Origin of the sequence: Bradyrhizobium sp. GCM10028915 (genome assembly GCF_042666195.1) — a bacterium.
Classification (GTDB): domain Bacteria; phylum Pseudomonadota; class Alphaproteobacteria; order Rhizobiales; family Xanthobacteraceae; genus Bradyrhizobium; species Bradyrhizobium canariense_D.
Genome location: NZ_JBHTFN010000072.1, coordinates 115,344 through 173,014, shown reverse-complemented (window position 1 = coordinate 173,014; position 57,671 = coordinate 115,344). Strand labels below are relative to the sequence as shown.

At 64.9% G+C, this 57,671-nt stretch carries 48 protein-coding genes and 2 pseudogenes (2 of these 50 cut by a window edge); 19 read left to right on the top strand and 31 right to left on the bottom strand.

The genetic code is table 11. The features are described 5' to 3' along the window. Both ACFQX9_RS38485 and ACFQX9_RS38480 read right to left on the bottom strand, forming a co-directional pair. Positions 1-1,033, bottom strand: the 5' portion of a protein-coding gene (locus ACFQX9_RS38485) for an MFS transporter (protein WP_377792155.1). The gene continues 371 nt to the left of window position 1, outside the view; only the first 1,033 of its 1,404 coding nucleotides appear in the window; it begins with the start codon at positions 1,031-1,033; its stop codon lies off the left edge, out of view. A gap of 154 nt (positions 1,034-1,187) precedes the next feature. After that, positions 1,188-1,694 (bottom strand): ferritin-like domain-containing protein, encoded by a 507-nt coding sequence (locus ACFQX9_RS38480; protein WP_007612365.1) that lies wholly within the window; start codon positions 1,692-1,694, stop codon positions 1,188-1,190. Between the two features lie 416 nt (positions 1,695-2,110). On the opposite strand from ACFQX9_RS38480, the gene ACFQX9_RS38475 reads away from it, so the two are divergent. The 9 genes from ACFQX9_RS38475 (at position 2,111) to ACFQX9_RS38435 (ending at position 14,061) form a co-directional block, all read left to right on the top strand. After that, complete coding sequence (locus ACFQX9_RS38475; protein ID WP_018457547.1) at positions 2,111-3,193, top strand: YbhN family protein; 1,083 nt, start codon at positions 2,111-2,113, stop codon at positions 3,191-3,193. 154 nt (positions 3,194-3,347) lie between these two features. Then, a complete protein-coding gene (locus ACFQX9_RS38470) occupies positions 3,348-5,300 on the top strand; it encodes a hypothetical protein (RefSeq protein ID WP_377792154.1) in 1,953 nt (650 codons plus the stop codon). Between the two features lie 298 nt (positions 5,301-5,598). Beyond that, entirely contained in the window at positions 5,599-6,939 is a 1,341-nt protein-coding gene (locus tag ACFQX9_RS38465) for an MFS transporter (RefSeq protein WP_377792152.1), read from the top strand. Between the two features lie 123 nt (positions 6,940-7,062). After that, positions 7,063-7,968, top strand: a complete 906-nt coding sequence (locus ACFQX9_RS38460) for a LysR substrate-binding domain-containing protein (RefSeq protein ID WP_027518955.1) — start codon at positions 7,063-7,065, stop codon at positions 7,966-7,968. Between the two features lie 124 nt (positions 7,969-8,092). After that, on the top strand, positions 8,093-9,037 hold the full coding sequence (gene kdgD / locus ACFQX9_RS38455) for a 5-dehydro-4-deoxyglucarate dehydratase (RefSeq protein ID WP_279681760.1): 945 nt from the start codon (positions 8,093-8,095) through the stop codon (positions 9,035-9,037). A gap of 25 nt (positions 9,038-9,062) precedes the next feature. Next, on the top strand, positions 9,063-10,406 hold the full coding sequence (gene gudD, locus ACFQX9_RS38450; protein ID WP_377792150.1) for a glucarate dehydratase: 1,344 nt from the start codon (positions 9,063-9,065) through the stop codon (positions 10,404-10,406). Between the two features lie 17 nt (positions 10,407-10,423). Continuing rightward, complete coding sequence (locus ACFQX9_RS38445) at positions 10,424-11,872, top strand: aldehyde dehydrogenase family protein (RefSeq protein ID WP_085357952.1); 1,449 nt, start codon at positions 10,424-10,426, stop codon at positions 11,870-11,872. A gap of 129 nt (positions 11,873-12,001) precedes the next feature. Then, complete coding sequence (gene garD / locus ACFQX9_RS38440; protein WP_085383954.1) at positions 12,002-13,543, top strand: galactarate dehydratase; 1,542 nt, start codon at positions 12,002-12,004, stop codon at positions 13,541-13,543. A 254-nt stretch (positions 13,544-13,797) separates the two neighbouring features. Then, the gene (locus ACFQX9_RS38435; protein ID WP_377792149.1) at positions 13,798-14,061 is read left to right on the top strand and encodes a hypothetical protein; all 264 of its coding nucleotides are present in this window, start codon (positions 13,798-13,800) and stop codon (positions 14,059-14,061) included. A 55-nt stretch (positions 14,062-14,116) separates the two neighbouring features. Here the strand turns inward: ACFQX9_RS38435 and ACFQX9_RS38430 are convergent, their stop codons facing one another. The 3 genes from ACFQX9_RS38430 to ACFQX9_RS38420 form a co-directional block, all read right to left on the bottom strand. Next, positions 14,117-14,473, bottom strand: coding sequence for a hypothetical protein (locus tag ACFQX9_RS38430; protein WP_094183661.1), 357 nt, complete (start codon positions 14,471-14,473; stop codon positions 14,117-14,119). A 377-nt stretch (positions 14,474-14,850) separates the two neighbouring features. Continuing rightward, positions 14,851-15,453 (bottom strand): DUF2147 domain-containing protein, encoded by a 603-nt coding sequence (locus tag ACFQX9_RS38425; RefSeq protein ID WP_377792147.1) that lies wholly within the window; start codon positions 15,451-15,453, stop codon positions 14,851-14,853. 116 nt (positions 15,454-15,569) lie between these two features. Further along, positions 15,570-16,598 (bottom strand): NAD(P)/FAD-dependent oxidoreductase, encoded by a 1,029-nt coding sequence (locus tag ACFQX9_RS38420; protein WP_007612390.1) that lies wholly within the window; start codon positions 16,596-16,598, stop codon positions 15,570-15,572. 180 nt (positions 16,599-16,778) lie between these two features. Between ACFQX9_RS38420 and ACFQX9_RS38415 the strand changes: the two genes are divergently transcribed. After that, entirely contained in the window at positions 16,779-17,246 is a 468-nt protein-coding gene (locus ACFQX9_RS38415; protein ID WP_317246097.1) for a thioesterase family protein, read from the top strand. Positions 17,247-17,258: 12 nt separating this feature from the next. Here the strand turns inward: ACFQX9_RS38415 and ACFQX9_RS38410 are convergent, their stop codons facing one another. Together ACFQX9_RS38410 and ACFQX9_RS38405 are read right to left on the bottom strand one after the other, a co-directional pair. Beyond that, on the bottom strand, positions 17,259-17,579 hold the full coding sequence (locus ACFQX9_RS38410) for a 2Fe-2S iron-sulfur cluster-binding protein (RefSeq protein ID WP_085383962.1): 321 nt from the start codon (positions 17,577-17,579) through the stop codon (positions 17,259-17,261). A 166-nt stretch (positions 17,580-17,745) separates the two neighbouring features. After that, entirely contained in the window at positions 17,746-18,090 is a 345-nt protein-coding gene (locus tag ACFQX9_RS38405; protein ID WP_085383991.1) for an Hpt domain-containing protein, read from the bottom strand. 426 nt (positions 18,091-18,516) lie between these two features. On the opposite strand from ACFQX9_RS38405, the gene ACFQX9_RS38400 reads away from it, so the two are divergent. Beyond that, positions 18,517-24,357 carry a negative regulator of septation ring formation gene (locus ACFQX9_RS38400; RefSeq protein WP_377792145.1) on the top strand — a complete coding sequence of 1,947 codons (5,841 nt, stop codon included), beginning with the start codon at positions 18,517-18,519 and terminating at the stop codon, positions 24,355-24,357. Between the two features lie 198 nt (positions 24,358-24,555). On the opposite strand, the gene ACFQX9_RS38395 is transcribed toward ACFQX9_RS38400, so the two are convergent. From ACFQX9_RS38395 to ACFQX9_RS38385, 3 genes are read right to left on the bottom strand one after another with little or no spacing between them, the layout of a single operon-like run. Then, complete coding sequence (locus ACFQX9_RS38395; RefSeq protein WP_354171277.1) at positions 24,556-25,437, bottom strand: MlaD family protein; 882 nt, start codon at positions 25,435-25,437, stop codon at positions 24,556-24,558. A gap of 16 nt (positions 25,438-25,453) precedes the next feature. Continuing rightward, on the bottom strand, positions 25,454-26,224 hold the full coding sequence (locus tag ACFQX9_RS38390; RefSeq protein WP_007612400.1) for an ABC transporter ATP-binding protein: 771 nt from the start codon (positions 26,222-26,224) through the stop codon (positions 25,454-25,456). A 2-nt stretch (positions 26,225-26,226) separates the two neighbouring features. Then, the gene (locus ACFQX9_RS38385; RefSeq protein ID WP_247485268.1) at positions 26,227-27,360 is read right to left on the bottom strand and encodes an ABC transporter permease; all 1,134 of its coding nucleotides are present in this window, start codon (positions 27,358-27,360) and stop codon (positions 26,227-26,229) included. 143 nt (positions 27,361-27,503) lie between these two features. On the opposite strand from ACFQX9_RS38385, the gene dgcA reads away from it, so the two are divergent. Continuing rightward, positions 27,504-28,499: an N-acetyl-D-Glu racemase DgcA gene (gene dgcA, locus ACFQX9_RS38380; protein ID WP_085383968.1), complete on the top strand. Its 996-nt coding sequence runs from the start codon at positions 27,504-27,506 to the stop codon at positions 28,497-28,499. Here dgcA and ACFQX9_RS38375 read toward each other — a convergent pair. Further along, the gene (locus ACFQX9_RS38375) at positions 28,469-29,665 is read right to left on the bottom strand and encodes an MFS transporter (RefSeq protein ID WP_377792144.1); all 1,197 of its coding nucleotides are present in this window, start codon (positions 29,663-29,665) and stop codon (positions 28,469-28,471) included. The two genes, dgcA and ACFQX9_RS38375, sit on opposite strands and share 31 nt — an antisense overlap. A gap of 75 nt (positions 29,666-29,740) precedes the next feature. Between ACFQX9_RS38375 and ACFQX9_RS38370 the strand changes: the two genes are divergently transcribed. After that, complete coding sequence (locus ACFQX9_RS38370; protein ID WP_377792143.1) at positions 29,741-31,123, top strand: hypothetical protein; 1,383 nt, start codon at positions 29,741-29,743, stop codon at positions 31,121-31,123. Between the two features lie 222 nt (positions 31,124-31,345). Here the strand turns inward: ACFQX9_RS38370 and ACFQX9_RS38365 are convergent, their stop codons facing one another. Next, positions 31,346-31,741 (bottom strand): hypothetical protein, encoded by a 396-nt coding sequence (locus tag ACFQX9_RS38365; protein ID WP_018457527.1) that lies wholly within the window; start codon positions 31,739-31,741, stop codon positions 31,346-31,348. Positions 31,742-31,828: 87 nt separating this feature from the next. Between ACFQX9_RS38365 and ACFQX9_RS38360 the strand changes: the two genes are divergently transcribed. Then, positions 31,829-32,146, top strand: a complete 318-nt coding sequence (locus ACFQX9_RS38360; protein WP_377792141.1) for an antibiotic biosynthesis monooxygenase family protein — start codon at positions 31,829-31,831, stop codon at positions 32,144-32,146. A 30-nt stretch (positions 32,147-32,176) separates the two neighbouring features. Here the strand turns inward: ACFQX9_RS38360 and ACFQX9_RS38355 are convergent, their stop codons facing one another. Continuing rightward, positions 32,177-32,620, bottom strand: coding sequence for an RbsD/FucU family protein (locus ACFQX9_RS38355; RefSeq protein WP_018457525.1), 444 nt, complete (start codon positions 32,618-32,620; stop codon positions 32,177-32,179). 163 nt (positions 32,621-32,783) lie between these two features. Between ACFQX9_RS38355 and ACFQX9_RS38350 the strand changes: the two are divergent. Further along, a pseudogene (locus ACFQX9_RS38350) lies at positions 32,784-34,585 on the top strand (caspase domain-containing protein). A 72-nt stretch (positions 34,586-34,657) separates the two neighbouring features. Here the strand turns inward: ACFQX9_RS38350 and ACFQX9_RS38345 are convergent. The 4 genes from ACFQX9_RS38345 to thiD form a co-directional block, all read right to left on the bottom strand. Further along, positions 34,658-35,641: a threonine/serine dehydratase gene (locus tag ACFQX9_RS38345; protein WP_018457523.1), complete on the bottom strand. Its 984-nt coding sequence runs from the start codon at positions 35,639-35,641 to the stop codon at positions 34,658-34,660. A 62-nt stretch (positions 35,642-35,703) separates the two neighbouring features. Then, positions 35,704-36,747 carry a glycosyltransferase family 4 protein gene (locus tag ACFQX9_RS38340; RefSeq protein WP_377792140.1) on the bottom strand — a complete coding sequence of 348 codons (1,044 nt, stop codon included), beginning with the start codon at positions 36,745-36,747 and terminating at the stop codon, positions 35,704-35,706. 13 nt (positions 36,748-36,760) lie between these two features. Next, a complete protein-coding gene (locus ACFQX9_RS38335) occupies positions 36,761-37,573 on the bottom strand; it encodes a UDP-2,3-diacylglucosamine diphosphatase (protein ID WP_085383974.1) in 813 nt (270 codons plus the stop codon). A gap of 206 nt (positions 37,574-37,779) precedes the next feature. Next, positions 37,780-38,580, bottom strand: a complete 801-nt coding sequence (gene thiD, locus ACFQX9_RS38330) for a bifunctional hydroxymethylpyrimidine kinase/phosphomethylpyrimidine kinase (RefSeq protein WP_377792139.1) — start codon at positions 38,578-38,580, stop codon at positions 37,780-37,782. A 129-nt stretch (positions 38,581-38,709) separates the two neighbouring features. On the opposite strand from thiD, the gene ACFQX9_RS38325 reads away from it, so the two are divergent. After that, the gene (locus tag ACFQX9_RS38325) at positions 38,710-38,955 is read left to right on the top strand and encodes an Lrp/AsnC family transcriptional regulator (protein ID WP_007602021.1); all 246 of its coding nucleotides are present in this window, start codon (positions 38,710-38,712) and stop codon (positions 38,953-38,955) included. Positions 38,956-38,979: 24 nt separating this feature from the next. Here the strand turns inward: ACFQX9_RS38325 and ACFQX9_RS38320 are convergent, their stop codons facing one another. Next, the gene (locus ACFQX9_RS38320) at positions 38,980-39,909 is read right to left on the bottom strand and encodes a c-type cytochrome (RefSeq protein WP_377792138.1); all 930 of its coding nucleotides are present in this window, start codon (positions 39,907-39,909) and stop codon (positions 38,980-38,982) included. Positions 39,910-40,064: 155 nt separating this feature from the next. Between ACFQX9_RS38320 and ACFQX9_RS38315 the strand changes: the two genes are divergently transcribed. Continuing rightward, on the top strand, positions 40,065-40,481 hold the full coding sequence (locus ACFQX9_RS38315) for a CHRD domain-containing protein (RefSeq protein ID WP_007602019.1): 417 nt from the start codon (positions 40,065-40,067) through the stop codon (positions 40,479-40,481). Between the two features lie 78 nt (positions 40,482-40,559). Here ACFQX9_RS38315 and ACFQX9_RS38310 read toward each other — a convergent pair whose 3' ends face one another. From ACFQX9_RS38310 to ACFQX9_RS38265, 10 genes and pseudogenes are all read right to left on the bottom strand, one after another. Beyond that, entirely contained in the window at positions 40,560-41,855 is a 1,296-nt protein-coding gene (locus ACFQX9_RS38310; protein WP_377792136.1) for a cystathionine gamma-synthase family protein, read from the bottom strand. A 289-nt stretch (positions 41,856-42,144) separates the two neighbouring features. Next, positions 42,145-42,591, bottom strand: coding sequence for a cytochrome c (locus tag ACFQX9_RS38305; protein ID WP_085383980.1), 447 nt, complete (start codon positions 42,589-42,591; stop codon positions 42,145-42,147). Between the two features lie 88 nt (positions 42,592-42,679). Further along, positions 42,680-44,989, bottom strand: a complete 2,310-nt coding sequence (locus ACFQX9_RS38300; RefSeq protein WP_368507608.1) for a xanthine dehydrogenase family protein molybdopterin-binding subunit — start codon at positions 44,987-44,989, stop codon at positions 42,680-42,682. 277 nt (positions 44,990-45,266) lie between these two features. Then, positions 45,267-45,545 (bottom strand): DUF1127 domain-containing protein, encoded by a 279-nt coding sequence (locus ACFQX9_RS38295; RefSeq protein ID WP_346732157.1) that lies wholly within the window; start codon positions 45,543-45,545, stop codon positions 45,267-45,269. 285 nt (positions 45,546-45,830) lie between these two features. After that, positions 45,831-46,247: an SRPBCC family protein gene (locus tag ACFQX9_RS38290; RefSeq protein ID WP_085348818.1), complete on the bottom strand. Its 417-nt coding sequence runs from the start codon at positions 46,245-46,247 to the stop codon at positions 45,831-45,833. A gap of 162 nt (positions 46,248-46,409) precedes the next feature. Continuing rightward, on the bottom strand, positions 46,410-47,936 hold the full coding sequence (murJ, locus tag ACFQX9_RS38285) for a murein biosynthesis integral membrane protein MurJ (RefSeq protein ID WP_377792135.1): 1,527 nt from the start codon (positions 47,934-47,936) through the stop codon (positions 46,410-46,412). A gap of 43 nt (positions 47,937-47,979) precedes the next feature. Further along, complete coding sequence (locus tag ACFQX9_RS38280; protein WP_377792176.1) at positions 47,980-49,131, bottom strand: DegT/DnrJ/EryC1/StrS family aminotransferase; 1,152 nt, start codon at positions 49,129-49,131, stop codon at positions 47,980-47,982. Positions 49,132-49,170: 39 nt separating this feature from the next. After that, positions 49,171-50,175 carry a Gfo/Idh/MocA family protein gene (locus ACFQX9_RS38275; protein WP_026233387.1) on the bottom strand — a complete coding sequence of 335 codons (1,005 nt, stop codon included), beginning with the start codon at positions 50,173-50,175 and terminating at the stop codon, positions 49,171-49,173. Positions 50,176-50,359: 184 nt separating this feature from the next. Beyond that, a complete protein-coding gene (locus ACFQX9_RS38270; protein ID WP_377792134.1) occupies positions 50,360-51,772 on the bottom strand; it encodes a mannose-1-phosphate guanylyltransferase/mannose-6-phosphate isomerase in 1,413 nt (470 codons plus the stop codon). 7 nt (positions 51,773-51,779) lie between these two features. Then, positions 51,780-52,043: pseudogene (locus ACFQX9_RS38265) on the bottom strand (UDP-glucuronate 5-epimerase); the annotation flags it as partial. A 222-nt stretch (positions 52,044-52,265) separates the two neighbouring features. On the opposite strand from ACFQX9_RS38265, the gene ACFQX9_RS38260 reads away from it, so the two are divergent. Both ACFQX9_RS38260 and ACFQX9_RS38255 read left to right on the top strand, forming a co-directional pair. Then, complete coding sequence (locus ACFQX9_RS38260; protein ID WP_377792133.1) at positions 52,266-53,225, top strand: lysylphosphatidylglycerol synthase transmembrane domain-containing protein; 960 nt, start codon at positions 52,266-52,268, stop codon at positions 53,223-53,225. A gap of 102 nt (positions 53,226-53,327) precedes the next feature. Beyond that, positions 53,328-54,101 carry a glycosyltransferase family 2 protein gene (locus tag ACFQX9_RS38255; RefSeq protein ID WP_377792131.1) on the top strand — a complete coding sequence of 258 codons (774 nt, stop codon included), beginning with the start codon at positions 53,328-53,330 and terminating at the stop codon, positions 54,099-54,101. Here the strand turns inward: ACFQX9_RS38255 and ACFQX9_RS38250 are convergent. From ACFQX9_RS38250 to rfaE1, 3 genes are all read right to left on the bottom strand, one after another. Then, positions 54,013-56,001 (bottom strand): SDR family NAD(P)-dependent oxidoreductase, encoded by a 1,989-nt coding sequence (locus tag ACFQX9_RS38250; protein ID WP_377792130.1) that lies wholly within the window; start codon positions 55,999-56,001, stop codon positions 54,013-54,015. The two genes, ACFQX9_RS38255 and ACFQX9_RS38250, sit on opposite strands and share 89 nt — an antisense overlap. Positions 56,002-56,086: 85 nt before the next feature. Beyond that, on the bottom strand, positions 56,087-57,376 hold the full coding sequence (locus tag ACFQX9_RS38245; RefSeq protein ID WP_377792129.1) for an O-antigen ligase family protein: 1,290 nt from the start codon (positions 57,374-57,376) through the stop codon (positions 56,087-56,089). After that, positions 57,373-57,671: the 3' portion of a D-glycero-beta-D-manno-heptose-7-phosphate kinase gene (gene rfaE1 / locus ACFQX9_RS38240; protein ID WP_377792175.1), read on the bottom strand. Its footprint extends 1,174 nt past the window's final position; the window shows 299 of its 1,473 coding nt (coding positions 1,175-1,473); its start codon lies off the right edge, out of view; it ends in the stop codon at positions 57,373-57,375. The genes ACFQX9_RS38245 and rfaE1 overlap by 4 nt, the downstream gene beginning before the upstream one ends.

Here is a 57,671-nt window from a genome sequence, read left to right as displayed (position 1 = left end):
ACGGGCCGATACGCTCGGCGAGGCGCGGGGCCAGCAGATTGACCGGCAGCACCACCGCCATCATCGGCACGAAGGCGAGACCGGTCCACCACGCTGACAGGCCGTTGATCCTCTGGAAGTAAAGGCTGAGCACGAAGATCAACCCGTAAATCGCGACGTTCACGAGCAGGCCGACGAGCGCGGTCAGGCTGAACAGCCGGTGATCGAACAGGGACAGGGGCAGCATCGGCTGCGTCGCGCGGCTCTCGCGCCAGACGAACAGCACCGCCAGGAGAGCGGCTGAAGCGAACGACGCGAGCACAGCCGGATGCTGCCAGCCAAGCGCGCCTCCCTCGATGATCGCGCCGGCGAGCGCCCCCAGCGCGCCAATTGCCGCGAGCTGGCCGGGCAGATCGATCTCGCGTGAGGGCGCGCGCGTGGTCTCGGTCGCATAGCGCCAACTCAGCCAAAGGCCGATGAGGCCGATCGGAAGGTTGACGAGAAAGATCGCGCGCCAGCCGACCAGCGTGATCAGCGCGCCGCCGACGAAGGGGCCCGCGGTGAGCGCGAGGCTCGCACCAGCCGCCCAGATCGCGACGGCGCGGCCGCGCTCGCGGTCGTCCGGATAGGCATGATTGAGCAGGGCAAGAGAATTCGGCACCAGGATCGCCGCCGCCAGGCCCTGGACCAGCCGCGCCCCAATCAGCACGGTCGCATTGGGCGACAGCGCACAGGCGAGCGAGGCCGCGGTGAAGATTGCGAAGCCCGCCATGAAGACGCGCTTGGCGCCGATTCGGTCGCCGAGCGCGCCGGCCGTCAGGATGAAGGCGGCAAACGCAATGGTGTAGGCGCTGACAACCCATTGCAGCTCAGCGACGCCGCCGCCGAGCGTCCTGCCCATCGCGTCGAGCGCGGTGTTGACGATGGTGACGTCAAGTTGCACCACGCCATAACCAAGGCTCATCGCGGCAAGGGTGAGGGACGTCGCAAGCCGGGAGCCGGAATGCGGCACGCCGGCTTCGAAGGCTTCGTATCTGGCGGTGCTTACTCGCATGCTCCCATCTCGGTTGCAGCCCCATGCGAACGATACGCTTCCTGCCCCTCGTCATGTTACGACAAGGGTCGAATGATGGATGCGGGACGGATGCGTCATGTTCGAGCGTCGCGCGGATGACCGCGCGACGCTCGATCCTGGCTACGCCTGGCCCTCAGCTCGCAGCGCGCAGATTCACCTTGCTCTCGGCGATCGTGGTCAGCTTCTTGTCGGTCGCCTTCTCTTCTTCCAACGTCTTGGCGAGCACGCTGGCGCAGTCGTTGCGGCCGAGTTGCTTGGCCCAGGCGATCAGGCTGCCGTAGCGGACGATCTCATAATGCTCCGCCGCCTGTGCCGCGTTGATCAGCGCGGCGTCGAGCACTGCCTTGTCGGCGACTTCGCCGGCGGTCTCGTCGGCTTCCTCGATGATGCCGTCGATCGCGGGGCAATCGACCGCCTTCACCTGCGCACCGTGCATCTTGAACACTTCCTCGAGGCGCTTGACGTGCTCCCTGGTTTCTTCGAGGTGCGTCAAAAATCCCTGCTTCAGCTGCGGATCGGTCGCCTTATCCGCCATTTTCGGCAGAGCCTTGGTGAGCTGCTGCTCGGCGTAATAGATGTCCTGGAGCTGATGCACGAACAGGTCGTTCATGGTCTTGATGTCTTTTGTGAACAATCCCATCGGTCCGATCCTCTCGGGTTGTGGGAACACGGAGGCACCGGCTCGCAGGAGAAGCCGGTTATTCCGCCATGTTCGATTGCTGATGGGGCACTAACCAGCGCACGGCATCGTCGTTCCAAAAAAGCCCGCATCCCTTGCGCTGGAACAATGCCGGCCATGCAGGGTCTGAGACTATGTCACGGACGGACGCGACCGGTGCCACGACTCATATGCTTAACGAGCGTCCGATGTGAACCGCGTATGACAAAGTAGCTGGTCCAAGGCAGAACCTATCCTTGTCAAGGGCTGCACAAGTCACTGTTTTTGCCTTAAATGAGCTACATCATGCCTAGCGATCCAAGCCCACATCGGGCACTGATCGCATCCGACCGGCCAATGTCTGGCCTGGTCGGTCTTGCCCCCCGCCGGGAGGATGAATGCACGGACTGCTGACCGCGCTCAAGCGCGGCTTCAAGAGATGGATCGGCTGGCGGCGACTCGGCGTTGCGGCGAGCGTCTTCATCATCGCGTTCGCGATCACCACGCTGGTGCGGACGCTCAAGGGCATCGACACCGGGGTCATCCTGACCGCGTTGACCGAGATCCCCCGCGGCAATATCGGGCTGGCGGCGATCTGCGTATGCTTCGCGTTCTGTACGCTGACCTTCTACGACTTTTTTGCACTGCGAACGATCGGCAAGAAGCACGTGCCTTATCGCATCGCAGCGCTCTCCAGCTTCACGTCCTATTCGATCGGCCACAATATCGGCGCCACCGTCTTCACCGGCGGCGCGATCCGCTTCCGGATCTATTCGGATTACGGGCTGAATGCGATCGACGTCGCAAAAATCTGCTTTCTGTCGGGCCTGACCTTCTGGCTCGGTAACATCTTCGTGCTCTCGATCGGCATGGCCATCCATCCGGATGCCGCCTCCTACATGGATCAGCTGCCGTCGTCGATCAACCGGCTGATTGCGATCGGCGGCCTCGCCTCGATCGGCGCCTATCTGGTCTGGCTGTGCATGGGCGAGAAGCGCCGCGAGCTTGGCCAGAAAGGCTGGAAGGTGGTGCTGCCCTCAGCGCCGCTGACGCTGGTGCAGATCCTGATCGGTGTCGTCGATCTCGGATTCTGCGCGCTGGCGATGTACCTTCTGGTGCCGGCCACTCCGCAGATCGACTTCCTGTCGCTCTCCGTGGTGTTCATTTTGGCGACTTTGCTCGGCTTCGCCAGCCACGCCCCCGGCTCGCTCGGCGTGTTCGACGCCGCCATGCTGGTGGCGCTGCCCGAATTCGGCCGCGAGCAGCTTCTGGCCACGCTCCTCGTCTTCCGCATCCTCTATTTCGTGATCCCGTTCGGTCTTGCCATCTCCATCATGGGCGCACGCGAGCTCTGGATGAATGTGGTGGAGCCCTGGCAGGAGCGCCGACGGCTGGCGGAGGCCTGCGCGCAGGCCAACCTGCCCAAGCAGGTGGCAGCGATGGAGCGCGAGCGGTCGCTGCGGCAGGCCAGCAAACGCTGAGCGTGATCCGGAAAAGTGCGAAGCGCTTTTCCGGAAAGATCATGCTCCCACGATAGTCCGCTAGACGCCGACTGGCAAAACCGTCAAACCAATGTTGCAGGCGGAGGGCAGCTCTCTTATTTCCGCCTCAACTTTGCCGTTGAAGACGCGGGCCATGATCCCTTTCTTCCATCGCCGTTTCCTCGCCGGTGCCCTGCTGCTCGCCGGGCTCCTCACCGCCTTCCCGCCGGAGCGGACGGCCGCGCAGGACGCGGGCGCCATGCAGATCAGCTGGGAGGTGCGCAACCGCTTCCGGCTGTTCCGCGAGGAGCGCGACTTCCTGCTCCATGTCGAGAACGCGCGTAACCGCAGCATCCTCGCCGCCGAGCAATCGCTGGAGCTCCAGAGCGAGGGCCGCGGCTGGGCCCGCAACATGGTCAACCGGCTCTGCATCGACCTCCAAGGCCGGGTCAACCAGCCCTGCACCCGCGACAACACGAAGGAAAACTACCTCACCCCGATCGACCATCCCGTCACCGTGCGCCTCGCCGGCCCGGTGCCGGTCGGCGCCACCTGCGCCTGGTCGTTCGACGACGGCGACGGGCCGCAGCAATCCACCTTCGACTGCGCCGAGCCGATCAATCTGCGGGTCCGCTACGGCAAGCAGACGGTCGCGAGCGTCGATGTCTCCTCCGGCTCCGATCCGACCCAGCGGGTCCAGACCGAGATCCAGGTCCGCGACATCTTCGTCGCTGGCCTCGGAGACAGCATCGCCTCGGGCGAAGGCAATCCGGACCGGCCGCTGGCGCTGTCGGACGAAGGTTTTTGCTTCCGCTCCTATCTCGGCACCGCCGGCGCGCAGTATTATCGGCCGAGCCGCGCCGGCTTCAAGGGCGGCCGCGCTTGCGAAGCGCCGGATACGCTTGCCAACTGGCAGCGCTACAGCGCCCTCTGGTTCAACTCGCCTTGCCACCGATCGCTCTACAGCTATCAGGCCCGCACCGCGCTGGCGCTTGCGGTACGCTACACCCACGTCGCGGTGACCTTTCTGCCGCTCGCCTGCACCGGCGCCAGCATCAGCGACGGGCTGCTCGGCTCGCAACGCGCCCGCGAATGCCCGCCCGGCAAGACCGGCGTCTGCAACATCAGCGTGAACGCGCAGGTCGCCGAGCTGCGCGAGGCGCTGACCGCCGCCAGGAAACGCCAGCCCGAGCGCACGCTCGACCTCGTGCTGCTCTCGGTCGGCGCGAACGACGTCTATTTCTCCGGCCTCGTCGCCGACGTGATCGTCGAGACCGCAACCGAGCGCGCGATTTTCCGCCGCTCCGGCGTGATGGCGAGCGTCGATGATTCCCGCGATGCGCTGGCGCGCGAACTGCCGCAGAATTTCGTCAAGCTGCGCGAGGCGCTGAAGCCGCTGGTCGGCGGCGACCTCTCGCATGTGGTCTACGTCTCCTATGCCAACCCGGCGCTCGCCGATGGCGGCGTGCCCTGCCGCGGCGGCCGCGCCGGCTTCGACGTTCATCCGTCCTTCAACGCCGATCCGCAGCGCCTCGCCCGCGTCTCGACTTTCGTCGACACTGAATTCCTGCCGCAACTCAAGGGGCTCGCCACCTGCACCCGTGGCGCGCTGTGCCGCGATCCCGAGGCCGACCGCATGACCTTCGTGGATTCGCATCAGGCGGCGTTCGCCGATCACGGCTTCTGCGCGCATTCGGGCAACGATCCCGAATTCGACCGCACCTGCTTTGCCGAGAACGGCCAGAGCTTCAATCCTGATATCGTGAGTGCGGCGAGCCAGCCGATGCTGTGCGGCCGCGGCGCCTCCGAATTCCGCGCCTATTTGCCGCGCGCGCGGTGGATCCGCGACGCCAACGACAGCTATTTCGCCGCGATGACCTATCCGCAAGGCTTGCCGGCGGCGAGCCAGCCGACCGACATCCACGACGCGACCTGGGGCGTGCTCTCCGCCGTCTATGGCGGCGCCGTGCATCCGAGCGCCGAAGGCCACGCCGCGATGGCGGACGCGGCACTGCCGGCGGCAAGCGCCGTGCTGGGTCTGGATGCGGCACCGCCGGGCGTGACACGCGGGCTGCTCGCGCCGCTGCTGCCGGCCGCGCGGCAGTAGACGCGCGCAGCCTCTACCCGCACACTGTCATCGCCCGCGCAGGCGGGCGATCCAGTACTCCGTGACAGACGTGATTGAATCGAGACGTCGCGGCGTACTGGATTCCCCGCCTTCGCGGGAATGACAACGGCGCGCGTGGTGCGATCGGGTTCGCCGTCACCTCGATCGTTCCTCCCACCTGCCGTTCCATCAATCCAAAAGCAGCATCGATCGATACTGCCTTGAACTTGGACACTTTGCCGCGCGCGCCTCTAGGAATCGCAGTGGGGAAACGTTTCGAGTTCTAAGGAGGCGCGCAATGAGCGCAGTGATGTCCGCAGCGGATGTGAGAAGGTCTCGCGTCAGGCTGTTCATCGTGACCATGTTGTTCCTGGTCACGACCGTCAATTATGCCGACCGCGCCACGTTGTCGATCGCGGGCCCCGCGCTCTCCAAGGAGCTGCACCTCGATCCCGTCGCGATCGGCTACATCTTCTCGGCGTTCGGATGGTCCTATGTGATCGCGCAGGTGCCGGGCGGTTGGCTGCTCGACCGCTACGGCTCCCGGCTTGTCTATGCCTTCAGCATCATCGTCTGGTCGCTGTTCACGACGATGCAGGGCTGGGTCGGCTTCTTCAGCGCCGGCACCGCGATCACCGTGCTGTTCGGCCTACGCTTCCTCGTCGGTATCGCCGAAGCGCCGTCTTTCCCCGCCAACGCCCGCATCGTTGCGGCCTGGTTTCCGGGCAATGAGCGCGGCACCGCGTCTGCGTTCTTCAATTCCGGGCAGTATTTCGCCACCGTGATCTTCGCACCCTTGATGGGCTGGATCGCGCACGACTACGGCTGGCGCTACGTATTCTTCGTGATGGGCGCGCTCGGAATCGTCATGGGCCTGGTCTGGATCAAGACCGTCTACGGGCCGAAAGAGCACCCCGGCATCAACGAGGCCGAATTCGATTACATCAAGGCAGGGGGTGCGCTGGTCGACCTCGACGCTCCCAAGGAAGAGCGCGCGCCCGAGGCCGGCTCCGGATGGGAGCATATCCGCCAGTTGCTCTCCAACCGCATGATGCTCGGCGTCTATCTCGGCCAGTACTGCATCAACACGCTGACTTATTTCTTCCTGACCTGGTTCCCGGTCTACCTCGTCAAGGAGCGCGGCCTGTCGATCCTGCAAGCCGGCTTCGTCGCGACGCTGCCGGCGCTGTGCGGCTTCATCGGCGGCGTGCTCGGCGGCGTCATCTCCGACGCGATCCTGCGCAAGACCGGCTCGTTGACGATGGCGCGCAAGATCCCGATCGTCGGCGGCATGCTGCTGTCGATGTCGATCATCGCCTGCAACTATGTCGACGGCCAGGCGCTGGTGGTCGGCTTCATGGCGCTCGCCTTCTTCGGCAAGGGCATCGGCGCGCTCGGCTGGGCTGTCGTCTCCGACACCTCGCCGAAGGAAGCCGGCGGCGTCTCGGGCGGCCTGTTCAACACCTTCGGCAATCTCTCCTCGATCAGCACCCCGATCGTGATCGGCTACATCCTGGCCGCGACCGGCTCCTTCAACGGTGCGCTGATATTCGTCGGCGCCAATGCGCTGGTGGCCGCATTCGCCTATCTCGTGGTCGTCGGCAAGATCGAGCGCGTGGTGCTCAAACGTTCCTCCTGAGGGCTCCCCATGGGAGCTTGACCAGGCAACTTAACGGCGGCTTCACGGCCGCCGTCTTTGTTTTGGGAGTAATCGATGCTAGAAGCGCCGGGGAAACGCCTTATCCATCTAAGGCATGTATCGATGTTCGACCTCAACCAGCTCCGCTGTTTCGTCACGGTGGCGGAGGAATTGCATTTCGGCCGCGCCGCCGCGCGGCTGAACATGACCCAGCCGCCGCTGTCCCGGCAGATCCAGGTGCTCGAGCACATCATCGACGCGCCGCTGCTGGAGCGTACCAGCCGCTCGGTGCGCCTGACGCCTGCCGGGCGCAGCTTCCTGCCGGAAGCGCGGCGCATCCTGAAGCTTGCGGAAAGCGCCTCGCAGGTCGCCCGCCGTATCGCGCTCGGCAAGTCCGGCTCGCTGAAGATCGGCTTCACCGCGGCCGCAGCCTACGGCTTCCTCCCGGAGCTCGTCGCCGCCTGCCGCGCCAAGCTGCCCGAGGTGGACTTCTCGCTGAAGGAGATGGTGTCGGGCGACCAGTTCGAGGCGCTGACCTCGGGCCAGATCGATGCCGGCCTGCTCAGGCCGCCGATCGCGCGCCCCGAAATCGCCAGCCGCCGCGTCGTCGCCGAGCCCCTGCTCGCCGCGATCCCGAAAAAGCATCCGCTGGCGAATGCCGAGACCATCACGATCAAGGATTTCGACAACCAGCCCTTCGTGATGTATTCGCCCTATGAGAGCCGTTACTTTCACGACGTGCTGGTGGCGCTGTTCACCCGCGCCGACATCCTGCCGCGCTATGTGCAGCACCTGAGCCAGATCCACTCCATCCTCGCCATGGTGCGCGCCGGCCTCGGCCTCGCCATCGTGCCGGCGGCGGCCGCGAGCCTGAAGATCGCGGACGTCCGCCTGCGGCCGCTGAAGCTGCGCACCCGCGTCCCGGTCGAGTTGTTCATGGTCTGGCGCCGCGACGACGAGAATCCGCTGCTGTCGGCGCTCGTCAAAATCGCGAGCGAATTGTCCTCGGCGGAGGTGATGGAAGATTGATGCTGATTTCGCATTGGTCGATATAGGCTTTGGCTTGGACCCGCATCGAACGGTCTCCTAAACCACGGCGCATGGACGCGCAGCCTTTGCGTCCTCCACAACACGAGACCAGGGAGCAGCGCCCATGAGCAAGATGACCCCGCAGGAAATGGCCCAGAAGATCGGATCCGGCCTCCTGTCCTTCCCCGTCACGCCGTTCAAGGCGGATTACTCCTTCGACGAGGCGACCTACCGCGCCAACATGGACTGGCTGTGCGGCTATGACGTCGCAGGCCTGTTCGCCGCAGGCGGCACCGGCGAGTTCTTCTCGCTGACGGCGGCCGAGGTTCCGCAGGTCGTCAAGATCGCCGTGGATGAGACCAAGGGCCGCGTGCCCGTGCTCGCCGGCACCGGCTACGGCACCGCCACCGCGCGCGAGATCGCGATCGGCGCGGAGAAGGCCGGCGCCGACGGCTTGTTGCTGCTGCCGCCCTATCTCACCCATGCCGAGCAGGACGGGCTTGCTGCCCACGTGGAAGCGATCTGCGCCTCCGTGAAGATCGGCGTCATCGTCTACAACCGCGACAACGCCATCCTCCAGCCCGATACGCTCGCCCGCCTCGCCGAACGCTGCCCGAACCTCGTCGGCTACAAGGACGGCATCGGCGACATCGAGCTGATGACCCGCGTCTACACCAAGCTCGGCGACCGCCTGACCTATATCGGCGGCCTGCCGACCGCTGAGACCTTCGCACTGCCCTACCTCGATATGGGCGTGACCACCTACTCCTCGGCGGTGTTCAACTTCGTTCCGGAATTCGCCACCAACTTCTACGCCGCCGTGCGCAAGCGCGACCACGCGACGATCCACGCCGGCCTGAAGGACTTCATCCTGCCCCTCATCGCGATCCGCAACCGCAAGAAGGGCTATGCGGTCTCGATCATCAAGGCCGGCATGAAGGTGATCGGCCGCGATTCCGGCCCGGTCCGCCCGCCGCTGACCGACCTCACCGAGCAGGAGATCGCGGAGGTCGCGGCGCTGGTGAAGAATCTGCCCGCCATCCGATCGTCACAACAGGCTGCAGAATAACAAACGACACAGGGAGGAGCCTGCGATGGCCAACACCGAGATCACTGGCGCACCGGTCGTCACCGCGATGCAGGTGATCCCGGTCGCAGGCCGTGACAGCATGCTCCTCAATTTGAGCGGCGCGCATGCGCCGTTCTTCACCCGCAACATCGTCATCCTCACCGACAATGCCGGTCACACCGGCGTCGGCGAGGTGCCTGGCGGGCAGAAGATCTGGCAGACACTGCAGGACGCCCGTGATCTCGTGATCGGCAAGACCGTCGGCGCGATGAACAACATCCTCGCCGATATCAGGACCGCCTTCGCCGATCGCGATGCCGGCGGCCGCGGCAAGCAGACTTTTGATCTCCGCGTCATGATCCACGCCGTCACGGCCGTGGAGTCCGCGCTGCTCGATTTGCTCGGCCAGCATCTCAACCTGCCGGTCGCAGCCCTGCTCGGCGAGGGCCAGCAGCGCACCAGCGTCGAGACGCTGGGCTATCTCTTCTTCGTCGGCGACGGCCGCAAATCCAAGCTCGACTATGTCGGCGGCGAGACCGGCAAGGCGGAATGGTTCAACCTCCGCCATCAGGAGGCGATGACGCCGGAGACCGTGGTGCGACTCGCGGAAGCCACCCACGACCATTACGGCTTCGCCGATTTCAAGCTCAAGGGCGGCGTGCTGCGCGGCGAGCAGGAGATCGAGGCCGTCACCGCGATCGCCAAGCGCTTTCCGAATGCGCGCGTGACCCTGGATCCGAACGGCGCATGGTCGCTCGACGAGGCCATCAGCCTCTGCAAGGACATGCACGGCATCCTCGCCTATGCCGAGGACCCCTGCGGCGCCGAAGGCGGCTTCTCCGGCCGTGAGATCATGGCCGAGTTCCGCCGCGCAACTGGCCTGCCCACCGCGACCAACATGATCGCGACCGATTGGCGGCAATTGTCCCATGCGCTGCGCCTCGGCGCGGTGGACATTCCGCTGGCCGATCCCCATTTCTGGACCATGCAAGGCTCGGTGCGCGTGGCCCAGACCTGCCGCGACAACGGCCTGACCTGGGGTTCGCACTCCAACAACCATTTCGACATCTCGCTCGCCATGTTCACCCATGTCGGCGCCGCCGCCCCCGGCAAGGTCACCGCGATCGACACACACTGGATCTGGCAGGACGGTCAGGCCCTGACGAAGGAGCCGCTCCAGATCAAGGCCGGCAAGATCGCGGTGCCGGATAGGCCGGGCCTGGGTATCGAAATCGACAGGGCCGCCATCGACGCCGCGCATGACCTCTACAAGCAGCATGGACTCGGCGCCCGCGATGACGCTATTGCCATGCAGGACCTGATCCCCGGCTGGACCTTCGACGACAAGCGTCCTTGCCTGGTTCGTTAAAAACTCTGGAGGAAGCTATGACTGCGATCCTGAAGAACTTCATCGGCGGCGAATGGGTCGATGGCTCCGCCGTCACCAAGAACATCAACCCCTCCAACACCAACGACGTCGTCGGCGAATACGCCAAGGCCGACAAGGCCCAGACCGAGAAGGCGATCGCAGCCGCCAAGGCCGCCTTCCCCGCCTGGGCGCAGTCGACGCCGCAGGCGCGCTACGACGCGCTGAACAAGATTTCGCTCGAGATCATCGCCCGCAAAGAAGAGCTCGGCCGCCTGCTCGCCCGCGAGGAAGGCAAGACGCTGCCGGAAGGAATTGGCGAGGTCGCGCGCGCCGGCCAGATCTTCGCATTCTTCGCCGGCGAGGCGCTGCGCATGATCGGCGAGAAGGGCGCTTCCGTCCGTCCCGGCATCGACGTCGAGCTCACCCGTGAGCCGATGGGCGTCGTCGGCATGATCACGCCCTGGAATTTCCCGATCGCGATCCCGGCCTGGAAGATCGCGCCGGCGCTCTGCTACGGCAACACCGTGGTGTTCAAACCTGCCGAACTGGTGCCGGGTTCGGCGCATGCGCTGTCCGAGATCATCACCCGCTCCGGCATCCCGGCCGGCGTGTTCAACCTCGTTGTCGGCTCGGGCTCCGTGGTCGGCCAGACCCTGATCGAGCATCCCGACGTCGCCGCGATCACCTTCACCGGCTCGGTGCAGACGGGGCGCAAGATCGCGCAGGCTTGCGTGACCTCGAGCAACATGAAGAAATTCCAGCTCGAGATGGGCGGCAAGAACCCGCTGGTCGTGCTCGACGACGCCGATCTCAAGACCGCCGTCGAAGTCGCCGTCAACGGCGCCTATTTCTCCACCGGCCAGCGCTGCACGGCGTCCTCGCGCCTGATCGTCACCGAAGGTATTCACGACCGTTTCGTTGCGGCGGTGACCGAGCGCCTGAAAGGCCTCACGGTGGACGACGCGCTCAAGGCCGGCGTGCATATCGGCCCGGTGGTCGACCAGAGCCAGCTCGACCAGGACCTGCGCTACATCAAGATCGGCCAGGACGAGGGTGCCAAGCTCGCCTGGGGCGGCGAGTTGCTCAAGCGCGAAACGCCCGGCCACTACCTCCAGCCGGCGCTGTTCACCGAGGCCAACAACAACATGCGCATTTCGCGCGAGGAGGTCTTCGGCCCGGTCGCCGCAGTCATTCGCGCCAAGAACTACGAGGAGGCGCTCGCGATCTCCAACGACACCGAGTTCGGCCTCGCCTCCGGCATCTGCACCAGCAGCCTTAAATACGCCTCGCACTACAAGCGCAACAGCGAGTCCGGCATGGTGATGGTCAATCTGCCGACGGCCGGCGTCGACTATCACGTGCCGTTCGGTGGCCGGAAGGGTTCGAGCTACGGCGCCCGCGAACAGGGCTCCTATGCCCGCGAGTTCTACACGACGGTGAAGACCGCCTATACCTATCCCGGCTAACCACGGGCAAGATATCGTAGGGTGGGCAAAGCGAGGCGCGCCCACCGCTTACGTTCGGCACGAAGCATGGTGGGCACGGCGCTTTGCGCCTTTGCCCACCCTACGACTTGAGTTTCCGAGGTAAAGCAGATGGACCAGTCAGTCGCAGCGAAAGAGCAGCCTCGCTACATCAAGCTCAACGAGCGCGACAACGTCGCGATCGTTGTCAATGATTTCGGGCTTCCCGCCGGCTCCCGCTTCGCCAGCGGGCTGACGCTGCGCGCCTTCGTGCCGCAGGGACACAAGACGGCGCTGGTCGACATCCCGCAGGACGCCCCGATCATCCGCTATGGCGAGGTGATCGGCCATGCGCTCGCGCCGATCCTGGCCGGCGAATGGGTGGACGAAGCGCGCATCCGTATGCCGGAGGCCCCTGCCCTCGACAAGCTGGAAATCTCGACCGCCGTTCCCGCGCCGCTGCCGCCGCTCGAAGGTTTTACGTTCGAAGGCTTTCGCAATTCCGACGGCTCGGTCGGCACCAAGAACATCCTCGGCATCTCCTCCTCGGTGCAATGCGTCAAGGGCACGATGGAATATGCGGTGAAGCGCATCCGCGCCGAGCTGCTGCCGAAATATCCGAATGTCGACGACGTCGTGCCGCTGACGCATGCCTATGGCTGTGGCGTCGCCATCAACGCGCCTGATGCCGTGATTCCGATCCGCACGCTGCAAAACATCGCACAGAACCCGAATTTCGGCGGCGAGATCCTGGTCATCAGCCTCGGCTGCGAGAAGCTTGCGCCCGAACGTCTGGTGCCGGAAGGCGTCAGCAATGCCATCGTGCGCATGCAGGACGAAGCCTTCGACGGTTTTGGCGCCATCGTCGAGGCAATCATGACTCAGGCAGAGGCCCGCCTCAAGATCCTTAACAAGCGCACCCGCGAGACCTGCCCGGCCGCCGATCTCGTCATCGGCCTGCAATGCGGTGGCAGCGACGCGTTCTCCGGCGTCACCGCGAACCCTGCGGTTGGCTTCGCCGCCGACCTGCTGGTGCGCGCCGGCGCCACCGTGATGTTCTCAGAAGTCACCGAAGTGCGCGACGCGATCCAGTTGCTCACGCGGCGCGCCATCAACGAGGACGTCGGCCGCGCGCTGGTCCGCGAGATGGCCTGGTACGATTCCTATCTGGCCCGTGGCGGCGCGGACCGCAGCGCCAACACCACGCCCGGCAACAAGAAGGGCGGCCTCGCCAACATCGTCGAGAAGTCGCTCGGCTCGATCGTCAAGTCCGGATCAAGCGCGATCACCGGCGTCCTCTCGCCCGGCGAGAAGGCGACGCAGAAGGGCATGCTGTTTGCGGCAACGCCGGCGTCCGACTTCATCTGCGGCACGCTTCAGCTCGCCTCCGGCATGACGCTGCAGGTGTTCACAACGGGCCGCGGCACGCCTTACGGCCTTGCGGCTGCGCCCGTGATCAAGGTCGCGACTCGAAGCGAGCTGGCGCGACGCTGGAAGGACCTGATCGATTTCGATGCCGGCGGGATCGCCACCGGCGAGAAGACCATCGAGGAGACCGGCTGGGACCTGTTCCGCCTGATCCTCGACGTCGCCAGCGGCCGCACCAAGCCCTGGTCGGATCGTTGGGGCATCCACAACGATTTGACGCTGTTCAATCCGGCGCCAGTGACCTGAGCGCCGCGCGCGGACGCTGCCTCGCCGCGTGGATGCATTGGTGCCGTTTCGGGACGTGGGACGCGTCACCGCGCGACCACTCCCGCGAAACCGTCCGGAAACATTGGCGCGGAAAACTTCCTTCGCGCTTCGTCGCTCGACATCACGCAATCAAATAGATCAGCGACCGCGATCGAATGTTCGCATACGAGCGAACCTGTTGCGGCATCGCCGCGACCTAACCTCCGATTGCCACTTCTCACGGAGACTTTCCAATGCGCGTTCTTTCGATGATTGCCGTTGCCACTGCCATGAACTCGTCAGGCGCGTTTGCTGGCGAGCTTCCCTCTTACGAAGTGACGTCGTTTCCGATCTCGGCGACGCAAGTCCAGGTGCTCGGCGGCGCAGGCGTCGAGGAGCAGTCGACTGCGCCCGCGATGATCGTCGCCGGCATGCCCGCCTCGCCCGCGCAGATGTCGGTGCTGTCGCCACGCGTGAAGCGGCTTGCGAGCGTCAGCGCCAACAACGAGGCGCGCTAAGCCTCGACGCCATTCCGGGTTCGACGCTGCGCGTCGCCCGGGATGACGTTTCACTTTACGTCATGCTGCCTGGCATGAAGCAGCGCACCCGCGGATGGCCGTCGATATAGTGCTTCCACACCATGGTGCGGCCGATCTTGTTCGGCTCGGTGATGACGGCGCCGTCGGGCACGACCACCCATTCGCCGTCGAGATGCACGCGATAACGGCCCTTGTCGGATTCCCAGTCCACGTCGGCGACCATATAGCCGTCGGCATCCGAGCAGCATTGGCCGTATTCGCTGTGCAGGCTCTCGAACCAGGGTTTTAATGGCGAGTTGGCGTAGCGCCCGTCGTCGCGCGCCATCATTGGGGCCGTCAGCAGCACCGTCAGGACCAGCAGCATGGCGGCACACGATATTGCACGTCTCATGTCGTCTCCGCGGATCGAGATCATCGCCGCGGGCGATCGCTGCCGTCCGCCTTTCGCGACTCGGCGAAGGCGTCAAGGACGGCGACTCATCCCCCAACAGCTTTGCGGATAGCTATGCAAATCCGGCGCCACCGCGCATTCCGGGGAACTACTGGCGCGCGTCCGGCACGCATTGGTCTTTCGACGGGTATGACCGCTGCTCGCGCGCCAAGTTCTCCGCTGTCTCAGCCGGCCGCATGCGCGATTGCGCACGGGATCCACGGACACCGCGCAAGAACACCGAGAGGCTGCGGCGTACTGGAGTCCCCGCCTTCGCGGGCGATGACGGCGGTGTGTGGAGCTACGGAAGTTCGGGCGGCACAGCGCGCGACGTAGACCTACTGCTTCGGCACCGGCGCCATCATCGCGCCGCCCTTCTTCGCCGCGGGCCCGGGCACGGGCTTGGTCGCGGCGGTTGCTTGCGCCGGGAGATATTTGGCGACGATGGCGGGATCGACCTGCGCGATGTTGGCGTCGGGAAGACGCGTCCAGGTCTCGTCCTTGCCGAACAGGGAGATGCCGAGGAAACCGCGCATCGTCAGCGTCTGCCCATCCGGGCTGACCGTCATCTTGGCCTTCCAGATGTTGCCGTCGCGAGGATTGACCACGTTGCCGCCGTCATATTTCAGGCCGTCGCGCTTCATGTCGCGGATGAAGGAGAGCCCAAGCACCGGCGCGTTCTTGCGATCGTCCGTGCATTTCGCGCAGACCTCGTTCGGGTCGTCGCCGGGCCGCGGGAAGGTTTTTGCGATGACGCCTTCGAACACACCGTTGTGGTCGATGAAGAGAAACCATCCCACCGTCTTGCCGTCTTCGACCTTCTGCCAGAGGCCTGCGGCGGTCGGCTGCTGCACTTGCGCCACAACCGGGCTCACCGCACCGAGCGTCATCGCGAGCGTGAGGAGCGAGAACAGCCGAAAGCTGGAAAAGAGAGTCCGCATTATCATCACCTTGCTGAGCCAATCGCCTTGCTAAGCCGCCAACTGCAATGGCCGCAGACTACGGCGATTTCGCGAACTGTTCCAGCACCAGAAACATGGGGCATCGCCCGCCGCCATCAGTTGACGCCGAGCTTCTTTTGCAGGCTGGAGGACGATGTCGTGTACTGGAACACGAGCCGCTTCTCCGGATAGACGTAGCGATGGGCTTTTTGCGACATCAGCGCACCCTCGTGGAAGCCGCACAGGATCAGCTTGATCTTGCCGGGATAGGTGTTGATGTCGCCGATCGCGAAGATGCCTGGCACATTGGTCTCGAACGCGGATGTCTCGACCGGCACCAGATTGTTCTCCAGCGCGATGCCCCAGTTCGCGACCGGACCGAGCTTCATGGTCAGCCCAAAGAACGGCAGCATGGTGTCGCAGGTAATTTCGCTCACGCTGTTGTCGTTGCCCTTCACGGTGGCGCCGCTCAGCTTGCCCTCGCTGCCTGACAGCGCGGTGACCTGGCCGAGGCGCAGATCCATCTTGCCGGCAGCGACCAGCGCGCGCATCTGCTCGACGCTGTGGGGGGCGGCGCGAAAATCGTCGCGACGGTGCAAGAGCGTGATGCGCTTGGCGATCGGATGCAGATTGAGCGTCCAGTCGAGCGCGGAATCGCCGCCGCCCACGATCAGCACGTTCTTGTCGCGGAACGTCTCCATCTTGCGCACGGCGTAGTGCACCGAGCTTCCTTCGTAGGCTTCGATCCCCGGCACCGGTGGACGCTTGGGCTGGAACGAGCCGCCGCCGGCAGCGATCACCAGCACCTTGCATTCGAACACCTTGCCGGCGTCCGTGGTGCAGCGGAACAGCGGATCGCCGATTTTCTCGACGGTCTCGATCATCTCGCCGAGATGGAAGGTCGGATGGAACGGCTTGATCTGCTCCATCAGCGCGTCGGTGAGGCCCTGCCCCGAAACCTGCGGAATGCCGGGAATGTCGTAGATCGGCTTTTCCGGATAGAGTTCTGCGCACTGGCCGCCGACCTTGTCGAGGATGTCGACGAAATGTGTCTTCATGTCGAGAAGGCCCAGCTCGAAGGCGGCGAACAGACCGCAGGGGCCGGCACCAATAATCAGCACATCGGTTTTGATCGCGTCGCTCATGTCGTCTCTTTATCGGTCGTTCGGTGGGACGGCGCCCTTTGGGCCGAGGTGACCCTGCCTGTCTAGCCAACGGGGATGGATCAGGGAAGGCATAAAAGCGGGAGCGCCCCGCGGCCGCGCCCACTTGCCGGGTCAGGATAACTGGGCTGTAACCAGCAACGATATGACGGAGATCAATCGGTGAACGCACCAAGTCGCCTCGATACGACGCCGCGCCTGGAGGACTACCCTTTTCGCCTCAGCGACAATGTCCGCTTCGGCGATCTCGACCCTAACCAGCACGTCAACAACGCGGTCTACGCCACCTATTTCGAGACCGGCCGCGTCACGTTGATGAAGCTCCCGGAATACGGCCTGACGCCGCCCGGACTTGCCTGGATCATGGTGCGGCTCGACATTCATTTTCGCGCGGAGCTGCACTGGCCGAACACGATCGAGCTCGGTCTCGGCGTCGTGAAGCTGGGACGAACGTCGGTGACGTTCGAGCAGGTGGTGTTTTCGGAAGGGAAGTGCATTGCATCAGCGACATCGGTCGCCGTGATGATCGACGAGGCGTCGCGCCGGCCAACGCCGCTGACCGCGGAAGTGCTCGAGAAGCTCAGCCCCTGGCACAAGCGCGGCATCCAGGTCGCGCAGCCCAGCACATGATAGCTAAGAGAGTTAGGCCTGGCGTTCCGGCGTCGCCACCACGAGGCCTTCGAGCTCGTCGGAGACCTTGATCTGGCAGGACAGGCGCGAGTTCGGGCGCACGTCGAAGCCGAAGTCGAGCATGTCCTCTTCCATCGGCGTCGGGCTGCCGACCTTCTCGCGCCACGCTTCGTCGACATAGACATGGCAGGTGGCGCAGGCGCAGGCGCCGCCGCATTCGGCCTCGATGCCGGGAATGCTGTTGCGGATGGCGGCTTCCATCACAGTCGCGCCGTTCTCGACGTCCACCGTACGGGTTTCGCCCTTGTGATCGACAAAGTGGATTTTGGCCATGTGTGCTCGTGCTGCCGCGATCTAGGGAATGAAGGAGGGTCCGGGCTGTCCTATAACGGGTCGGTCAGCCCGGCGCCATAGCGTTTTGATGAAGTCGCGAATACCGCTTCGCGGGAAGAAGACCCGTCAAAACAAAAGACTACAGCACGGTTCTGGCCCTGTCGGCCTAAGGATTCAGGATCGCCTCGATGGCGGCGCGAGCCTCGGTCACCGCCTCTTTCAGTGCGGCGAAGGCGTGAGGCCGGCCCTGGCCGGTCTGGATCGCGGTCTCCAGGCTGGCTGCGGCGTCCGCCACCGCAAAGGCGCCGATCCCGCGCGCCGAGCCCTTGAGCTTGTGGGCGAGTGCGCCGGCCTCGGCCGGCAGCGCTGCCATCGCCGCGATCAGGCGCACCGCCTGCTCGGCAAACATCGCCAGCACTTCCTGTTTCAGCTCGGAATCACCGAGCGTCATGCGGGAGAGATGATCGAGGTCGAGCGGGCTGTCGATGGGTGCAAGCGGGGGCGAGGGCATCCAGTCCATCCGTTGCAGTTCAGGTATCATGGCGCAGGCCCCGGCATCGCGCGATGTCCGCCGGTCCGGCGGTGAAGTTCCCTCCACCCAAGCATAGAAATGGTTAACGAAATGTTCCGGCCGTTTTGCGCAAATCTGCCTGTTTATTGACGAAAAGTTGCCGCAATCCGGCGAGTCCGGTGGAGAATTCCATTTATTGCTAAGGCCTTACGGCACGATCCTGTTAACGATGATTAAGAATGTCTTAATCGCGGGCATTTCATTCGCGACGCTCTGCCAATAGGATGTTGGAGAAATTGGCGGACAAGCCGTCCGGGTGGGGATGGCTCGGAGATCCGCGCAAGCGGCATGATCCGGACTGTGGGCTTGCGTAGCGCGCAGAGCTCGCGGGGGGACGCGTACAAGTAACGAGGGCTCGGACTGAACATGGCAAACACTCCGAAAAAGGTCAAAGACCCCACAGAAGATGCGCTTTCTGCAATCCAGGAGGCCCTGAACATCAGCGACACGGCCGCGGACACCAGCCGCAACGCCTCGATGCGCAGCGAAACGTCGCCCCCGGTCGAGCCACCGGCTCCCCCGATGTTCGACGAACCGAGCTTCGACGCGCGCCCTGCGGCGAACGAACGTGCGATGTTCGACCAGATCGAGGAGCCGCGCTCCTCGCGCCGCGCCGCCAATGACGACCGTGCGACCATCGGCCAGCTCTTGCAGACGTTGCAGACGGGACGCCCGACCCGCAACATCTACACCGGCGCGACAATCTTCACCGTCATCTGGCTGGCGGCCTGCGCCGCGCTGACAGTCGGCTTCCTGCCTTCGATCCAGGCGGCGATGGGCCAGAGCGGCGGCGTGTTGGCCATTGCCGGCCTCGTCACGATGTTCTTCGCGCCGATCATGCTGTTCTTCTTCCTGGCGAGCCTCGTCTGGCGCGGCCAGCAAATGAGCTCGGTCGCGCAGGCTATGGCCCAGGTTGCGATCCGCTTCTCCGAGCCGGAAGGCTCGGCTTCGGATTCCATGGTGACCGTCGGCCAGGCCATCCGCCGCGAGGTTGCGGCGATGGGCGACGGCATCGAGCGCGCCATCGCGCGCGCCGGCGAACTCGAGACGCTGGTCGCCAACGAGGTCGCGGCGCTTGAGCGCGCCTATTCCGACAACGAAGTGCGCATCCGCGCCCTGCTCCAGGACATCGCGCATCAGCGCGACAATCTGGTCGGCCAGGCCGAGCAGGTCCGCAGCGCCATCTCCGGCGTGCAGATCGATTTGCGCCATGACATCGCACTGATCTCGGACGCGATTGCCTCGCGCGTCGACGAGGTCGCCAAGTCCATCACCGGCGCACTCGAAGAGCGCGGCGCCCACATCACCGGTGCGCTCAGCAACGCCGGCGACAACATGATCCTCGCGCTCGGCGAGCGCGGCGGCGACCTGCTCGACCGCCTCGAGGAGGCCAGCAACGAGACCACCCGCGCCGTGCTCGACGCCAGCGAGCGGCTGACCACCAGCCTCAATTTCAAGACCGGCCACGTTCACGACGAGTTTGTCGATCTCGCCGACCGCGTCCACGAAATGCTCAACGAGCGCATCGACCGCATCACCGGCGAGTTCGAGCAGCGCTCCGCCGCGATCGTCGACGGCATCTCCGAGCGCACCGAGCAGGTGCACGACAGCCTGAAGAATTCGTCGGACTCGCTGCTGCTCGAGCTCGAGCTGCGCTCCAACGACCTCTCCGCCAAGATCGACGACGCCGGCAACCGCCTCGCCGGCCAGATCATGACCTCCGGCGACAAGGCGAGCGAAGCACTCGACGCCACCGTCAACACGCTGGTCGCCAAGGTCGTCAGCCAGACCGAGACCGCGCACGACTCGCTGTCGCTCCAGATGAGCGCCTTCGACGAGCTGGTGAAGAACCAGGGCACCGAGCTGGTCGAGAAGTTCGCCCGCGACTCCGGCACGCTGGGCGCGCTGATCACCCGCCACATCTCCGAGTTCGACCGCACCGTGAAGACCTTCGGCGGCGAGATCGTCGATCGGATGGGCCAGCGCACGCAGGACATCCATGAGTCGCTGAAGACCTATGTCGATAATTTCGACACTCGCTTCACCGCCAATGGCGGCGCGATCACCGCTGTGCTCGACCAGCGCCTGGTGCAGTTCGAGACCACGATCGGCGAACGTGTCAGCAACCTCGATGCCTCGCTGAACGGCAAGATCTCGAGCCTCGACTCCACGATCGACGGTCACATCAAGACCTTCGACGAGCAGCTCGTCGGCCGCGTCGCCGCGCTCGAACAGTCGTTCGATACCCGTGCGAAGTCGGTTACCGAGACCATCGACGGACGGCTCAACACCCTCGCCTCGTCGCTGACCGACGGCGCCGCGCAGGCGATCCAGTCGATCGACTCCCGCCTCACCCACCTCACGACGTCGCTGACCGACGGCGCGTCTCAGGCTGTCGAGACCATCGACGACCGCCTCAACCACCTCGCGACCTCGCTGACCGATGGCGCGTCGCAGACCATCCAGACGATCGACACGCGCCTCACGCATCTGACGACCACCCTCACCGGCGGCGCGTCGCAGGCGCTCGAATCCATCGACACGCGCCTCACCTACCTGACCAGCGCGGTGACGAACGGCGCCTCGCAGGCCGTGCAGTCGATCGATTCCCGCCTCACCCTGCTGACCTCGACACTCACGGACGGCACCGCGCAGGCGATCGAGGCGGTCGATCGCCGCATCACCGGCGTCGCCGAGATCATCGATGGCCGCAGCATGCACCTGACCGACACGGTCACGGCGCGCTTCCAGGACATCCAGCAGGCCATCGACACCAAGGTCGGTGCGGTCGCCAGCGACATCGACGTGCGCGTGGCGCAGTTCGAGGACCTGCTCGGCTCGCGCGTCGAGGCCGTCGCCGGCCGCATCGAGAGCAGCGGACGCCAGGCCAGCGACGACATGATGTCCCGCGCCGAGATGATCTCGACCGCGATTCGCTCGCATGTCGAGGACGCCGAGCGCTCGCTCACCAACCTCGTGGTCAACACCAGCGAGACCATCCAGACCGGTGCGCGCACCGCGCAGCAGTCGCTGATGACGGTCTCCTCCGACGTCAACGCCCAGCTCAAGATGACCTCCGCCGAGGTCGAGCGTGCGCTGACCGCCGTCGGCACCGGTGCCGCGAACTCGATCCTGACCAGCGCCCGCGAAGCCCAGTCGACCCTGGTCGCCGCGTCGGGCGATGCCTCCAACCAGATCAAGGGGCTCGCGGCCGACGTCGAACGCACGCTGTCGTCGGCAGGCTCGGCGACCGCCGCCTCGATCCTGGCCGGTGCCCGCGAGGTGCAGACCACGCTCGTGACGGCGTCCTCGGATGCGGCCAACCACGTCAAGTCTCTCACCGCCGACGTCGAACGCACGCTGTCGTCGGCAGGCTCGGCGACCGCCGCCTCGATCCTGGCCGGTGCCCGCGAGGTACAGACCACGCTCGTCACGGCGTCCTCGGACGCCGCCAACCACGTCAAGACCCTCACCGCCGACGTGCAGCGCTCGCTGTCGATGGCCGGCACCACCACGGCGGAATCGATCACCGCCGGCGCCCGCGATGCGCAGAGCGCGCTGATCGCGGCCTCGAGCGAGACCGCCAACCAGATCAAGGCGCTGTCCTCGGACGTGCAGCGCTCGCTCTCGATGGCGGGCACCGCGACGGCAGAGACCATCATGACCGGCGCCCGCGAAGCCCAGAGCACGCTCGTCAACGCGTCCTCGGATGCGGCGAGCCAGGTCAAGTCTCTCGCCGCCGAAGTGCATCGCTCGCTCTCGCAGGTCGGCCAGTCGACCGCCGAGACGATCACGACCAGCGCCCGCGATGCCCAGAGCACCCTGCTGGCGGTCTCCGCCGAACAGACCGGCCAGGTTCGTTCGCTGGCGGCCGAGATGCAGCGCGCGCTGGCGACCGCCGGCGGCGCCACCATCGAGGCGCTCACCAGCGGCGTACGCGAGGCCCAGGGCACGCTGATCTCTGCCTCGACGGACGCTGCGAGCCAGATCAAGTCGCTGACCACGGACATCGAGCGCACGCTGACCTCGGTCGGCGCCGACACCGCCTCGACCATCCTCAACAGCGCGCGTGAGGCGCAGACCTCGCTGACCTCGACCTCGGCGGATGCCGCAAGCCAGATCCGCACGATCTCGAGCGAGATCGAGCGTACGCTGAGCACCGCCACCGCGAACGCGACCAACGACATCCAGACCAGCGCGCTCAACGCCCAGAACGCGTTGATCAACGCCTCCAACGAGGCGAGCTCGCGGGTCAAGTCGAGTTCGGCCGACGTCGAGCGGTCGGTGCTCGCCGCCAGCAGCAGCTTCGGCCAGGCCATGACCGGCAAGACCGACGAGATCGTCACCTACGTGCAGCAGCAGTCCGACCGTCTCGCCAACATGATCGACGCCAAGCGCGGCTCGCTCGTGGACGCGATCGGCTCGAAGACCAGCCAGCTCACGCTCGACATCGACCGCGTCACGTCCGACGCGCTGAAGTCGATCGAGACGCGCGGCCATGCGTTCTCGCAGACCATGATGGGCAACGGCTCCGAGGTGGCGCGGACCATCAACTCGGCGAGCGAGATGGCGACCGGTGCCGTCAACAAGTCGCTCAAGGACCTCGAGCAGGCCTCGCGCGCGGCGATCGACCAGTCGCGCCAGGTCTCGATCGCGGCCGTCACCGAGATGCAGGAGACCAGCAAGATCCTGCGCACCGACACGGTCGCCCTGTTCGAGCGCCTGCGCGAAGGCAACATCCTGCTCCAGGAGGTGCTGACCGGTGCGCACGACAACCTCAACTCGCTCGAGCGGGCGCTGGTGACGCGCGTCGCCGACTTCGTCTCGGCGATGAACGACGTCACCTCGCGCAACGGCGCTGCGACGCAGAACCTGGAAGACCAGCTCAACGTCTTCAACAGCAAGACCACGCGGGCGCTCCAGGATCTCGGCGAGCTGTCGACCCAGTTCGACGCGCACGGCAAGGCACTGGTCGAGGCCGCGCAGGTGGTGGAACAGAGCAACAAGAACACCACCGCCTCGCTCGCCGAACGCAAGGAGGCGCTGGAATCGCTCGTCACCACGATTGACCTGCGCACGGCCGATCTCGACCAGCGCCTGTCGCGCTTCACCGGCCTGCTCGATGAATCGCTGGCGGCTGCCGAAGAGCGTGCCCGCGACATCGCCCGCGTCGTCGCGGAGACCGCCGGCGCCGGTTCCGCCGCGATCACCCGCCAGTTCGAGGCGGTGCGGTCGGCCTCCGAAGAGGAGCACCGGCAGACCGTCGAGGCCATGCACGACATCTACCGCCAGACCACCGACGAGGCGGATGCGATGTTCAAGCAGTCGACCGAGAAGTTCACCAATCTCGTCTCCAGCATGAAGCAGATGGCCTTCGAGATGCACAACGAGCTCGAAGCCACCCGAAACGAGCTGCGCCGCGGCGTGCTCGAGATGCCCCAGGAGGCCGCCGAGAGCACTGCGCAGATGCGCAAGGTGATCGTCGACCAGATCGAGGCCCTCGCCGAGCTCAACCGCATCGTGGCCCAGCACGGCCGCGGCCTCGACGTCTCCACGACGGGCCGCGCCAGCGTGCAACGCCAGGAAGAGCCGATGCTGGCGGCCGTCGGCGCGCGCAGCACCGAGACGCGCATGCGCGAGAGCGCCAGCGCCTCGACGCTGCCGCCGCCGGACCTCGGCATGCCGGCCTCCTCGCGCCGCACCGAAGCCCCGCCGGTGGCGCCGGCCGGCAATGACCAGGGCCGTGACGGCTGGCTGTCCGACCTGCTGAGCCGCACGGACGCCAACCAGGGCGCGCCCAGCGGACGTGAGCCCCAGCGCGGCCGCCAGGCTGCACCGGCTCCGCAGCCGCAGGCTCCGCAAGGTGGCGGCAATCCGCTGGAATCCTTGTCGCTCGACATCGGCCGGCTGATGGACCGCAACCTCGCCTCCGAGATGTGGGACCGCTACCAGCGCGGCGAGAACAAGGCCTTCACCAAGCGCCTCTACACGCCCGCCGGCCAGAAGGCCTTTGACGAGGTCGCCCGCAAGTATCGCTCCGACCGCAACTTCAAAGCCACGGTCGACCGCTATGTCGCCGAGTTCGAACGCCTGCTCGACGAAGTCGCCCGCGACGGCCGCGGCCCGCAGGAGCTGCGCAACCACCTGACCTCGGAGACGGGCCTGGTGTACACGCTGCTCGCTCACGCAGCGGGCCGGCTGGGATAAGCCGTCAGTCGCCAAGACGGATGACGAATGAAAACGGAGGCCTCACGGCCTCCGTTTTGTTTTGAGAGGTCGTTGCGTCTCCACAAACTCGTCATTGCGAGGAGCTTTGCGACGAAGCAATCCAGACTGCTTATGCGGAGGCAGTCTGGATTGCTTCGCTCGCTCGCAATGACGAGGTGAGAGACGAGTGCAACGTCGCTATTGCCGCCGGCGCTCCGGCACCGCGGGCTTCGGCGGCTCTGGCGGCGGTGGCGGCGCGGCCGCCGGCGCGTTGTTGCTGGCGCCGAACAGGACGCGGGTGGGGTTGCGGTCGAAATTGTTGACGGCGCGGCTGATGTCGCCGAGCGTGCGGCGGCCGTCGGTCATCAATGCGCCGGAGCGCTTGTCGAAATCGTCGGCCAGTTCGCGGATCGACTTCACCGCCAGAAACAGCTCGCCGCCGTCCTTGCCGCCGGCGAGCGTGTTGAGGCCGAGCATGAGGCTATCGGCCTTGAGCATCACGCCGTCGACCTTGGCCATCACGCCGTCGATCTTCTCGGAGTTGCGGGCGAGCGAGTTGGTGAAGGTCTCGAGGTTCTTCAGCGAGTTCTTCACCGACTCCTGATTGTCGGCGACGATCTTGTTGATGTTCTGGAGCGTGCCGCGGATCGCCTCGGTGACGTCCTGGAGCTTGTTGGGATCGGCCGTCAGCGTCGGAATGCCGTCCTCGTCCAGCGGCGGCGCTGGCGCCGCCTCTTCGCCGCCCTTGAGCGAGATCGCGGCGACGCCGGTCAGGCCCTGGAATTCGAGGCCGACCAGGGTGTCCTTGCGGATCGGGGCATTGTTCTCGACCATGGCAAGTGCGACAACCCGCCGCGGGTTGTCGAGCTTCACCGAGACTACCTCGCCCACCCGGATACCGTTGAAATTGACGCTGCCGCCGTTGCGCAGGCCCGCGGCCGGGCCCTCGAACACGACGCGCAGGGGGCTACGCTGCTTGGTGGTGTGCAGCGACTGAAACCACAGCACGAAGCCGATCGCGGCGGCGATCACCGCCAGCGTGAACGACCCGATCAGCACGTAATTTGCCCGCGTTTCCATCAGCTACTCCGGCACCTCAGCCCATCACCGCGCGAGCGCGCTTGCCATGGAAATATTGCCTCAGCCAGGGATGCTGCGAGGCCTGCATGTCGGCAATCGACCCTGCCGCAATGATCTTGCCGTTGCCTAAAACGGCGATGCGGTCACATGCTGTGTAAAGGCTATCGAGGTCGTGGGTTACCATGAAAACGGTCAGCCCCAAAGTACGCTGCAGCGTCCTGACCAGCTCGTCGAAGTCGCCGGCGCCGATCGGGTCCAGGCCCGAGGTCGGCTCGTCCAGGAAGACGAGATCCGGATCGAGCGACAGCGCGCGCGCCAGCGCCACGCGCTTGATCATGCCGCCCGAAAGTTCCGAGGGAAAGCGATCGGCGACTTCGGGCTTGAGACCCACCATGGTGAGCTTGGCGATGGTGATCTCGTCCATCAGCCGTTGCGACACCCGCAGATATTCGCGCATCGGAAACTGGATGTTTTGCCGCACCGTGAGCGAGGAGAACAGCGCGCCCTGCTGAAACAGTACGCCCCAGCGACGCTCCACGTTGCGACGCTGCGACGTATTGGAGGCATCCAGGTCGACGCCGAACACCTCGATGCTTCCTGCGACCTTAGGCACGAGGCCGATGATCGTGCGTGTCAGCACGGACTTGCCCGCGCCGGAAGGGCCGACGAAGCCCAAAATCTCGCCGCGCTTGACGTCGAGGTCGAGCCCGTCGAGCACGCGCGTCGCGCCGAACTGCACGGTGATGTCGCGGACGCGGATGATGGGGTTCTGGATCTCGCCTGCCATCCTCACATCCCGATCGAGGCGAAGAAGATGGCGAACACGCCGTCCATGACGATGACGAAGAAAATGCCCTTCACCACCGACGCGGTCGTGTGCTGGCCGAGCGATTCCGCACTGCCCTGCACGGCGAGGCCCTCGACGCAGGCAACGATGCCGATCACCGCAGCCATCACCGGCGCCTTGACGATGCCGACGATGAAATGGTCGATCGAGATGGCGTCGCGCAGGCGCAGCAGGAAGGCTTCGGGATCGACGCCGCCGTAGAGCCAGGCGACAAGACCACCGCCATAGAGTGCGGCCATCGCGCCGAGGAAGGCCAGGATCGGCAGCGCCAGCACCAGAGCCAGCATGCGCGGCAGCACCAGCACCTCGATCGGATCGAAGCCCATGGTGCGCAGCGCGTCGATCTCCTCGCGCATCTTCATCGAGCCGAGCTCGGCCGTATAGGCGCTGCCCGAGCGGCCGGCGACCATGATCGCGACCAGCAGCACGCCGATTTCGCGCAACACCAGCACGCCGAGCATGTCGACGACGAAGATGTCGGCGCCGAACCTGCGGAAATGGAAGATGCCCTGCTGGGCAATGATGCAGCCGATCAGGAAGGTGATCAGCACCACGATCGGCACCGCGCGCCAGCAGACCTGCTCGAGATGATGCACGGTCGAGGTCAGGCGGAACGAGCGCGGATGAATCAGGGTACGCGCGCCCGCTGCGAGCACCGCGCCGAGCATGTCGATCAGGCCTGCGACCGTGCCGGCAACGCCGGCCACGGTCTGGCCGATCTGCTCCAGCATGCCGGTGATGGTGATCGTGCTGGTGTCGATGACGGGCGTCGCCCTGACCCGCCGCACCTCGTCCACGAGGCTCGAATAATTGGCGGAGAGGCCGGCGATCTGCGCCTCGACGGCGCCCTGCGTCAGGCTGCGGCGCAGCCGCTCGATCAGCCAGGCGCCGAAGGTGTCGAGCTTGGCGACCTCGGAAACGTCGATGAAGATGCTTTGTGGGCCGCCGGCGAGCTTCTCGGCGTCAGCCACCATCCGCTCCAGGACCGGCGCGAAGCTCGCGGTCCAGGTTCCGGTCGCGCAGAGTGCCAGCGCATTGCCCTTCGCAATCCGTTCCAGCTTCGGATCGCCGTTCAAGATGTCCGCTCCCGTGCCGGGGCGCGAGAAACGGTTGAAATCAGATGGTTGCGCACGCGCCCTTACCCGGAGAAGGTATCCCCAACTGGTTAACCTTAGTTGCTAGAGGTAACCAGCAGGTTCAGATTTCGCCAGAGTTCAAAATGACTTCCAGCAAAGTTCCTGCCCTCGCTGCGCGAATCGAGCGCTTTCCCATCGCAGGCAGTTTCACCATCAGCCGGGGCGCCAAGACCGAGGCCGTCACCGTTGTGGCCGAGGTCCGCCGGAAGGGCCTGACCGGCCGCGGCGAATGCGTGCCCTATCCCCGCTATGGCGAGACGCCGGAGGCGACCCTTGCCGCCATCCAGGCCATGCGGGAGGCCGTGGCCGGCGGCCTCACCCGCCAGGCCCTGCAAGCCGCCATGCCGCCCGGGGCGGCCCGCAATGCCCTGGATTGTGCCCTGATCGATCTGGAAGCCAAGGCGGCCGGATTGCGGGCCTGGAGCGTGCTCGACCGCCCGGCGCCGGGCGAACGCACCACGGCCTACACGATCTCGCTGGACACGCCCGAGGCCATGGCGGCGGCGACTGCCAAGGCGGCGCACCGGCCGCTGCTCAAGATCAAGCTCGGCGGCGACGGCGACGGGGAGCGGATCGCCGCGGTGCGCAACGCCGCACCCGAATCCGAGCTGATCGTGGATGCCAACGAGGCCTGGACCGAAGCCAATCTGGAGCAGAATCTTGCGGCCTGCGAGGCCGTCGGCGTCACCTTGGTCGAGCAGCCGCTGCCCGCGGGCCAAGACGACGCGCTGGCGCGGATCAAGCGGCCGCTGGTGGTTTGCGCCGACGAGAGCGTGCACGACCGCACTTCGCTGGCGTCGCTCCGCGAGCGCTACGACGCCGTGAACATCAAGCTCGACAAGACCGGCGGCCTCACCGAGGCGCTGGCGATGGCCGATGCCGCGCAGGCGCTCGGCTTCGAGATCATGATCGGCTGCATGGTCGCGACCTCGCTGTCGATGGCGCCTGCGATGCTGGTGACGCCGCAGGCGCGCTTCGTCGATCTCGACGGCCCGCTGCTGCTGACGCGCGACCGCGATCATGGCCTGCGTTATGATGACAGCCTGGTCTACCCGCCGGACTCGTCGCTCTGGGGATGAGCTTTCAGCCGGTGCCGCGCCGACCAGATCAAAAGCGCACCCACACCGGCCATCGCGGCCATGACGTGATACAGGCCGTCGCCAATGCGGGCGTAGATCGCGCCCGACGCGATCGAGGTGGTCGCACCCAGCAGCCCGTTGCACGCGGCGTAATAGCCCTGCCCCCGCGCGATCTGATGCGACGGCACGCGCTGCACCAGCAGACTCATCGTGCCGAGAATGGTCATCCCGAAGGTGAGGCCGTGGCCGAGCTGCACGACCGCGAGCAGCGCGAGCGGCGGGTCGTACGCGGTGACGACCCAGCGCACGACCGCGCTCGCGCCCCCGATCGCCATGAGCGAGGACGGGTGCAGCGAGAAGCGCGGCGACAGCGCGAACACGACGATCTCCGCGATCACCCCTAACGTCCAGAGGCCCGCGATCGTCAGCCCGCCGAGGCCGTGGGCCTGCCAGTTGATGGCCGAGAACGTATAGTACGCGACGTGACTGCCCTGGATCAGCGCGGCCGAAACGATGATGGCCCAGAAGCCGGCATCGCGCAGCAGCGCCTTGCCGGCGTGCACCGCCGTCGTCCTTCGCCTGACATCGTCGAGCGGCTGCAGCAGCATGCCGGCGGCGACCGCAACCACGGCCCAGGCGACGATGACCCAGATCAGATCGCGCGCCGCGATGTGGTCTACGAGATAGCCGCAGGCGAGCGAGCCGGCCGCGAAGGCTGCCGAACCCCACAGCCGCACCGGCCCGTAATCGAGCCCGTAGCGGGCGACGCCACGCAGCGCATAGGCGTCGGTCAGCGGCATGGTCGGCGTCCACATCATGCAGGTCAGCGCATAGATCAGGAACAGCGCCAGCGGCTGCTGCTGCAAGCCGACCGCCGTGAACCCGATCGCCGTCGCCAGCACCGACACCATCATGCCGGCGCGAATCGCATGTCTCTTTTCAGCAAAGGCGGTGATCTGCGGCAGCGTGGTGAAGCGTGTGATCGCCGGCAGCGCGTTGATGAGGCCGATCCAGGCCGCGTCGATGCCGATCGCCTTCAGCCAGACCGGAAAGAACGGCAGATGCGTTCCCGACACCGCGAACACGGCCGAATAGAACAGCGCGAGGCTCACGGCGAATCGCCGCTTCTGAGATGCTGCAATGGGGATTTGTGATTCGGGTGCCATCAAACCAATTGCGATTCGGTTGATATCGTGATGATCGTTACTGTAACGCGCGGTGATTTGCGCGACGAGATTGACATGGCCAACGAAGCATTCGCCCTCTCGCCTATGTCTGCCCGTGCGGCCGAGCCGAACGAGCAGGATTACGACGCGATCCGCGAAGCCTTCATGGAGACCGCGCGCGGCCGCTGGTTCCTCGGCGAATACGCCAAGCGCAACCGCAATGCCGATACCCGCATGGTGCTCGACGCGGTCGCGAAAATCGAAGAAACCCTTGCGGCACAGCGCCAACCCGTCGTCGAGGACCGCCTGCCCGAGGCCCTGATCGCGATCCGGCACGCGATCCGCGAAGCCGAGACGATTGCGATCGCGGCGTTCGATCCCGCGGCGATCGAGGCGAGCCTCGCGCCGATTCCGCGCGGCCTGCGTATCATCAAGGAGATATCCTGGCGCTGGCGCGAGATCGGCGCCGACGGGCGAATCTGCGACCTGATTGATTCGCAGCTCGCCTCGATCGAGGCGGCCTGCGCGCAGGTTTCGACCATCGACCCCCGCGCCGACCTCAAGGCCGCATTCGATCTGCTCAAGGACCGGATCGACCAAACCGACGCTGACGCAACACCGCAGGCCGCGCGCCCCTCGCCGGCTCCGGTGCAGGAGGCACCGTCGTCCGCTGCGGAAGCTCCGCTGGCGGAGGCCGCGCCTGCGGCGATGGCCAGCGAAGCACCCGTGGCTTTTACGGAGGCGCCGCAGGACATCGCAGAGGCGATCGAGCCCGAAGCCGCCGTGGAAGCGGCCGGAATCGTCTCCGAGGCTTTCTCCGTTGCCGAGCAGGCGACGGACGCCGCGCTCGAGCCGGAGACCGTCGCCGAGAGCCGGATCGCGCCTGAAGACATCGTTTTTGAAGAGCCGGCCACTGAGGCCTTCGGGGAGGTGACGGACGAATTTTCGCTCGATGCCGCCGCCGAAGCCGAGGACGAAGCCATCCTCGAGGCCATCGCGCTGGAGATGGCCGCGCCCGACCCCGAATTCGACGAGATCATCGAACCGGTCGACATGGAAGCGACCGTTCCGGAACCGGTGGTTGCGGAGGCTGCAGCGCCCATCGCAGCCGAGATACCGGAGCCGGCCGCAGCCGAGCCAGTCGCCGCCGCAGCGGTGGTGGAGGAGCCCGTAGAGGAAGCGCCGATCGCGATGGAATCGCTGGCGCGCCTCACCAACGCCATTGCGGAAGCCGCCGCCGAAGTGATGGAGCAGCCGGCGCCCGTCATGGCAGCATCCGCGACATTCGGCGCGGCGCAGGTCACGACGCTCCCGATGACGTCGCCGGTTCCGGAAGCTTCGCTTGGCGCCACCATCCTCGCCAGCGGCATCCTGCAAAAGCCCCGCGCCGCCGCCAACGATCCCATGGCGCCAATCCGCCGCATGACCCAGGCCGAGAAGATCGCGTTCTTCTCGTAAGGGGATGCGGCCTGCTCCGTCTCGTGTCCCGGACAAGCGAAGCACAGATCCGGGACCCACGAGCCACAGCTTCCGTCGCCACATGGCCCCGGCTCTGCAGCGCACCATCGACGAGACGCCACGCTGCGTCCGCGGCACGAGAGCGGAATGAGGAAAACACTCTCTCCTCAACGTCATTGCGAGCGCAGCGCGCTCCGCTCGCAATGACGGATGCTCAGCCGATCACCCGCAATTCCACACCGCACCGATCGGCGTCCGCGTCCAGCACGGCCCAAAACTGCCGCCATTGTAGCGGCCGCCGCCGAAGCCGGGCCGGCCGAAATAGCGCCACTCACCATCCCAGCCGTAATATTGCGGAACCGGATCGATGTACCAATGGCGCCGGTCGCTGGGCGACATCCGCCGCATCGCTTCCTTCTGCTTGTAGAGCGGAATGCTGTTGCTCAGCGGCTGGCGATAGCCCGGCAGGAAGCCGTAGCCATGCCAAGCTTGCTTGGGACGCTTTTGGATTGACGCAGCCGGCGCGACAGCCGGCAGCAGCGATAGGACGATAGCGACAGATAGACATAAAAAGCGTGACATGGATGGACGATAGACGGCCGCTTGCGGAATGACCATTCAATTTCGAGTGCCAAGTAACAAAGCCCTCACGAAACCGAATAGCAGATCGAGCGGCAGGAATCCTATCGATTAAGGTGTAGAAATATGATTGGTGAAGTGATTGTCATTGGCGATCTGCAATTGCGTGACGGCGCCTCTGTCGACGAACACGACCGACTCGGCGCGCGCATGTACGACGTCGTCAGCCGTCTTCCCGGCTTTGTATCGGTCAAGTCGTTCAAGGCCGACGACGGCGAGGAGCTCACCGTGTTCCGTTTTGCCTCGGAGGAAGCCCTCGAAGCCTGGCGCACCCATCCCGAACATGTCGAGACGATGAAGCGGGGACATGCCGAATTCTACGCCAGCGGCTTCCTGCAGATCTGCAAGGTGATCCGCGAGGTCGGACCATTCGAGCACGCGTGACGCCGTCCCGCATGGTTCGATCGTGCGCTGCTAGCTGATCACACCCTTCCTGATCAGGAAGCATCCGTAACTGCTGCTGTCGCCGACCTGCACGACGCCAAAGCTCGCCGCCGCTGCGCGATAAAAATCCGGCCGCGAGAGTTTTCCGGGCGTGACGGGCCGGCCGGCGGCGCGTTCGATCTCGGCGAGCACCGCGCGCTGCACGTCGGGGACGCGGTCGGGATCGTCGACCGGCATCATCACGCGGACCGGATCGGGATCGAAATCGTCGAGCGGATAGACCGACATGATGGCGCGAATCGCGGTCTCCATGCTCATGCCCGGCAACTGGATCAAGCGCTGCGAATGCGTGCTCTGCGCGATGCGCGCCGAGGGGTGATTGGCATCGACGAAAGCGAGATCGTCGCCATGGCCCATGGAAGCCAGCAGCCAAAGCAGGTCGGGCGTGAGGATCGGATCGATCGATTTCAGCATGTGACGGACTGTCCTCCCATTGGGCGCCCACCTCGGCAGGTCCAAGCGTGATTCAGATCACGCAGCCTACCATGGTGATGGGGATCACGGACATCAAACTCGAACGCGGCCAAGTTTGCCGGCAACCAATCTCGTATCGAGATCAGTGCCAAAGGAGCACGCCATGTTCCGCCTAAAACCTTTCCTGATGACGGCTAGCCTGCTGGGGAGCCTGTTCGGCTTTGCCTGCGGCCCAGTTTCCGCGCAAGTCGCCCCGGTCGAGCCGGCCCCGACCGCGCTGCAAGGCCCGGAACAGCGCGTCGCGCTGGTGATCGGCAATTCGAACTACCAGAACGCGCCGCAGCTCGCCAACCCCGACAATGACGCGGAGTCCATGGCGAAGTTCCTGAACTCCGCCGGGTTCGAAGTGGTCGCCGCGACCGACCTGACCCAGAACGACATGCTCCGCGTCGTCCAGGACTTCTCCGCCAAAGTGTCGGCGCGCGGTCCGAACACGGTGGCGATGGTCTACTACGCCGGTCACGGCGTGCAGCTCGCCGGCGAGAACTACCTCGTTCCCGTCGACGCCAAGGTCTCGAGCCAGACCGAGCTCGTCAACAACTCCGTCCGCCTGGTCGACGTGATGTCGACGCTGGAGACGATCCCGAGCCGCATGCGCATCGTCATCCTCGACGCCTGCCGCAATAACCCGTTCCCGAACGTGAACGATGCCGGCCGCGGTCTGGCCATCGTCGATGCCCCGAACGGCTCGATCGTCGGCTACTCGACCGCGCCGGGCGCCGAAGCCAGGACGGCGCCGGCGGCCACAGCCCCTACACGCAGGCCTTCCTGAACGTCGCGCGCGAGCCCAACGTGCCGATCGAGCAGCTGTTCAAGCGCGTGCGCCTCGAAGTGAACCAGACCACCAGCGGCGCGCAGATCCCGTGGGAGAGCTCGTCGCTGACGTCTGACTTCACCTTCTTCGGCGACACCGCTGTTGCCGCCAACCGCGCGCCGGTGAATGCGCCTGTGGTGCAGATGGCCTCCAACCTGCCGAGCCGCTCGACCCGCCAGGCCTATGACTACGTCGTGTCCGAAGCCCGGCCGGAGTACTATCAGGAGTTCATCACGATGTATCCCCACGACCCGCTGTGCGATCACGTCCGCTGGCTGCTCAACAACCTGCTGCTCACGCAGGCCTGGCACAAGACGGTGCTCGCGAACTCGCCGGTCGCCTACAAGAACTTCTACGACAACTACGGCAACACGCCCTATGCGCAGGTCGCACTGAAGCTCCAGATGCAGCCGAAGCAGATCCCCTTGATGCAGGCGACCAAGTTCCTGGCGCCGCAGAATATCGCCCCGACCTTCAAGATCGGCAATCTCGGCCAGCCCAAATACATGCCGCAGCAGCAGGGTAATGGCGGCGCGCAAGTGAACGGCAATTTGCCGATCGTGCAGAAGTCGGGCGACAATAACGGCATCGGCAAGCTCGGCAATGGCGGCCAGATCGTCAACCTGCCCGCGGGCAACAACCAGCCCAACCAGCAGAACGGCACGCCGTCGCAGACCCCGGGCAAGATCGTGACCCTGCCTGCGCCGACCAACACCACCAACAACAATGGCGGCATCGGCAAGATCGTGACGCTGCCTGCGACCAACAAGACGCCGAATGGTACTGCCAACGGCACAACCAGTGGCAATCCTGGCAAGATCGTGAGCATGCCGGTCAATGTCGGCAAGGGCGGCACGACCATCGATACGAAGCCCGTCAACGTTCAGACGCAGAACAACCCGATCCGCATCAACAACGGGGCGAGGATCAGCAACAACCCCGTGAACAAGGTGCAGGTGCAGAACAACAACCACCCGCAGTTCAATGAGACCAACCGGATCGTCAACAACGGCAGCAACAACTTCCGGCAGTCGATGAACCAGAGCCAGGGTGCCAACGGCGGCAACAACCACCGCGGCTTCATGCACTGATCGCGGTCGGCCACACACGACAAAGGGCAGAGCGGAGACGCTCTGCCCTTCTTGATGTCAGAGGATTGATTATCAGGCCACCAGCTCCGCAAACAAATCGGCGTCGACATTGCCGCCGGAGAGCACGATGACGACGTTCTTGCCGGCAACATCAAGTCGTCCCGCAAGCAGCGCCGCCAGGCCGACCGCTCCGCCCGGTTCGACCACGAGCTTCAGCTCGCGATAGGCAAAGGCGACGGCCGCGCCGACTTCCTTGTCCGAGGCAGTGACGCCGCGCGCGAGCAGCTTGCTGTTGATCGCAAACGTCATCTCGCCGGGGATCAGGGCCATCAGCGCATCGCATATGGTGCGGCCGGCGGGTGCGTGCGGCTCGCGATGGCCCGCGGTCAGCGAAAGGCCGTGATCGTCGAACGCGTCGGGCTCGGCCACCACGATCTCGGCCAGCGGAAAACGCGCCTTCACAGCCGTTGCAACGCCGGCGATCAGGCCGCCGCCGGAGGCCGGGGCGACCACGATGTCGGGGCTGAGACCGAGCGCCGCCATGTCCTCGGCGATCTCGCGGCCGGCGGTGCCTTGACCGGCGATCACGAAGGGATCGTCATAGGGCCTGACCAGAGTCGCGCCGCGCTTCTCGGCGATGCCGCGCGAGATCGCCTCGCGGTCGTCGCGGTCGCGGTCGTACAGCACGACCTCGGCACCGTAGGATTTGGTGCGCTCGCGCTTTGACAACGGCGCATCCGCGGGCATCACGATGGTCGCCTGCATGTCGAGGATCTTGGCCGCCGCCGCCACGCCCTGGGCGTGGTTGCCGGAGGAGAACGCAACCACGCCGCCGGCGCGCTTGTCCTGCGGGATCGAGGCGACCTTGTTGAAGGCACCGCGAAACTTGAACGACCCGGTGCGCTGGAGCATCTCCGGCTTGAGATAGACCTTTGCACCGACACGCTCGTTGAGCACGGGAAAGGACAACAGCGGAGTGCGGACGGCGAAAGGTGCGATCACGCGTGCTGCGGCGTCGATATCGGCAGGGCCGATCGGGAGAAGCTGTTCTGTCATGCCTGATGTTATCGCGCCGGATGAGGCCCGGGCAAGGCATCTCCGCGCGAGGCTTTGGGCTCTCAGGCGACGAATCGCGCCGGCTCTGCCCCGTTTCGGCCGGGCATTACCGCGCCGACGGCCAAAATGCTGTCGATAAAAGCCCGGGCCGAGGCCTCCCAGGTGTAGTTGGCGGCGAATTCCACGCAGTCCTGCCGGGAGATGTCGAGCGCGGCAAAGCAGGCGCTGCGCAGATCGTGATCGAGCGCGCCAACCGGCGCATCGCCGATCACGTCGCGGGGGCCCTTCACCGGGAAAGCCGCGACCGGCAGGCCGCTCGCCAGCGCTTCGAGCAGGACCAGGCCGAACGTGTCGGTCTTGCTCGGAAATACGAAGACGTCGGCCGCAGCATAGATGTCCGCCAGCTCCTCGCCGTGCTTTTCGCCGAGGAAGATCGCGTCCGGATAGGCCTCCTCCAGCGCGACACGCGCCGGGCCGTCACCGACGATCACCTTGGTGCCGGGCAGCTCGAGGTCGAGGAACGCCTCGAGATTCTTCTCCACGGCAACGCGGCCGACCGAGAGGAACACCGGCGCCGGCAGGCAGAGATCAATCTCGCGGGGATGGAACAGATGGGGGTCGACGCCGCGCGGCCACAGCACGACATTGTCGAAGCCGCGCTCGGTCAGCTCACTGGCGAGCGCCGGCGTCGCCGCCATCACGGCGCGGCTGGGGCTATGGAATCGGCGCAGCGCCCGCCAGATCAGCGAGCCCGGCACCGGCACGCGGGCGCGGACATATTCGGGAAAGCGGGTGTGGAAGCTGGTCGTGAAGGGCAGCTTGCGCTGCCGGCAATAGCGGCGGACCATCAGGCCGATCGGCCCCTCCGTCGCGATGTGGATGCTGTCCGGGCGCGCCTCTTCGATCAGCTTCGCGATTCTGCCCGGGCGCGGCATGGCCACCCGCACGTCCCGATAGCTCGGCATCGCAAAGGTGCGGAACGATTGCGGCGTCAGGAACGAGAATTCGACGTCGAGACTTTTGGCGGCGTCGGCAAGCTTGGTCAGCGTCCGAACCACACCGTTGACTTGCGGGTGCCAGGCGTCGGTCGCGACCAGGATGCGCATCAGGCTGCCTTTGTCATGCAGCTCTGGCTGCGACCTGCGGGACCTGTGCCGGCTTCTCGGCCTGGTCCGCCCAGGTGATGATCTCGAAATGGCCGTCGTCGTGCTCGACCAGCGCCGTACAGCTCTCGACCCAGTCGCCGCAATTCATGTAGCGGATTCCGCCCTCGTCGCGGATCACCGCGTAATGGATGTGACCGCAGATCACGCCGTCGGCGTCGTGGCGCCGTGCCTCGGCAGCGAGTGCCTGCTCGAATGCGCCGATATAGTTGACGGCGTTCTTGACCTTCTGCTTGGCCCATTGCGACAGCGACCAATAGGGCACCTTGAACATGCGCCGGAAGAAGTTGACGAAGCGATTGAGCTGAATCGCGAAATCGTAGGCCTTGTCGCCGAGATGGGCGAGCCAGCGTGCGTTCTGCACCACGAGGTCGAAGATGTCACCGTGGATGACGAGATAACGCCTGCCGTCCGCGCCGATGTGGACGGTGTTCTCGACCACGTCGATGCCGCCGAAATGCGTGCCGTAATAGTTGCGCAGGAACTCATCGTGATTGCCGGGGATGTAGATGACCTTGGCGCCCTTGCGCGCCTTGCGCAAAAGCTTCTGGACGAGGTCGTTATGCGATTGCGGCCAATGCCAGCTCGATTTCAGCGCCCAGCCGTCGACGATATCGCCGACGAGATAGATCGTGTCGGCATCATGGAAACGCAGGAAATCGAGCAGAAGATCGGCTTGAGAACCGCGGGCTCCGAGATGAACGTCGGAGATGAACAACGTGCGAAAGCGCCGCTCCGGGCTCTCGTCACTCACATCGTAACTTCCCATGCGCCAGCCTGTAACAATGTCCCGTGACAGGGGGATGACCAATCGAACCTTTGAGGCACCCTCAGATACGAATCGCGCTTGCCTCGCCCACCCCGCGAATATCAGTCGCATGCGACAATCAGGCGACATGGCGTCGCAGCGCCCTCCGCAAGAACCCGGAGCTGCATGGCGGGACGGACTAGCGGTGGCGCGCTCGCGAGCGGCGTTCAGTAAAATTTGTGGAAATGATGGATCGGGCCGTGGCCGTGGCCGACGCTGAAGCGATCGGCGGCCGCGATCGCCGCGCTGATCCAGGCCTTGGCGTTGCGCACGGCGCGCTCGAGATCCTCGCCCCTGGCGAGCCCTGCGGCGACCGCCGAGGACAGCGAGCAGCCGGTGCCATGGGTGTTGCTTGTGGCAACGCGCGGCGCGGCGAGCGCGATCGTGGTGCTGGCATCGACGAGATAATCGATACTCTCGGCGCCCTCGCCGTGGCCGCCCTTGATCAGGACCGCACGACAGCCGAGCGCCAGCAGCCGGCGCCCCTGGCTTTCGATCTCGGCCTCGCTGGCCGCGACCGGCTCGTCGAGCAGAGCCGCGGCCTCGGGCAGATTGGGTGTGATCACCGAGGCCAGCGGCATCAGCTTGATGCGCAGGGCATCGACGGCATCGGACGCGAGCAGGCGATCGCCCGACGTCGCCACCATCACGGGATCGAGCACGATATGCCCGGGCGCCCAGCGCGACAGCGCGGCCGCGATCGCATCGATGCTGGCGGCTTGCGCCACCATGCCGATCTTGACCGCGCCGACCTCGAGATCGGAAAACACCGCGTCGATCTGCGCGGTGACGAATTCGGCGGGCACCGCGTGAATGCCGGTGACGCCGCGCGTGTTCTGCGCCGTCAGCGCCGTGATGGCCGAAGCGCCAAAAACGCGGAGCGCGGCGAAGGTCTTCAGGTCGGCCTGGATGCCGGCGCCGCCGCTCGAATCGGAGCCGGCAATGGTCAGCGCTACGGGTGTCGTCATGGGGCGATCTTCAGCGTTTTCGAAGCCATGGCCCGTCCTAGCGCGCCTCTCCCAGCCCAGCAAGTTCGCTTGCTAAATCCGGCCGGGTTTGGCCTATTAGCCGTCAGATATGCTTTCGGAGTGACCGCGATGGTTCCCTTTTTCGTCCAGATCAAATGCAAGCTCGGCCAATCCTATGTGGTCGCCAATGCGCTTGCCGAAGCCGAGATCGCCTCCGAGATCTATTCCACGGCCGGGCAATACGACCTGCTGGTGAAGTTCTACGTCGACAACGACACCGATATCGGCCACTTCGTCAACGAGAAGGTGCAGGTGCTGCCCGGCATCCAGGACACCCTCACCATCATCACCTTCAAGGCGTTTGGCGCGAGTTGACCGTCCGGAAAAGAGCGGGCCTGATCAGGCGCCGCCCTCCTTGCGCTTGGGACGCGGCGGACCGTCCACCGGCGGCAGCGATTTGAGATAGTCCGCCATCGCCGCGAGATCGTCGTCCGGCAGTTGCGAGGTGTTCTTGATCACCCGCGTCATCGCGCCGCCGACGCTGTCGCCGTCGGGCAATTCGCCGGTCTTCAGGAAATAGGCAATATCCTTCGCGCTCCACTCGCCAAGGCCCTTCTGGGTGATGTTGGGCACCCATCCCTCGCCTTCCGGATTGGGGCCTCCAGCGAAGCGTTGTGCGGCGGTGATGCCGCCAAGCGCGTTGCGCGGGCTGTGGCATTCCGCGCAATGGCCAAAACTGTTGACGAGATAGGCGCCGCGATTCCACTGCGGTGACTTCGCGCTGTCGGGGACGAAGGGCTTGTCGTCCAGAAATAAGAATTTCCAAATGCCGACGTTACGCCGGATGTTGAACGGAAAGCGCACATCGTGGTCGCGCACCTTGCCTGCGACGGCCGGCAGCGTTTTCAGGTACGCAAAGAGATCGATCACGTCCTCGCGCCTGGCGTGCTGATAGGACGTATAGGGAAAGGCCGGAAAATAATGCCCTCCGTCCGGCGAGACCCCGTGCATCACCGCATTGACGAATTCGGCATCGTTCCATTTGCCGATGCCATCGGTCGGATCGGACGAGATGTTCGGCGCGTAGAACGTTCCGAACGGCGACTTGATCGCGACGCCGCCGCCGAGCCTGAGACGATCGGGCTGGTCGGGGACGGCATGGCATGAGGCGCAGCCGCCGGCGTTGAACATCACCTGGCCATTGGCAAGATCAGGGACGCGGGCAGGCGCGGTGCCGACGGCCGCCCCCACCGGCGCGCTGAGCCACCAATAGACGCCGGCTGTGGCGAGTGCGGCGAGCAGCGCCACGGAGATTGTTCGTCGCAACATGCGGTCCTTTCGTCATCGCGGCGAAGCTTATGACCGATGTCCTCGCGGCTCCAGCCACGAAGAATTTAGCCCACCGCGGCCTGAAACGGGAATAAACTGCAATGCCGGCTGTTGGAAGTTTGGCAGCCCAAACGGGTTCAGCAGGGAGAAAAATCATGAACAAGATCGTCATCGCCATGTCAGTGCTTGGCGCCGTTGCTTTTGCGGGTTCGGCCAGCGCGGAAAAGCTGAAAGCAACGCTCGACGCCAAGTCCGAGGTCCCCGCAACGACCAGCAGCGGCACCGGAACGGCCGATCTGGATTACGACGCCGCCAGCAAGAAGCTGTCCTGGAAGGTCACCTATTCCGGCCTGTCCGGGCCCGCCACCGCCGCGCATTTCCACGGACCTGCCGAGCCCGGCAAGAACGCCGGCGTTGCGATCCCGATCCCAGGCGCTGCGACCAGCCCGGCCGAGGGCTCGGCGACGCTGACCGACGCGCAGGCCGCCGATCTGCTCGGCGGCAAACTCTACGTCAACATCCACACCGCGGCCAATCCGGGCGGCGAGATCCGCGGTCAGGTGACGAAGTAAGCTTTCGAGCGATCCAACAAAAGGGGCGGCTGCTTGCGCAACCGCCCTTTTCGATTCCGCGTAGCGCTGGCGCAGGCGTCACACCTCAGGTTCGGCTGCGTTCAGCGCCTGCGCGAGGTCGGCGATCAAATCCGACGGGTGCTCGATGCCGATCGACAGCCGGATCGTGGAATCGAGCACGCCGATCTTCCGGCGGATGTCAGCGGGGACGCCGGAGTGGGTCATGGTGGCAGGCAGGCTCGCAAGCGACTCCGTTCCACCAAGGCTCACCGCCAGCTTGAGGATTTGCAGCGCGTTGAGGAATTTCATGGCGGCGGCCTTGCCGCCGACGATGTCGAACGAGAACGTGGACCCTGCCCCCGAGCATTGCCGCGCAAACACAAGTCCGTCCGGCGACGCCGCGTCGTGATGACCGAGATAGTGCACCTTGGCCACTTTGGGATGATCGCGCAGATAGTCCGCCACGAGGCGCGCATTCGCATCCGCCTTTTCCATGCGCAGGCTCAGCGTCTCGAGCGAGCGGTTGATCATCCAGCAGGAATGCGGATCGAGCTGGGTGCCGATGGCGCCCCGCAGCGCCTTGATGCCTTTCACCACCGCCTTCGCGCCGAGCGCGGCGCCCGCGATCAGATCTGAATGACCGCCGACATATTTCGTGAGCGAGTACAGGGAAATATCGGCGCCGTGCTCGATCGGTCGCTGAAACACCGGTCCGAGCAGCGTATTGTCGCAGGCGATGATCGGAACGTGTCCTTGGGTCTTTCCGATGCTCTCAGCGACACGCCGCATCATCGCGATGTCGACCAGCCCGTTGGTCGGGTTGGCCGGGGTCTCGATCAGGATCATCGAAACCCGGCCCTTGCGCATGGCCTCCTCCGCGGCCTGGCTGATCACGGCTTCATCGACGCCATCGGCGAAGCCGACGGCGCCGATCGACAGACGCGCAAGCGTATTCGTCAGCAGCGTTTCCGTGCCGCCGTAGAGCGGCTGCGAGTGCAGAATGACGTCGCCGGGGCGGACGAACGCCAGGATCGTGGTCGCGATGGCCGCCATGCCGGATGAGAACAGCGCACAGCTCTCGGTGCGCTCGTAGATCGCGAGCCTGTCCTCGACGATTTCGCTGTTGGGGTGATTGAAACGCGAATAGACCAGGCCTGCGCCCATCCCTTCCGGCGGCTCACGCCGGCCGGAGACGAAATCGAAGAAGTCCTGCCCGTCCTCGGCCGTCTTGAACACGAAGGTCGAGGTCAGGAACACCGGCGGCTTGACCGCGCCTTCCGACAATTGCGGATCGTAGCCATAGGTCAGCATCAGCGTTTCCGGATGCAGCATATGGTTGCCGATGTGCGTCTTAGACGGGAACGGTTTTACCATGGCTTGTCTCGCTGTTGCTGATTGAGGCGCTCGCCGCGGGTTGGAACTCCTGATGTCGTGACGCAGTCAGGAGAGAGATGCGTCAGCGTCAAAAGCTCACGCCAATGCCGCGGCGGCTGGAGCAAAGATAGCTGCTCCGGCAGCGATCCGTCAGGCCTTGCGGATAGAATTTCCAGCAGCGCTGCGCGCCGACATGGAAAAAGCGGCTGCTTTCGCAACCGCTTTTTCCCGATTCCTAGTAGCCCGGATGGAGCAAAGCGCAATCCGGGCTACGAATCTTTTTCTTCCGTCAACCGTTCTTCACACGAAACGTCTCGTGGCAGCCGCCGCATTCCTTGCCGACCGCGGGGAAATTCGCCTTGAGCGAGTCGAGATCCTTGATCTTGCCCTTGGCCTCGCCGACGACCTTGGCGAAGCTCGCGACCTTGGCATCGAACCCGGCCTTGTCCTCCCAGATCTTCGGCGAGGCGCTGTAGTCGCCGTCGGGCTTCATACCCTTTGCGCTCGCCGGAAACAGGTGCGGCAGCTTCTTGGCGGTGTCCTCGAACTGCGCCAGCGCGCTGTCCACAGTGGCCTGATCATAGGGCTTCTCGCCCTTGACCATGGCCGCCACTGCGCCGGCGTTCTTGCCGTTGCCCTTCATGAGAGTCTGCACTTCCTTGACGGAGTCCTGTTGTGCCCAAACCGCGCCCATACCGAGCAGGAGCGCACCCCCAACCACCAACACTCGCTTCATTCGCAAAATCCCTTTCCTTGATGCAGGATCGTGCTGACCCCTCAATGGGCCAACACCGCTCGGCAGATTTCATTCCCGTGGAAGATTGTCACAGGCTGTGACGGCGATGGTGCTCGTTGATGGCGATCCACACCCGTTCCGGGGTCGCCGGCATGTCGATGTGGTCGATCTTGTATTCGCGCCACAGCCCGTCGACGATGGCGTTGACGACCGCCGGGCAGGACCCGATCGCACCGGCCTCGCCCGCGCCCTTCACCCCCAGCGGATTGGTCTTGCAGGGAACGTTGGCCGTCTCGAACACGAAGGCCGGGCCGTCCGCCGCGCGCGGCAGCGCGTAGTCCATGAAGGTCGCGGTGACGAGCTGGCCGTCGCCCGCGCCATAGACCACCTGCTCCATCAGCGCCTGGCCGATGCCCTGCATGGCGCCGCCATGGACCTGGCCGGCCAGCAGCAGTGGATTGAGCGTCATGCCGAAATCGTCGACGATCACGTAGTTGACGATTTTGATGATGCCGGTGGCCGGATCGATCTCGACCTCCGCCACATGGGTGCCGTTGGGATAGGTGCCGTCGGCGCTGGCGAAGGTCGCGCTCGCGTTCAGCTTCGAGGGATCCGCGCCGGGTCGCTTGGCGAGATCGGCGAACGAGATCGAGCGGTCGGTGCCGGCGATGCGCACGATGCCGTCGGTGATCTCGAGGTCGCCGGCGCTGGCTTCCAGCGCCTGGGCCGCGATTTCCTTCAGCTTCTGCCCGAGCTCGCGGGTCGCGCGCTCGACGCTGACACCGCCCGACGGGATCGAAGCCGAGCCGCCGGTCCCGAGGCCCGTGGCGATCATGTCGGTGTCGCCCTGGTGGACGTGCACGCGCTCGGGCGCCACGCCGAACTGCTCGGCAACGATCTGCGCATAGGCGGTCTGGTGGCCCTGCCCGCTCGACTGGGTGCCGATCAGGACGGTGATATCGCCATTGGGGTCCATCCGCACATTGGCGGTCTCCTCGCCCATGGTGCCGCAGACCTCAACATAGCTCGCAAGTCCGATGCCGCGGATCAGGCCGTTCTTCTTGGCCGCCTTGGCGCGCTTGCCAAACTCCTTCCAATCGGCGATCTCCATCGCGCGCTTCAGATGCGCGGCGAAGTCGCCGGAATCGTAGACTTTGCCGGTCGCGGTCTTGTAGGGCAGCGCCTTCGGCTGGATGAAATTCTTGCGGCGGATGGCATCCACCGTCATGTCGAGTTTTCGCGCGCAGGCGTCCACGAGACGTTCGATGACGTAAGCAGCCTCGGGCCGCCCGGCGCCGCGATAGGCATCGACCGGCACGCTGTTGGTGAAGATGGTGCGCACCCGGCAGTGGAACGCCTGGATGTCGTAGAGGCCCGGCAGCATGCCGGCGCCGCCATGCGGGATATAGGGCCCGAAGGTCGACAGATACGCGCCCATGTCGCCCATCAGGTCGCAATCCATCGCGAGGAACTTGCCGTCCTCGGCCAGCGCCATCTTCGCGGTGGTGACGTTGTCGCGGCCCTGCGCGTCGCCCATGAAATGCTCGGTGCGGTCGGCCGCCCATTTCACCGCCTTCTTCAGCTTTCGCGCGGCGACTGCCAACAGGGCGTATTCCCGATAGGGAAACAGCTTGGTGCCGAAGCCGCCGCCGACGTCGGGGCAGATCACCCGCATCTTGTCGGTCGGAATGTTGAGCACGTTCTGGCAGAGGATATCGCGCAGGCGATGGCTGCCCTGGCTGCCGACCGTCAGCGTCAGATGGTCGCGCTTGGCGTCGTATTCGCACACCGCCGCGCGCGTCTCCATGAAGTTCGCGACCACGCGCGGATTGACGATCGAGATCTCGGCCACCGCATGCGCTTTCGCAAAGGCAGCTTCGGTCGCTTTCTTGTCACCGATCGAGACGTCGAACAGCACGTTGCCGGGCTTGTCCGGCCAGACCTGCGGCGCGCCCTTCTTCACGGCATTGACGACGCCGGTCACTGCCGGCAGCGGGCTCCATTTGACCTCGATCGCCTCGATCGCGTCGCGGGCCTGGTCGATGGTCTCGGCGACCACGAAGGCGATGGAATCGCCGACATGGCGCACCTCGTCCTTGGCGAGGATCGGGTAAGGCGGGCCGGTGAAGGGATCTGTCTCGAGATTGAACAGGCAGGGCAGATTGCCGAGATCCCCAACGTCATCGGCGGTCAGGATCAGCGCGACGCCGGGAAGGGTGCGGGCGCGGCTCGCATCGATGGTGTATTTGGCATGCGCATGCGGCGAGCGCAGCATCAGGGCGTGAAGCACGGCCTGCGGCGCATAATCGTCGGTATAGCGGCCCTTGCCGCGGATGAGCGCGTCATCCTCCTTGCGCAACACGCTTTGGCCAACGCCGAACTTGATGGGAGCCGCCATTTTCTCGTCCCGTTTCTCATGGTTGTTTTGCCGGCATATTGCCGTGGAAAAACTGGCAAGGCAAACGGGTTTAGCCATGCGAAAACCGTCCAGCGCCCTCACCTGTCAGAGCAGGATGGAACGGGAGCGCCGCAACTCGGTCATTTCGCCGTGAGGAACGGTCCGCTTGATGGCATGATAGTTGCCGAACCCGCCCGCAGTGCACGCCTGAGAACAAGCAGCCGTGCTGACGGCTGCTTGCTCGCAAAGCGCATCTCCGCTTCGGATGGCTCATCAGTTACATCCCCCCGCGGCTCCATAGATCTCTGGCGTGATCCCTCAGCCTATCGATAGCCCGTTCCGGCGAGATGTAGTCGATCTCGCCGCGCGTCAGGCCGATATCCATCAGCTCCCGGTCACTCAGGTCCCGCAAGGCGATTTGTGGGCCGTGCCGCCAGCGCCAGTCCTGGAGCGCACGCCAGTATCGCGCGAGCAAGCCTGGGATGCTCCACGTCGAGGCAAGCTCGAGGGGGAGCCTCTCCGGCTCGGATGTCATGATCGTCTGTTGGGGTGGCATCGCACGCTCCTGCTGTTGTGCCGCCAGGGAAGCGTGGCCAAACAAAAGGCCCCGTCCGATGCCGGCGGGGCCTGGTGAAAAGATGTCGTCGTCGAATTTCTAGCGCGCGACTCCTTCCACGGCCCGGCCGAAGCGGGTCATGTGGTTGCGGTTGAGTTTGCGCGCTGATTTGATCATGCGCCGCAATTACCACAGCAATCGCGCAAAATCAAGAGATGTGTGGAGGTCGGTTGCACCCTGGAAGCGAGCCCCTTATTCTGGCGCTTTCTTGCCCCTACGCACGCCTCAGGACTTCGTCTGCTTCGCTTCCACGTATCGTGCGAAGTTGTCGAGGATTGCCTGCCAACCGCCTTGCTGCTGCTCGACCGAGTGCGTCGATTCGCCATCGAAGACCACGCGAACCAGAATGCCCTTCGGGCCGGGCACAAACTCGACTTCCGCATTTCGCTCGCCGAACGCGTATTCGATCCGCTTGTGCTCGACGATTTTCGTGTAGGTACCGGCGAAGTCAAAGCCCATGCTGCCGTCCTTGGCCTCCATGCGCGACGAGAAGACACCGCCTTCTCGCAGGTCGACGGTCGCCTTGGTCGTATGCCAGTCGTCGGACGCGGCGTTCCACTTCATGATGTCGGCAGGCGTCGTATAAGCGCGCCAGACCTGATCGATGGGGGCTGCTACGTTGGTTTCGACGGTGATCCTCATAAACAGTGCTCCTGGTTCGAATTTTGCCGGCTCGAGGTGACGGCATCACGTCACGTGTGCAGGGTCCATCCGCCGCACTTCCGAGATGTGTCCATCCAAGGACGATCGAGACTGGCCCGTGCCGACAAGCTCGAGCCGTCAATGCGTTGAAAATATGAAAAGTTAACCCCGCACCAGTGAGACCAGCCAGCGGCGCCCGAACAGCGCAAGGATGGCGAGCGCATAGACGATCGTACCTCCGACGGCCAGCAGAAGCAGCGTCAATTCGTCCCGGAAGTGCATCGCGCCCAACGAAGGACTGCTGAAGCGCGCGATGAGCCAGAAGGCGGCGGCCAGGATAATCCCGGTCAGCAGGAATTTGACGAGCGACAACAGCCAGGCGCGGTCCGGCACGAGAAAGCCTCGCCGCACCGCGAAGAACAGTACCAGCAGCAGGTTGGTCCACACGCCGACGGCAGTGGCCAGCGCAAGCCCGATCTGGGCCAGCGATCCCATCAAGGCAATTTTCAAGGCGACGTTGACCGCGATGCCGGTCAGCGACGCCCGCACCGGCGTCGCCGTGTCCTTGCGCGCGTAGAAGGTCGCGACCGCGCTGCGGATCAGTACGAAGGGGATCAGGCCGATGGCATAGGCCGCGAGCGTGGCGCCGGCAGCGGCGGCATCGGCGTTCGAGAACGCACCACGGGCGAACAGCGCGCGCATGATCGCGTCGGGCACGGTGAGGAAGGCGGCGACGAACGGCACCGAGAACAGCAGCGTGAAATCAAACGCGCGGCGCTGCGCCTTCATCGCACCGTCATGGTCGTTGGCCGTGATCCGCCGCGACATCTCCGGCAGCAGCACCGTGCCGATGGCAATGCCGATCACGCCGATCGGGAGCTGGTTGAGACGGTCGGCGTAATACAGCGCCGACAGCGCGCCCGCCGGCAGGAAAGTCGCGATGATGGTGTCGGCAAACAGCGCGAGCTGCGTGCCCATCGAGCCCAGCGTCGCCGGCCCGAGTGCTTTAAAGAATGCGCGGACGTCTTCGTCGAGCTTGAGCGGCGCAAAGCGCGGCAGGCCGCCATGGCGGGCGAGATCGCCGGCGAGCAGGAAATACTGCAAAAAACCCGAGATCAGGACACCCCAGGCGGCAGCGTGGCCCGCGCCGGGAAACCATGCGGCGAGTGCCATCGTCATCATCATCGAGATGTTGAGGAAGATCGACGCGGCTGCGGCGCTCGCAAAGCGCTGCATCACGTTGAGCATGCCGCCATAGAGCGTCACCAGCGTGATCAGCAACAGATAGGGAAAGGTGATCCGGGTCAGCTCGATCGCGAGCTTGCGCTGCTCGGCGTCCTCGGAAAAGCCGGGCGCCAAAATGCTCATGGCCTGCGGCATGAACACCCAGGCGACGATCAGCAGCACCACCTGCGAGGCCAGCAGCAGCGTGAAGATGCGGTCGGCGAACAATCTTGCCGCCCCCTCCCCGCGCTCACCGTGCACGTGCGCATAGGCCGGCACCCAGGCGGCGTTGAAGGCGCCCTCGGCGAAGATCGCACGGAAATGGTTGGGCAGCCGCAGCGCCACGAAAAAGGCGTCGGCCGCGGGGCCGGCACCGAGAATCGCCGCAAGCATGATGTCGCGGGCAAATCCCGTCAGCCGCGAGAGCAGCGTGTAGCCACCAACCGTGAAGATACGTCCGAGCATCGTTCCCTTCTAAAGGAAGAGCTCGCGCAGCAAAACGGGGAAATCAGGCTGAAAGCGCGCCGCGCACGGCCGCGATGATTCGCTCCTGATCGGCTTCGGTCAGATAGGCATGCATCGGCAGGCTGATGACGTCCTGCGACAGGCTCTCGCAGCCCGGCAGGCCGCCCTCGGCCACCGGATACTGCTTGTAGGCGGTCTGCTGATGCATCGACTTGCCATAATAGATCGCCGTCGGCACGCCCTGGGCCTTCAGCGCGGCGGCAAAGCCGTCGCGGTCGGTGCCCTCAGGAAGGCGGATCGTGTACTGCGCCCAGACCGACGTATTGCCGGGCGCCACGCGCGGCACGGTGACCACATTGCTGAGACCGCGCGCGTAGCGCTCGGCGACCTTGTTTCGGGCGGCGATCTCGTCGTCGAAGATCTTCAGCTTCTCGATCAGGATCGCGGCCTGCATGGTGTCGAGCCGGCCGGTCAGGCCGAGGCGGACGTTGTCGTATTTGTCGACGCCCTGCCCGTGCACACGGATGCTGCGCAGCGTCGCCGCGAGTTCGTCGTCATCGGTGAAGATCGCGCCGCCGTCACCGAAGCAGCCGAGCGGCTTTGCCGGGAAGAAGCTGGTCGCGGTGGCGAGCCCGAAGGTGCCGAGCTTGCGGCCCTTGTAGCTCGCGCCAAAGCCTTGGGCTGCATCATCGAGCACGAACAGGCCTTCGGCCTTGGCGATCTCCGCGATGGCATCGTGATCGGCGGGCTGGCCGAACAAATCGACCGGAATCACCGCGACCGGCTTGAGGCCGGCCTTGCGGGCGGTCGCAATGCCGCGCTTGAGCGATTCCGGGCTCATGTTGAAGGTCGCTTCGTCGACATCGACATAAACCGGCGTCGCGCCGGTCCGCGCCACCGGCGAAGCGGTCGCGATGAAGGTGAAGGACGGACACAGCACGGCGTCGCCAGGCCCGACATTCTTCGCCATCATCACCATGAGGATCGCATCGGTGCCGCTGGCGCAGCCGATGACGTGCTTGGCGCCGCAATAGGCCGCAAGCTGCTTCTCGAGCTCGGCGACTTCAGGGCCGTTGACGAACTGACAATGATCGAGAACGCGCTTCACGGCGGCATCGAGCGAGTCGCCGAGCCGGCGGCGCTGCGAGGCGACGTCGATGAAGGGAATGGGTTCGGAACGCAGATGCTGGTTCATGGCGCCTTGCGGGTTTTGATCGGTCAACATGGAATGGGATCAGCCGGCGACGCGGCGCGGGCCCTTGAGGGCGGACGACTTGGCGGCGGGCCGCGACGGCGTTTCCAGGCACTGCGTCGCGATCTCGAGGCTGGCGACGCCTTCGTCGCCGGTGACCGCCGGCGTCTCGCCGTTGCGCACGGCCTTGAGGAACGCGATCAGTTCGGCGCGGAGCGGCTCGTCATGGCCGACCGGCAGATGCCGCATCGAATAGCTGCCGTCAGGCTTGAAGCCGAAACATTCGGTGACCTGGCGCGTCAGGAGATCGCCCATCACGTATTTGCCGCGGGTCGCGACCGTGACGCTGCGCGCCTTGAACGGCGTCAGCCAGTTGGTGTTGATGTGGGCGAGCACGCCGTTGGCGGTGCGGAATTGGAGCAGCGCGATGTCCTCGCGCTCGGCGACCGCACTCGACAATTGCGGCTGCACCTCGACGATGTCGGATTCAGTGAACCAGCGGATCAGATCGATGTCGTGCACGGCAAGATCGATGACGACGCCGACATTGGACATGCGCGGCGGGAATGGGCCGACGCGCGTGATCGCGATCGACAGAATATCCTCGCCCGCGATCGCCTGCTTGACGGCGGCAACGGCTGGATTGAAGCGCTCGACATGGCCGACCATCAGCGTCACGCCGGCCTTTTGCGCAGCCGTGACGATCTCGCGGCCTTCCGCGACCGTGGACGCAATCGGCTTCTCGACCATCACGTGGATGTTCTTGGCGATGCAGGCGAGCGAGACCTCGTGATGCAGATGGGTCGGCGCCGCAATGGTGACGGCATCGACGCCTTCGGCCAAGAGCTGGTCGAGCGTCTCGAAGCTCGCGCAATTGGCAAGCTCCATCGCCCGCGTGCGATGTGCCGGCGAAGGATCGACGACGCCGACGAGGCTGACGCCGGGAAGACCCGCGAGCACGCGTGCGTGGTTGCTCCCCATCACGCCGGCGCCAATGACGCCGACGCGCAAGCCGGCCTTTGCCGGTGCAGATCCTGTGGAACTCATTTGAGCAAACCCCGATTCAACGCAAATCCCCGGGGGCGCTTCTAGCACGGACGCCACATTTGTGGCGAATGCGGAGCTAGCGGTCCGGACACGATTTGATTCAAACAGTTACACGTTCCCCGGGCCTAAGCATTTGGAAGAGACCACTCTTTTGGCCCGGGTCGCGTGATTCGGAGTGTGCTGGTTACGACCTTTGATAGTCGTCTTCAATCCGGATGATGTCGTCTTCCCCGAGATAGCTTCCCGTCTGGACCTCGATCAGCTCCAGCATGATTTTACCGGGATTCTCCATCCGGTGTACCGCGCCCATCGGGATGTAGATCGACTCGTTCTCGTGCACGCTTTTGACGGTGTCGTTGACGGTGACGCGGGCTGTGCCGCGGACCACGATCCAGTGCTCGGCGCGATGATGGTGCTTCTGCAGCGACAGACGCCCGCCCGGCTTCACCACGATGCGCTTGACCTGGTGGCGCTCGCCATTGTCGACCGACTGGTAGCTGCCCCAGGGCCGATGCACCTTGAGGTGCTCCTCGGTGACCTTCGGTGCGACCGACTTGAGTTTTGTGACCAGCCGCTTCAGCCCGTTGGCATCCTTCTGGCGCGAGACCAGCACCGCGTCCGCGGTCGCGACCACGATGAGATCGTCAACGCCTTCGAGTGCGACCAGCGCGGCATCGGTGGTGACGTTGCAGTTGCGGCTATCCTCGAACACGGCGGTGCCATGGGAAGCATTGCCTTGCGCGTCCTTGTCCGACAATTCCCACACCGCGTGCCAGGAGCCGACGTCGGACCAGCCGCAGGACACCGGCACGACCGCGGCGCGCGCGGTCTTCTCCATCACCGCATAGTCGATCGAGATCGCCTTGGCCGCGCCGAACGCCTCGGGCTCCAGCGTCACGAAGCCGAGATCGCGGCCGGCATTGGTCACGGCATTGGAGATGGTCTCCACGCTCGCCGCATCGACCTTGCGGTATTCGTCCAGCAATACGCTGGCCGGAAACATGAAATTGCCGCTGTTCCAGAGATAGCCGGAATTTAGGTAGTCGGCCGCCTTCACCGCATCCGGCTTCTCGACAAAGCGCGCGACCGCGTGCACCTCGCCGGAGATGACCTCCCCCGGGCTGATATAGCCGTATTCGGTCGCCGGCCGCTCCGGCTTGACGCCGAAGGTGACGATGCGCCCGGCGCTCGCGGCGGTGAGGCCTTGGCGGCACGCCGCGACGAAGGCGGCATTGTCCTGCACCACGTGGTCGGCGGCGAGCGCGAGCACGATCGCCTCACTGGCGCGGTTCTGCGCGAACACCGCGCCGGCGGCGATCGCAGGACCGGAATCGCGCCGCATCGGCTCGAGGATCACGTCGGCCTCAATGCCGATTTCGGCGAGCTGCTCCAGCACCATGAAGCGGTAGGAGGCATTGGTGATGACGATCGGGCGATCGAACAGCGAGGCTTCCGAGACGCGGAGCAGCGTGTCCTGGAAGGTCGAGCGCGTGCCGAACAGCGGCAGGAACTGCTTGGGCCGCACCTCGCGCGAAGCCGGCCACAGCCGCGTTCCGGCACCGCCGCACATGATCAGGGGGATAATGCGTTTGTCCATCGTCATTTCAAACCTTGAGGTCGTTCCGATACCAGGTGACAAAATTACGAATTCCGTGCGCGATCGGCGTTGACGGTGCAAAGCCGGTATCGCGCATCAGATCATCGACATCCGCGGACGTTTCCAAAAGGTCTCTCGGCGGCAATTCTTTGATCGCCGTCCGACCCAGCTCCAGAACTCCGACGACGTGCATCAGCTCTTCCGGGTGGTGGTTTCCGACATTGTAGACCTTAGACGGCGCATTTGCGGCAGCCGGACGATCTGCGGTGATCCCTCATCCTGTTCCCAAGGACCGCTTCGCCCGATCCGTCGCTCGATCTTTCGCCCGCGGCGCCTCTTTAGCCTCCGCATCGACGGGGCCGCAATAGCCGGCCGCCCGGCATGCGGGCTCCTGATCACCGCTATTGCAAGATCAGCGCCAAAACCATACCAAAGCGGCCGAATTCGGCGCCTTGCGTCGGGTTGCTTCAAATCCCTTGTTCATGCGGGCGAAATGCGCCGAATCCTGCTGTCGACGGCCAAGATCCTGATTTCCGGAGCGCTGCTATACCTGGCGCTGCGCAAGGTCGATCTGTCCGAACTGTTTTCGCGTTTCACCGTGACCAGCCTGTTCTGGATCGGCCTGGCGATCGCGATCACGTTCCTGCAAATCTTCGTCGGCGTGTTGCGTTGGCGCGAGATCAGCGCCGCATGCGGCGCCCCGCTCGAGCTCGGCCGGGCCATGCGCTACAACGTGATCGGATCGTTCTTCAACCAGACCTTGCCCTCGGCGATCGGCGGCGATGCGGTCCGGCTGTGGCTCGTCGCGCGCGCCGGCGCCGGCTGGCGCGCTGCGACCTACTCGATCTTCGTCGACCGCGCGATCGGTTTGATCGCGCTCGCGATCATGATCGTCGCGAGCCTGCCCTGGAGCTACGGCCTCATCGCTGATCCGCACGGGCGCTCGGCGCTGCTGCTCGTCGACCTCGCGGCGCTCGCGGGTGGCCTCGGCTTTCTGGTCTTCGGCGCGCTGAAATGGCACTGGCTGAAAACCTGGTGGGCCACGCATCACATCCACGCCTGTGCCGTGATCGCCAACCGCGTGCTCTTCAGCCGCTCGCGCGGACCGGCCGTCGTGATCCTGTCGCTCGCCGTGCATGTGCTGGCCGTCGTGGTCGCCTGGTGCGTCGTGCAGTCGATCGCCGCGCCGGTCGGATTCAGCGACGTCTTTATGCTGGTGCCACCGGTGATGCTGATCACGATGATGCCGATCTCGATCGCCGGCTGGGGCGTGCGGGAAGCCACCATGGGCCTCGCGTTCGGCTTCGCGGGCCTGGCCGCAAACGAGGGCGTCAACGTCTCGCTGCTGTTCGGCGCCGTGTACTTCATCGTCGGCGCGATCGGCGGTCTGGTCTGGATCCTCAGCGCCGAGAAAGCCGCGCAGGGATCGGCGCCGCTCGGGGTGCGTCAATAAGGGTTCACAAGGCCGGCACGAAAGCAAGCGACCGCGGCGGTTACCTATCAATCTTCGGAGCTGTTTCCTATAGTATCCGGCGCGTAGCATCACGGATCCGGAATGAAGATCAGCGTCATCACAGCCAGCTACAACTCCCAGGCGACGATCGGCGCCACCATCGAATCCTTTCTCGCCCAGACCCATCCCGACAAGGAGATGCTGGTCGTCGACGGCGCCTCGAAGGATGCGACGCTGAAGGTTGTGGAGTCGTTCGGGTCCAGCGAGATCCGCGTGATCTCCGAGCACGACAAGGGTGTCTATGACGCCATGAACAAGGGGTTGCATCTGTTCAAGGGCGACGCGATCGGATTCCTCAATTCGGACGACACGTTCCACGACGACGGCGCGCTGGCGGCGATCGCGGCGGCGCTGGAACAAGCGGACGTCGTCTATGGCGACCTCGACATGGTCACCGATCATCAATCCAAGGCTCTCGTGCGAGCCTGGCGTGGCGGGCACTACGGTCGCTACTCGTTTCAGCTCGGCTGGGTCCCGCCGCATCCGACGTTCTATATGCGGCGCCAGGTCGCCGAGACGGTCGGCGACTACGATCTGAGTTATGTCACGACCGCCGACTACGATTACATGCTGCGTACGCTGGCGCTGAACGACTACCGGGTCGCCTACCTTCCGCGCGTCATCGCCGATTTCCAGATGGGCGGCATCAGCACCAGCGGCTGGCGCGTGACCCTGCGAGGCAATCTGGAGTGCCTGCGGTCGCGCCAGCGGCATCTGAACGCGCCGGTCATCGACGCCGCGTTCTTCCTGCGCTTTGCCCGGCGGATCTTTCAGCTCCGCTCGCCGGCATCCCTCTGGATGCGGCGCTCGCGTTGACCCCGAACTCCGGAACGGCATCTTTCAGGATTGTCCTGATGGTGGCGCGATCGTCATGCGCGATGGCGAGCTCGAGCGCGGAGATCCATTTGCGCAGCGTCTGCATCGGCGGTTCATTCGGCTTCGCCGCCATGACGCCAGCGACCCCGATATCGACGGTCGGCTCCTCAGAGGCAAACAGAATTTCGTTCAGCCGCTCGCCCGGCCTCATGCCGCTGAACACGATCTCGATGTCGTGGCCGGGCTGCAAACCCGAGAGCCGGATCATCCGTTCGGCCAGATCGACGATCTTCACCGGCTGGCCCATGTTCAACACATAGACCGAAACGTCGAAACGCTTGGCGCCGAGCGCGTGGGTGGCGGCCGTGATGACGAGATCGCAGGCTTCGCGAATGGTCATGAAATACCGGACCATGTCGGGATGCGTCACGGTAACCGGACCGCCAGCCTCGATCTGCGCCTTGAACTTCGGCACGACCGACCCGTTCGAAGCCAGCACATTGCCGAACCGGACCGAGATGAAGCGCATCGCCGGCTTGCTGCCGCCGGCCTGCGCCACCAGGTCGTGGTCGAGCGCCTGGCAATACATCTCCGCGAAACGCTTGGTCAGACCAAGCATCGAGACAGGCTCGATCGCCTTGTCGGTCGAGATCATCACCATGGCCTCGGCGCCGGCGGCAAGCGCCGCATCGGCGACGTTGATCGAACCGAAGATGTTGGTCTTGACGCCCTCGCTCCAGTCCCGCTCAAGGATCGGCACGTGCTTGAGCGCCGCGGCATGGAACACAATGTCGGGCTTGAACTCCGCCATCAGACGCATGACACGCTCGCGGTCGCGGATATCGGCGATCCGACCTTGGATCTCGGCGCCGGATCCGCGCGCGGCGAGCGCCTCGGTGACCGCATAAAGGGCCGGCTCCGAATTCTCGACGATCAGGAGACGCGCCGCGCCGAACGCAACCACGCGCTCGCAGATCTCCGAGCCGATCGAGCCGCCACCGCCGGTGACAATAACGCCCTTGTCCCTGATCAGGGCTTCCAGCCGCGCGTAGTCGATCGTCTCGCTCGGCCGCAGCAGCAGGTCCTCGACCGCAACCGAGGTGAGCCGCGGCATATCCCCCTGCTCAAGCGACGGCAGGCGGCTGACGATCAGGCCAAGCCGCCGCGACCGCATCAGCACAGATTCTGGATGCGACTCCGGTGCGAACGCAGACGGCGTCATCACTACCCGGGCGATCGGCTTATTGCGCTTGGCGAAGCTGGCGATGACGTCCTCGATGTCATCGATCGGGCCGACGACCGGCACGTTGCGGATGAGCTGGCCGAGATCGGAGCGCGACGGCGACAGCACCCCGACCGGCCGCAGATGCTTGATGGCGCCACTCTCGATGCCGCGGAGCACGACCTCGGCATCGGCGGCGCGTCCGATCAGGAGCGTCGCTGCGGCATTTTCGTTCCTGACGTGGTGCATCACGCGAGTATAGCGGAAATAGCGATAGGTCAGCCGCAGCGTGCTTAGCGCGGAGATTTCCAGGAACCAGTACAGGACAATGGTGATCTTGCCGAGAAAGAAGGTGCCGTGCACGTTCGGCGCGACGAAGATGTAGTCGAGCACGAGAAGGGCGACGGTGAGCACCGTAGCGACGCGGATGATGTTCAGCGCATCGGGCAGCGAGATGAAGCGCCACTTCGTTGTCGTCAGGTTGAAGACGTAGAAGACGACCACGCTGAAGGCGAGGAAATAGGGCAAGATCTGGAGCAGCAGCGGCAAGCGGGCCGTGAAGCCCGCACCACCCTCGAAGCGTAGATAGAACGCAACGAACAGGGCCGCGGCCGTCGCCACCACGTCGTGAAGCGCGATCAGGAAATTGCGCAAGGTAAGATGCGAAAGACGCGTCATCTGCCGGCCGACTATATCCAGTTCTTCAACACAACCTGATCGCGCTGATACCCCATCTGTCGGGGACTTGCCAGCGCCCTGAAGCTCAGTTGCGGCCTTCTCCCGGGCTCCGGCCGGTCCGGCGCGAATTGCACACCATGCCGCCGGCTACACCGACACCAAGCACGTACATCCAGCCTTCATGGAAGTCGAAAAGATGGGAATTGAAGAGCGAAGTGAAGACGTTTTGGACAACGACCAGCAACCCAATCCAGTTGGCGAGCGCGTCGCCGCGGAACAGGAGGAGATGCACCGCCCACATGGTATACAGTATGATGATGCCGACAACGCCCCATTGCACGGCCACGTTCAGCATCTGGTTATGAGGATTGCCGATCACCTCGCTTGAGGCCTGGTGGGGGCCCCCGGTCGCAGCCTGCTCGAACAGGCCGCGCGTGGAGCCGGTTCCGTGACCGAAGACCGGCGCCTCGGCAAAGAAACCCAGCGATTTGCGCCAGAACTCGAGCCGAAGTCCGATCGATGTCGGGATGCCCTTGTCCTTGTAGAGCTCGTACTGCACGGAGAATGTTTCAATCGTGTTGTGCAGCGTCGACGAGGTCTTCCATGTCAGCGCGGCGATGGCCGCGAGAGCCGCGAAGATGACCAGGACGCTGCGCCATTTCAAATGCAGCAGCCCGAAGACGGCCAGCATGATCGGTACGGTCACGAGTGCGGTGCGCGAGATCACCACAAAGGCCATGTTGATGAACAAGCTGAGCGCAATGGCCGCCAGTAGCGCAGCCAGCCAGACCCTCTTCTGCTGCAGCAGCTTCACGATCGGATAGGCGAGCCCGACCGCGCATAGCGTGAATTCCTGGCTCTGGTCGATATAGTTCTTCACGAAGATGCCGCGCGAATTGGGTTCATCAGGCGGCTTCAGCGAGAGCGTGGGATGGAAAAACACGAGCCAGGACATCACCGACAGCAGCGCGCACGAAGCCAGAAATGCGATGAACACGAGATGCCCGCGCGACGAACGTTCAAAATGATAGATCAGGACCGGGAGCACAAGCAGCTTCGTCGTCGGGTTCACGGCGTAAAACCGCGCGCCCCAGGGCGCCCCCGACCACAGCGTGCCGACCAGCGCGAGCAGGACCAGCGCGATCGGCAGCGCGCAGATCGGTCGCTTCAGCGACTGCAGGAAGTCCCTGACGTCGAGAAACGGCACCATGCAAGCGAGCATCGCGACATTGAAGATCGCCGCCAGTGACGTCGACCACGGCAGCGAGGCCGCGGTCAGTATGGCAAACAGATCGACCGTCTCGGACCAGGCTGCTGGACTGCGCAGGCGCCGCTGCACCCTCCCCCACACCGAGTCCCGCGCTAGTGCCGTCACTTGCTCTCTCCCCGCGCGCGATGAACCAGGGCGGTCGTGCTGAAGCCCTGGAGAATGTCGACCAGCACCACCGTCCCGCCCGCGGCCTCGACGACCTCATGGCCGACCACCTGCTCGCGGGTGTAATCGCCCCCTTTGATCAGCGCGCTCGGCTTGATGCGGGTGATCAGGTCGATCGGCGTATCTTCATCGAAAATAACGACGAGATCGACGGCTTCGAGCGCCGCCAGCACTTCCGCACGCGCTCGCTCGTCCTGAACGGGGCGGTCGGCGCCCTTCAGCCGCCGTACCGAGG

Coding starts and splice junctions, on each gene's coding strand:
- ACFQX9_RS38420 (WP_007612390.1), bottom strand. CDS start 16,598: ATGAGCGACGCGATCAAAACCGATGTGCTGATTATTGGTGCCGGCCCC.
- ACFQX9_RS38365 (WP_018457527.1), bottom strand. CDS start 31,741: ATGGTCATTCCGCAAGCGGCCGTCTATCGTCCATCCATGTCACGCTTT.
- ACFQX9_RS38360 (WP_377792141.1), top strand. CDS start 31,829: ATGATTGGTGAAGTGATTGTCATTGGCGATCTGCAATTGCGTGACGGC.
- ACFQX9_RS38315 (WP_007602019.1), top strand. CDS start 40,065: ATGAACAAGATCGTCATCGCCATGTCAGTGCTTGGCGCCGTTGCTTTT.
- ACFQX9_RS38290 (WP_085348818.1), bottom strand. CDS start 46,247: ATGAGGATCACCGTCGAAACCAACGTAGCAGCCCCCATCGATCAGGTC.
- ACFQX9_RS38445 (WP_085357952.1), top strand. CDS start 10,424: ATGACTGCGATCCTGAAGAACTTCATCGGCGGCGAATGGGTCGATGGC.
- ACFQX9_RS38400 (WP_377792145.1), top strand. CDS start 18,517: ATGGCAAACACTCCGAAAAAGGTCAAAGACCCCACAGAAGATGCGCTT.
- gudD (WP_377792150.1), top strand. CDS start 9,063: ATGGCCAACACCGAGATCACTGGCGCACCGGTCGTCACCGCGATGCAG.
- ACFQX9_RS38395 (WP_354171277.1), bottom strand. CDS start 25,437: ATGGAAACGCGGGCAAATTACGTGCTGATCGGGTCGTTCACGCTGGCG.
- ACFQX9_RS38325 (WP_007602021.1), top strand. CDS start 38,710: ATGGTTCCCTTTTTCGTCCAGATCAAATGCAAGCTCGGCCAATCCTAT.
- ACFQX9_RS38435 (WP_377792149.1), top strand. CDS start 13,798: ATGCGCGTTCTTTCGATGATTGCCGTTGCCACTGCCATGAACTCGTCA.
- ACFQX9_RS38345 (WP_018457523.1), bottom strand. CDS start 35,641: ATGACAGAACAGCTTCTCCCGATCGGCCCTGCCGATATCGACGCCGCA.
- ACFQX9_RS38390 (WP_007612400.1), bottom strand. CDS start 26,224: ATGGCAGGCGAGATCCAGAACCCCATCATCCGCGTCCGCGACATCACC.
- ACFQX9_RS38475 (WP_018457547.1), top strand. CDS start 2,111: ATGCACGGACTGCTGACCGCGCTCAAGCGCGGCTTCAAGAGATGGATC.
- ACFQX9_RS38310 (WP_377792136.1), bottom strand. CDS start 41,855: ATGGTAAAACCGTTCCCGTCTAAGACGCACATCGGCAACCATATGCTG.
- ACFQX9_RS38295 (WP_346732157.1), bottom strand. CDS start 45,545: ATGCCACCCCAACAGACGATCATGACATCCGAGCCGGAGAGGCTCCCC.
- ACFQX9_RS38280 (WP_377792176.1), bottom strand. CDS start 49,131: ATGAACCAGCATCTGCGTTCCGAACCCATTCCCTTCATCGACGTCGCC.
- murJ (WP_377792135.1), bottom strand. CDS start 47,936: ATGCTCGGACGTATCTTCACGGTTGGTGGCTACACGCTGCTCTCGCGG.
- ACFQX9_RS38465 (WP_377792152.1), top strand. CDS start 5,599: ATGAGCGCAGTGATGTCCGCAGCGGATGTGAGAAGGTCTCGCGTCAGG.
- ACFQX9_RS38410 (WP_085383962.1), bottom strand. CDS start 17,579: ATGGCCAAAATCCACTTTGTCGATCACAAGGGCGAAACCCGTACGGTG.
- kdgD (WP_279681760.1), top strand. CDS start 8,093: ATGAGCAAGATGACCCCGCAGGAAATGGCCCAGAAGATCGGATCCGGC.
- ACFQX9_RS38425 (WP_377792147.1), bottom strand. CDS start 15,453: ATGCGGACTCTCTTTTCCAGCTTTCGGCTGTTCTCGCTCCTCACGCTC.
- ACFQX9_RS38260 (WP_377792133.1), top strand. CDS start 52,266: ATGCGCCGAATCCTGCTGTCGACGGCCAAGATCCTGATTTCCGGAGCG.
- ACFQX9_RS38305 (WP_085383980.1), bottom strand. CDS start 42,591: ATGAAGCGAGTGTTGGTGGTTGGGGGTGCGCTCCTGCTCGGTATGGGC.
- ACFQX9_RS38275 (WP_026233387.1), bottom strand. CDS start 50,175: ATGAGTTCCACAGGATCTGCACCGGCAAAGGCCGGCTTGCGCGTCGGC.
- ACFQX9_RS38480 (WP_007612365.1), bottom strand. CDS start 1,694: ATGGGATTGTTCACAAAAGACATCAAGACCATGAACGACCTGTTCGTG.
- ACFQX9_RS38460 (WP_027518955.1), top strand. CDS start 7,063: ATGTTCGACCTCAACCAGCTCCGCTGTTTCGTCACGGTGGCGGAGGAA.
- ACFQX9_RS38250 (WP_377792130.1), bottom strand. CDS start 56,001: ATGACGCGTCTTTCGCATCTTACCTTGCGCAATTTCCTGATCGCGCTT.
- ACFQX9_RS38340 (WP_377792140.1), bottom strand. CDS start 36,747: ATGCGCATCCTGGTCGCGACCGACGCCTGGCACCCGCAAGTCAACGGT.
- ACFQX9_RS38255 (WP_377792131.1), top strand. CDS start 53,328: ATGAAGATCAGCGTCATCACAGCCAGCTACAACTCCCAGGCGACGATC.
- ACFQX9_RS38320 (WP_377792138.1), bottom strand. CDS start 39,909: ATGTTGCGACGAACAATCTCCGTGGCGCTGCTCGCCGCACTCGCCACA.
- ACFQX9_RS38470 (WP_377792154.1), top strand. CDS start 3,348: ATGATCCCTTTCTTCCATCGCCGTTTCCTCGCCGGTGCCCTGCTGCTC.
- ACFQX9_RS38370 (WP_377792143.1), top strand. CDS start 29,741: ATGGCCAACGAAGCATTCGCCCTCTCGCCTATGTCTGCCCGTGCGGCC.
- dgcA (WP_085383968.1), top strand. CDS start 27,504: ATGACTTCCAGCAAAGTTCCTGCCCTCGCTGCGCGAATCGAGCGCTTT.
- ACFQX9_RS38375 (WP_377792144.1), bottom strand. CDS start 29,665: ATGGCACCCGAATCACAAATCCCCATTGCAGCATCTCAGAAGCGGCGA.
- thiD (WP_377792139.1), bottom strand. CDS start 38,580: ATGACGACACCCGTAGCGCTGACCATTGCCGGCTCCGATTCGAGCGGC.
- ACFQX9_RS38335 (WP_085383974.1), bottom strand. CDS start 37,573: ATGGGAAGTTACGATGTGAGTGACGAGAGCCCGGAGCGGCGCTTTCGC.
- garD (WP_085383954.1), top strand. CDS start 12,002: ATGGACCAGTCAGTCGCAGCGAAAGAGCAGCCTCGCTACATCAAGCTC.
- ACFQX9_RS38300 (WP_368507608.1), bottom strand. CDS start 44,989: ATGGCGGCTCCCATCAAGTTCGGCGTTGGCCAAAGCGTGTTGCGCAAG.
- ACFQX9_RS38270 (WP_377792134.1), bottom strand. CDS start 51,772: ATGGACAAACGCATTATCCCCCTGATCATGTGCGGCGGTGCCGGAACG.
- ACFQX9_RS38430 (WP_094183661.1), bottom strand. CDS start 14,473: ATGAGACGTGCAATATCGTGTGCCGCCATGCTGCTGGTCCTGACGGTG.
- ACFQX9_RS38405 (WP_085383991.1), bottom strand. CDS start 18,090: ATGCCCTCGCCCCCGCTTGCACCCATCGACAGCCCGCTCGACCTCGAT.
- ACFQX9_RS38355 (WP_018457525.1), bottom strand. CDS start 32,620: ATGCTGAAATCGATCGATCCGATCCTCACGCCCGACCTGCTTTGGCTG.